This is a genomic window from Syntrophobacterales bacterium (assembly GCA_019429105.1).
Classification (GTDB): Bacteria; Desulfobacterota; Syntrophia; order Syntrophales; family UBA5619; genus DYTH01.
This window is the reverse complement of sequence record JAHYJE010000020.1, coordinates 1-57223: the sequence shown is the minus strand read 5'-3', so window position 1 is coordinate 57223 and position 57223 is coordinate 1. Positions and strand designations below refer to the sequence as shown.

60 protein-coding genes (1 of these 60 cut by a window edge) are annotated in these 57223 nt (G+C 52.3%); 24 read left to right on the top strand and 36 right to left on the bottom strand.

Annotated features, from left to right (window positions below; all coding sequences use genetic code 11):
• The 4 genes from K0B01_08590 to K0B01_08575 form a co-directional block, all read left to right on the top strand.
• On the top strand, nt 1-299 hold the 3' portion of the coding sequence (locus K0B01_08590; protein ID MBW6486188.1) for a virulence protein RhuM/Fic/DOC family protein. The gene continues 712 nt to the left of window position 1, outside the view; only the last 299 of its 1011 coding nucleotides appear in the window; the start codon falls outside the window, past its left edge; it ends in the stop codon at nt 297-299.
• A gap of 203 nt (nt 300-502) precedes the next feature.
• Nucleotides 503-772, top strand: a complete 270-nt coding sequence (locus K0B01_08585; protein MBW6486187.1) for a hypothetical protein — start codon at nt 503-505, stop codon at nt 770-772.
• Nucleotides 773-806: 34 nt separating this feature from the next.
• Nucleotides 807-1541, top strand: coding sequence for a hypothetical protein (locus K0B01_08580; protein MBW6486186.1), 735 nt, complete (start codon nt 807-809; stop codon nt 1539-1541).
• A gap of 20 nt (nt 1542-1561) precedes the next feature.
• The gene (locus K0B01_08575; protein MBW6486185.1) at nt 1562-2440 is read left to right on the top strand and encodes an McrC family protein; all 879 of its coding nucleotides are present in this window, start codon (nt 1562-1564) and stop codon (nt 2438-2440) included.
• A gap of 211 nt (nt 2441-2651) precedes the next feature.
• On the opposite strand, the gene purF is transcribed toward K0B01_08575, so the two are convergent.
• From purF to K0B01_08535, 8 genes are all read right to left on the bottom strand, one after another.
• Entirely contained in the window at nt 2652-4067 is a 1416-nt protein-coding gene (gene purF, locus K0B01_08570) for an amidophosphoribosyltransferase (GenBank protein ID MBW6486184.1), read from the bottom strand.
• A gap of 26 nt (nt 4068-4093) precedes the next feature.
• Nucleotides 4094-7303 (bottom strand): carbamoyl-phosphate synthase large subunit, encoded by a 3210-nt coding sequence (gene carB, locus K0B01_08565; GenBank protein MBW6486183.1) that lies wholly within the window; start codon nt 7301-7303, stop codon nt 4094-4096.
• Between the two features lies 1 nt (nt 7304).
• A complete protein-coding gene (gene guaA, locus K0B01_08560; GenBank protein ID MBW6486182.1) occupies nt 7305-8837 on the bottom strand; it encodes a glutamine-hydrolyzing GMP synthase in 1533 nt (510 codons plus the stop codon).
• 3 nt (nt 8838-8840) lie between these two features.
• Nucleotides 8841-9983 carry a glutamine-hydrolyzing carbamoyl-phosphate synthase small subunit gene (gene carA / locus K0B01_08555; GenBank protein MBW6486181.1) on the bottom strand — a complete coding sequence of 381 codons (1143 nt, stop codon included), beginning with the start codon at nt 9981-9983 and terminating at the stop codon, nt 8841-8843.
• A 169-nt stretch (nt 9984-10152) separates the two neighbouring features.
• Nucleotides 10153-11484, bottom strand: a complete 1332-nt coding sequence (locus K0B01_08550; protein MBW6486180.1) for a glutamine synthetase family protein — start codon at nt 11482-11484, stop codon at nt 10153-10155.
• A gap of 40 nt (nt 11485-11524) precedes the next feature.
• A complete protein-coding gene (locus tag K0B01_08545) occupies nt 11525-11689 on the bottom strand; it encodes a 4Fe-4S dicluster domain-containing protein (GenBank protein ID MBW6486179.1) in 165 nt (54 codons plus the stop codon).
• Nucleotides 11690-11784: 95 nt separating this feature from the next.
• Entirely contained in the window at nt 11785-12006 is a 222-nt protein-coding gene (locus K0B01_08540; GenBank protein MBW6486178.1) for an FAD-dependent oxidoreductase, read from the bottom strand.
• A 367-nt stretch (nt 12007-12373) separates the two neighbouring features.
• Nucleotides 12374-13897: a sigma 54-interacting transcriptional regulator gene (locus K0B01_08535; protein ID MBW6486177.1), complete on the bottom strand. Its 1524-nt coding sequence runs from the start codon at nt 13895-13897 to the stop codon at nt 12374-12376.
• 312 nt (nt 13898-14209) lie between these two features.
• Here K0B01_08535 and K0B01_08530 point away from each other — a divergent pair, with 312 nt between their 5' ends.
• The 10 genes from K0B01_08530 (at nt 14210) to K0B01_08485 (ending at nt 24333) form a co-directional block, all read left to right on the top strand.
• The gene (locus K0B01_08530) at nt 14210-14419 is read left to right on the top strand and encodes a 4Fe-4S binding protein (protein ID MBW6486176.1); all 210 of its coding nucleotides are present in this window, start codon (nt 14210-14212) and stop codon (nt 14417-14419) included.
• Nucleotide 14420: 1 nt separating this feature from the next.
• The gene (locus tag K0B01_08525; protein ID MBW6486175.1) at nt 14421-15569 is read left to right on the top strand and encodes a 2-oxoacid:acceptor oxidoreductase subunit alpha; all 1149 of its coding nucleotides are present in this window, start codon (nt 14421-14423) and stop codon (nt 15567-15569) included.
• Between the two features lies 1 nt (nt 15570).
• Nucleotides 15571-16374, top strand: coding sequence for a 2-oxoacid:ferredoxin oxidoreductase subunit beta (locus K0B01_08520; protein ID MBW6486174.1), 804 nt, complete (start codon nt 15571-15573; stop codon nt 16372-16374).
• Nucleotides 16375-16376: 2 nt separating this feature from the next.
• The gene (locus tag K0B01_08515; GenBank protein ID MBW6486173.1) at nt 16377-16919 is read left to right on the top strand and encodes a 2-oxoacid:acceptor oxidoreductase family protein; all 543 of its coding nucleotides are present in this window, start codon (nt 16377-16379) and stop codon (nt 16917-16919) included.
• A gap of 266 nt (nt 16920-17185) precedes the next feature.
• Nucleotides 17186-18349 (top strand): ADP-forming succinate--CoA ligase subunit beta, encoded by a 1164-nt coding sequence (gene sucC, locus K0B01_08510; GenBank protein MBW6486172.1) that lies wholly within the window; start codon nt 17186-17188, stop codon nt 18347-18349.
• A gap of 75 nt (nt 18350-18424) precedes the next feature.
• Entirely contained in the window at nt 18425-19300 is an 876-nt protein-coding gene (sucD, locus tag K0B01_08505) for a succinate--CoA ligase subunit alpha (GenBank protein MBW6486171.1), read from the top strand.
• A gap of 92 nt (nt 19301-19392) precedes the next feature.
• Entirely contained in the window at nt 19393-21108 is a 1716-nt protein-coding gene (locus K0B01_08500; protein ID MBW6486170.1) for an FAD-binding protein, read from the top strand.
• A 1-nt stretch (nt 21109) separates the two neighbouring features.
• The gene (gene sdhB / locus K0B01_08495) at nt 21110-22357 is read left to right on the top strand and encodes a succinate dehydrogenase iron-sulfur subunit (protein ID MBW6486169.1); all 1248 of its coding nucleotides are present in this window, start codon (nt 21110-21112) and stop codon (nt 22355-22357) included.
• A gap of 1 nt (nt 22358) precedes the next feature.
• Nucleotides 22359-23915, top strand: coding sequence for a cytochrome b N-terminal domain-containing protein (locus tag K0B01_08490; protein MBW6486168.1), 1557 nt, complete (start codon nt 22359-22361; stop codon nt 23913-23915).
• A 73-nt stretch (nt 23916-23988) separates the two neighbouring features.
• Nucleotides 23989-24333, top strand: a complete 345-nt coding sequence (locus K0B01_08485) for a succinate dehydrogenase (GenBank protein MBW6486167.1) — start codon at nt 23989-23991, stop codon at nt 24331-24333.
• A 3-nt stretch (nt 24334-24336) separates the two neighbouring features.
• Here the strand turns inward: K0B01_08485 and gpmA are convergent, their stop codons facing one another.
• The gene (gpmA, locus tag K0B01_08480; GenBank protein ID MBW6486166.1) at nt 24337-25083 is read right to left on the bottom strand and encodes a 2,3-diphosphoglycerate-dependent phosphoglycerate mutase; all 747 of its coding nucleotides are present in this window, start codon (nt 25081-25083) and stop codon (nt 24337-24339) included.
• Between the two features lie 338 nt (nt 25084-25421).
• On the opposite strand from gpmA, the gene K0B01_08475 reads away from it, so the two are divergent.
• A complete protein-coding gene (locus K0B01_08475) occupies nt 25422-26279 on the top strand; it encodes a D-alanyl-D-alanine carboxypeptidase (protein ID MBW6486165.1) in 858 nt (285 codons plus the stop codon).
• 35 nt (nt 26280-26314) lie between these two features.
• On the opposite strand, the gene K0B01_08470 is transcribed toward K0B01_08475, so the two are convergent.
• From K0B01_08470 to K0B01_08445, 6 genes are read right to left on the bottom strand one after another with little or no spacing between them, the layout of a single operon-like run.
• The gene (locus K0B01_08470) at nt 26315-27520 is read right to left on the bottom strand and encodes a hypothetical protein (GenBank protein MBW6486164.1); all 1206 of its coding nucleotides are present in this window, start codon (nt 27518-27520) and stop codon (nt 26315-26317) included.
• Between the two features lie 54 nt (nt 27521-27574).
• Complete coding sequence (locus tag K0B01_08465) at nt 27575-28234, bottom strand: HAD family hydrolase (GenBank protein ID MBW6486163.1); 660 nt, start codon at nt 28232-28234, stop codon at nt 27575-27577.
• 8 nt (nt 28235-28242) lie between these two features.
• Complete coding sequence (locus K0B01_08460) at nt 28243-29190, bottom strand: hypothetical protein (protein ID MBW6486162.1); 948 nt, start codon at nt 29188-29190, stop codon at nt 28243-28245.
• 30 nt (nt 29191-29220) lie between these two features.
• Nucleotides 29221-29769 carry an NUDIX hydrolase gene (locus K0B01_08455; GenBank protein ID MBW6486161.1) on the bottom strand — a complete coding sequence of 183 codons (549 nt, stop codon included), beginning with the start codon at nt 29767-29769 and terminating at the stop codon, nt 29221-29223.
• A 22-nt stretch (nt 29770-29791) separates the two neighbouring features.
• A complete protein-coding gene (gene trxC / locus K0B01_08450) occupies nt 29792-30352 on the bottom strand; it encodes a thioredoxin TrxC (GenBank protein ID MBW6486160.1) in 561 nt (186 codons plus the stop codon).
• The gene (locus tag K0B01_08445) at nt 30349-30831 is read right to left on the bottom strand and encodes an aminoacyl-tRNA deacylase (GenBank protein ID MBW6486159.1); all 483 of its coding nucleotides are present in this window, start codon (nt 30829-30831) and stop codon (nt 30349-30351) included. Before K0B01_08445 ends, trxC begins: the two co-directional genes overlap by 4 nt.
• Nucleotides 30832-31084: 253 nt before the next feature.
• On the opposite strand from K0B01_08445, the gene K0B01_08440 reads away from it, so the two are divergent.
• The 6 genes from K0B01_08440 to K0B01_08415 all read left to right on the top strand — a co-directional run bounded on the left by K0B01_08440 (nt 31085) and on the right by K0B01_08415 (nt 35661).
• On the top strand, nt 31085-31411 hold the full coding sequence (locus K0B01_08440) for a hypothetical protein (protein MBW6486158.1): 327 nt from the start codon (nt 31085-31087) through the stop codon (nt 31409-31411).
• Nucleotides 31412-31475: 64 nt separating this feature from the next.
• Nucleotides 31476-32207 carry a hypothetical protein gene (locus K0B01_08435; protein ID MBW6486157.1) on the top strand — a complete coding sequence of 244 codons (732 nt, stop codon included), beginning with the start codon at nt 31476-31478 and terminating at the stop codon, nt 32205-32207.
• Between the two features lie 22 nt (nt 32208-32229).
• Nucleotides 32230-32571, top strand: coding sequence for a hypothetical protein (locus K0B01_08430; protein ID MBW6486156.1), 342 nt, complete (start codon nt 32230-32232; stop codon nt 32569-32571).
• A gap of 109 nt (nt 32572-32680) precedes the next feature.
• Nucleotides 32681-33829, top strand: coding sequence for an acyl-CoA dehydrogenase family protein (locus K0B01_08425; protein ID MBW6486155.1), 1149 nt, complete (start codon nt 32681-32683; stop codon nt 33827-33829).
• Between the two features lie 3 nt (nt 33830-33832).
• Nucleotides 33833-34657 carry an electron transfer flavoprotein subunit beta/FixA family protein gene (locus K0B01_08420; protein MBW6486154.1) on the top strand — a complete coding sequence of 275 codons (825 nt, stop codon included), beginning with the start codon at nt 33833-33835 and terminating at the stop codon, nt 34655-34657.
• Nucleotides 34658-34659: 2 nt separating this feature from the next.
• Nucleotides 34660-35661 (top strand): electron transfer flavoprotein subunit alpha/FixB family protein, encoded by a 1002-nt coding sequence (locus K0B01_08415; protein ID MBW6486153.1) that lies wholly within the window; start codon nt 34660-34662, stop codon nt 35659-35661.
• A 49-nt stretch (nt 35662-35710) separates the two neighbouring features.
• Here K0B01_08415 and K0B01_08410 read toward each other — a convergent pair whose 3' ends face one another.
• The 9 genes from K0B01_08410 to K0B01_08370 form a co-directional block, all read right to left on the bottom strand.
• Nucleotides 35711-36265: an HDIG domain-containing protein gene (locus tag K0B01_08410; protein ID MBW6486152.1), complete on the bottom strand. Its 555-nt coding sequence runs from the start codon at nt 36263-36265 to the stop codon at nt 35711-35713.
• A gap of 10 nt (nt 36266-36275) precedes the next feature.
• Complete coding sequence (locus K0B01_08405) at nt 36276-37040, bottom strand: ubiquinone/menaquinone biosynthesis methyltransferase (protein ID MBW6486151.1); 765 nt, start codon at nt 37038-37040, stop codon at nt 36276-36278.
• Between the two features lie 59 nt (nt 37041-37099).
• The gene (locus tag K0B01_08400; protein ID MBW6486150.1) at nt 37100-37867 is read right to left on the bottom strand and encodes a glucose 1-dehydrogenase; all 768 of its coding nucleotides are present in this window, start codon (nt 37865-37867) and stop codon (nt 37100-37102) included.
• Between the two features lie 59 nt (nt 37868-37926).
• Nucleotides 37927-38220 carry a hypothetical protein gene (locus K0B01_08395; protein MBW6486149.1) on the bottom strand — a complete coding sequence of 98 codons (294 nt, stop codon included), beginning with the start codon at nt 38218-38220 and terminating at the stop codon, nt 37927-37929.
• Nucleotides 38144-38425, bottom strand: a complete 282-nt coding sequence (locus K0B01_08390) for a hypothetical protein (protein MBW6486148.1) — start codon at nt 38423-38425, stop codon at nt 38144-38146. The genes K0B01_08395 and K0B01_08390 overlap by 77 nt, the downstream gene beginning before the upstream one ends.
• Nucleotides 38426-38558: 133 nt before the next feature.
• On the bottom strand, nt 38559-39860 hold the full coding sequence (locus tag K0B01_08385; GenBank protein ID MBW6486147.1) for a TRAP transporter large permease: 1302 nt from the start codon (nt 39858-39860) through the stop codon (nt 38559-38561).
• Nucleotides 39857-40339, bottom strand: coding sequence for a TRAP transporter small permease (locus K0B01_08380; protein ID MBW6486146.1), 483 nt, complete (start codon nt 40337-40339; stop codon nt 39857-39859). The genes K0B01_08385 and K0B01_08380 overlap by 4 nt, the downstream gene beginning before the upstream one ends.
• The gene (locus K0B01_08375) at nt 40339-41418 is read right to left on the bottom strand and encodes a TRAP transporter substrate-binding protein (protein MBW6486145.1); all 1080 of its coding nucleotides are present in this window, start codon (nt 41416-41418) and stop codon (nt 40339-40341) included. Before K0B01_08375 ends, K0B01_08380 begins: the two co-directional genes overlap by 1 nt.
• Before the next feature lie 127 nt (nt 41419-41545).
• Nucleotides 41546-43150, bottom strand: a complete 1605-nt coding sequence (locus K0B01_08370; protein MBW6486144.1) for an acyl--CoA ligase — start codon at nt 43148-43150, stop codon at nt 41546-41548.
• A 70-nt stretch (nt 43151-43220) separates the two neighbouring features.
• Between K0B01_08370 and K0B01_08365 the strand changes: the two genes are divergently transcribed.
• Together K0B01_08365 and K0B01_08360 are read left to right on the top strand one after the other, a co-directional pair.
• Nucleotides 43221-43667: a hypothetical protein gene (locus tag K0B01_08365; protein MBW6486143.1), complete on the top strand. Its 447-nt coding sequence runs from the start codon at nt 43221-43223 to the stop codon at nt 43665-43667.
• The gene (locus K0B01_08360) at nt 43660-44196 is read left to right on the top strand and encodes an ATP-binding protein (protein ID MBW6486142.1); all 537 of its coding nucleotides are present in this window, start codon (nt 43660-43662) and stop codon (nt 44194-44196) included. The genes K0B01_08365 and K0B01_08360 overlap by 8 nt, the downstream gene beginning before the upstream one ends.
• A 225-nt stretch (nt 44197-44421) precedes the next feature.
• On the opposite strand, the gene K0B01_08355 is transcribed toward K0B01_08360, so the two are convergent.
• The 12 genes from K0B01_08355 to K0B01_08300 all read right to left on the bottom strand — a co-directional run bounded on the left by K0B01_08355 (nt 44422) and on the right by K0B01_08300 (nt 56660).
• Complete coding sequence (locus K0B01_08355; protein ID MBW6486141.1) at nt 44422-44613, bottom strand: hypothetical protein; 192 nt, start codon at nt 44611-44613, stop codon at nt 44422-44424.
• The gene (locus K0B01_08350) at nt 44610-45110 is read right to left on the bottom strand and encodes a zeta toxin family protein (protein MBW6486140.1); all 501 of its coding nucleotides are present in this window, start codon (nt 45108-45110) and stop codon (nt 44610-44612) included. Before K0B01_08350 ends, K0B01_08355 begins: the two co-directional genes overlap by 4 nt.
• A 115-nt stretch (nt 45111-45225) precedes the next feature.
• Complete coding sequence (locus K0B01_08345; protein MBW6486139.1) at nt 45226-45918, bottom strand: MjaI family restriction endonuclease; 693 nt, start codon at nt 45916-45918, stop codon at nt 45226-45228.
• Nucleotides 45919-47211, bottom strand: coding sequence for a thermonuclease family protein (locus K0B01_08340; protein ID MBW6486138.1), 1293 nt, complete (start codon nt 47209-47211; stop codon nt 45919-45921).
• Between the two features lie 49 nt (nt 47212-47260).
• Nucleotides 47261-47611: a putative addiction module antidote protein gene (locus K0B01_08335; GenBank protein ID MBW6486137.1), complete on the bottom strand. Its 351-nt coding sequence runs from the start codon at nt 47609-47611 to the stop codon at nt 47261-47263.
• A 9-nt stretch (nt 47612-47620) separates the two neighbouring features.
• Nucleotides 47621-47911 (bottom strand): type II toxin-antitoxin system RelE/ParE family toxin, encoded by a 291-nt coding sequence (locus tag K0B01_08330; GenBank protein ID MBW6486136.1) that lies wholly within the window; start codon nt 47909-47911, stop codon nt 47621-47623.
• A gap of 100 nt (nt 47912-48011) precedes the next feature.
• Nucleotides 48012-48680, bottom strand: coding sequence for a hypothetical protein (locus K0B01_08325; GenBank protein MBW6486135.1), 669 nt, complete (start codon nt 48678-48680; stop codon nt 48012-48014).
• Between the two features lie 130 nt (nt 48681-48810).
• Complete coding sequence (locus tag K0B01_08320) at nt 48811-49659, bottom strand: MBL fold metallo-hydrolase (protein MBW6486134.1); 849 nt, start codon at nt 49657-49659, stop codon at nt 48811-48813.
• A gap of 112 nt (nt 49660-49771) precedes the next feature.
• On the bottom strand, nt 49772-52825 hold the full coding sequence (locus K0B01_08315) for a type I restriction endonuclease subunit R (GenBank protein MBW6486133.1): 3054 nt from the start codon (nt 52823-52825) through the stop codon (nt 49772-49774).
• The gene (locus K0B01_08310) at nt 52812-54077 is read right to left on the bottom strand and encodes a restriction endonuclease subunit S (GenBank protein ID MBW6486132.1); all 1266 of its coding nucleotides are present in this window, start codon (nt 54075-54077) and stop codon (nt 52812-52814) included. The genes K0B01_08315 and K0B01_08310 overlap by 14 nt, the downstream gene beginning before the upstream one ends.
• Nucleotides 54074-55099, bottom strand: coding sequence for a virulence RhuM family protein (locus K0B01_08305; protein ID MBW6486131.1), 1026 nt, complete (start codon nt 55097-55099; stop codon nt 54074-54076). Before K0B01_08305 ends, K0B01_08310 begins: the two co-directional genes overlap by 4 nt.
• A gap of 1 nt (nt 55100) precedes the next feature.
• Nucleotides 55101-56660, bottom strand: a complete 1560-nt coding sequence (locus K0B01_08300; protein ID MBW6486130.1) for a type I restriction-modification system subunit M — start codon at nt 56658-56660, stop codon at nt 55101-55103.
• Nucleotides 56661-57010: 350 nt separating this feature from the next.
• Between K0B01_08300 and K0B01_08295 the strand changes: the two genes are divergently transcribed.
• The coding region (locus K0B01_08295; protein MBW6486129.1) for a hypothetical protein at nt 57011-57223 on the top strand (213 nt) is incomplete at its 3' end.

Sequence of the window (57223 nt, the reverse complement as noted above, 5' to 3'; positions counted from 1 at the left end):
TGGGGGCGGTGATGCAGACGTTCAACGGGAGATACCTCTATCGGAGCCTTGAAGAAAAGGACGCGCATCTTCTTTATTTTCTGGTAAAGAACCATAGTTTCGTGGATGGCAACAAGCGCATTGCCGCCTTGTTTCTCTGGCTCATGGAGAAGAACGGTATCCTTTATTGCGCCGACGGCTCCCGGCACATTGCCGACAATGCTCTGGTCGCCATCACGCTGATGATTGCAGAAAGTAAGCCGGAAGAGAAAGACGTTCTGACGAAAGTCGTAGTCAATTTGATTACGGGTAGGAAATGATGGTGGAGATAGTGAAATTAAGCCCCACAACTTGAAACCCAAGGTCGAGGATAGAGATCATCGGTGCGAAAAAATAAACTTAAAACCCGGATCAACACGGAATTGAAACCGGTGCTGCGATCATCGGATTTTGAACGCTTTGATCTCGACCGTGCATTTGGACTGGTGCACGAATAGCTGGACATTAACGATAGGGCTGTAACGTGAGTTCTGAACGAATCAAGAGCTGGCCAACAAACGAACGTCCGCGCGAACGACTCTTTGCCGAAGGCCCGGAACGGCTGACGGATGCCGATCTGCTTGCCATCATTCTTCGCGTCGGATCAGGAACATTCAAGGTCGGTGTATCAGGGACGAACGCCTACGAGGTAAATACCCTGTTCGATGTTAGAAAATGGCCGAGGTCGCTCATGGGATTCAGAGATAGGGAGAAGTCAAGGCTCGTGCTCCTGAAGCCAAGGGTATTCTCGTAGGTGGCCTGCACATCCTAATATAGAGGGACATTACATGGAAAATATTTCGGAACTGAAACAGGTCTTTCTCCAATCCTTCCCTTCCTTTAAAAACTTCAGCGACAGCAGTCAGGAGTACCTTGATTCTGAAGACACATACAAACGGGTAACATCATCGTATCTGCACCAGTTGTTCGATGCCTGGATCTCATCAAGTTCCGACTCACTATCAACCGAAGAATTCAAGAAACTTCTAAAGAAACTATTTTCTGACAAGCTGCCCGGGCTTAAAGAAAGGCAGAACTTCATTGGATGGAGGGATCAAGACGTACTTTACAGTATATTGAATACGGAGGCAAAGTCCCGCGAATTCAAGAATCGGCTTCATGCCCTGCTCAATTCCGTTAGTATTGGCGGGGAGATCGATGAGCCGATGCAAAATCTCCTGACGTGGCTCAAAGGAAACAACTGCCCTGCCAACATGAGTAAAGCTATTCCAACCTTTTTCATCTGCTTCTGGAGTCCGCAAAATTATATCTTCATTAAGCCGGCGATTTTTGATGGGTTCCTGAAGTCGATCGGTGAAAAGCATCTCGGAGACGGCAAGTTCTTAACGGTCGAGGAGTATCGAAGGGTTCTGACGATCATGAAGACCTTGCGTGGGGAGCTGGCGGAATGGACACCGCGGGACATGATCGATTTGCAGAGCTTCTACTTTATGACTCAGGACTCTCTCAAGTGGGGTGCAACGACGCGTTTACGCGTTACAAGATCCCATGACCCTGAATGACGAGGATTTCCGTGCAGTATATGAGTAATGTCATCCAGGTGTTCGAACACACAACACTGCCAGTGAGGGGGTCGTTTACCCATGACCACTTCAAGCGTTTGGTGCAGTACAACGAACGGCATGGCAATCGGTTCTTTGCGGTCGGATTCGATCGCATCCATTTCCGAAACTATGTTGGCGTCATCCAGGTTGGAAACCTGACCATAGAGATTCTGCCCAAGGCAGACAAGGGTCCTGACTCGTCCAGCCAGAAAAAGAAGTGGCAGGGCGCTCTGATCGAAATGCTCCGTCAATCAGGATTCATCCGGGTAGCATCGATGTCGGATGCCAGGTTGAGACAGCAACTCGCCCGCTTGATCATACTGAACTATAATCCCGACGTTTGTGGCGGCAGGGAGGATGTCCTGGCGATCCTGTTCGATATGAATACCCTGTTCGAACATTTTGTCTACGTTCAGCTTAAGCGGGCAGAAATGAAACAGACGTTCCGTCGGATCTCGTTCAAGGCTCAAGTATCCCGCCCATTCTGGTCTGCCGATAATATGCAGAAGGCCATCCGTCCCGACATCATTGCCCAGATCGATACCGGTTCCAATTACGAGCGGGTCGTCATGGATACCAAATGGAAAATTCCAGGCGATGGTAAACCAGGCGATGCCGATCTGCAGCAGATGCACGCGTACAACGTCCAATTCGGTGCAAACCGAAGCTTTCTTCTTTATCCGAGAGTCGGCAACCAAGCGAATATTCAGGGGAGGTATTTCCAGGGCAAAGCACTTCAGCCATCTTTTGACCACAACTGTGGTATGGTATTTTTAGAACTGTTCGACGGGCATAAACTACGAGGCGATCTTGGAAAAGACATTGTCGCTATACTGACCAATGCCGAATTACTTTGATATCCGCAGGATTATTTATCTGCTGCCTTTATATTTTTCTTTAATTGCTCATGTGCAATACTGGATGAAAGGTGCTACCTAAAGGCATCGGATAGATTTAACGACTTCAATAAATAATTGTTAGATGGGAACGATTTCCAGTTTCATTGACTCGTAGGAGACAACAAAAAATGCATGCTTTTTGATAGGCATTACGGGTCGTACTCTGCGGTTAGTGGGCGTCTTCCAGGCAGAATTTCCCGAATTTTTCAGGCGGGGGCACGGGGTAGGCGCCGTTGTAACAGGCAAGGCAGAAATTATCCCCCGGCAGTTCCATCGCATCGATCATTCCGGCGAGAGACAGGTAGTGAATGCTGTCGAGACCGATAAACGCCGCAATTTCCTGTTCGGTCGCCTTCCCGACGGCGATCAGTTCGCCGCGCACCGAAAAATCGATCCCGTACGGACAGGGGTTGCGGGTCGGCGGACAGCTCACCGCCATGTGGATCTCCTTCACCCCGCATTCGCGCAGGCGGCGCACCCGGTTTCTACTGGTCGTTCCCCGAATAACGGAATCCTCGATGATCAGGATTTTTTTGCCTTCGAGCAACGGGGTAACCGGGTTGAGCTTCACCTGCACGCCGAAATCCCGCATGATCTGACTGGGCTGGATGAAGGTTCTGCCGACATAATGATTTCTTATCATCCCCATTTCAAAGGGAATCTTGCTTTCCTCCGCATAGCCGATCGCTGCGTAATTCCCCGAATCGGGAAACGGCATCACCAGCTCTACGTCCGGACGGTACTCCCGCGCCAGATTGCGCCCCAGCCGTTTGCGGCACATATAGACGTTCCTGCCGAAGACGTTGCTGTCCGGGCGGGAGAAATAGATCAGCTCGAAGATGCAATGGGCGGGCTTGACCGGGGTAAACGGCTTCATGCTGTGCAGCCCGGTTTCGTCAATGAACACCATCTCGCCCGGCTCTATGTCGCGGATGTACTTCGCCCCGACCAAATCAAACGCGCAGGTCTCGGACGCCACAGCCCAGCCGCCGTTGAGGGTTCCCAGCGACAGCGGCCGGAAGCCCCGGGGATCGCGGAAGGCGACAATCCTGTTTTTGGTCAGCATGACGATGCTGTAAGCCCCCTCCACCCGGGCCAGGGCCTTCGTGATCGCTGTCTCCAGTCCTTCTTTCAAGTAGGGCGCCATCAGATGGACGATCACCTCGCTGTCCATTGTGGACTGGAAAATCGCCCCCTTCTGTTCCAACTCCGCCCTTAGCGCCAGGGCATTGACAATATTTCCGTTATGGGCAAGCGCGTAGTACTCGTCGGCGTGATGCACCAAAAAAGGCTGGGCATTGGAAAGCACCGAAGAGCCGGTGGTAGAGTAGCGGACATGGCCGATGGCCAGGTTCCCGGGAAGTTTCGAGAGGACATCCTCGTGAAAAACCTCCGAGGCCAGCCCCATCCCCTTGTGTTCCCAGACATGGCAACCGTCGGCAGAGGTAATCCCCGCGCTTTCCTGCCCGCGGTGCTGCAGAGCAAAAAGGCCGAAAAATGCAACCCGTGCAGCATCCTCGTGGCCATAGACCGCAAAGACCCCGCACTCCTCGCGCGGCCCTTCCTCGTCCTCGTACGTTTTCATTTCTTGCATCCCGTTATTGCCCCTGATTATAAGCTATGATGATACTCCTGCAGCGGCGCCACCCCCCACGCCTCCTGCTTAAGGGCGTGGACCGCCTCGGCAAGCGCCCGGGCGCCGGAGAGGGTTGTTGTGTAGAGGACATTGTACAGGAGAGCTCCCCGCCTTATATGGCAGGCATCCAGGGAGGAACGCCTGCCCAGACTGACGTTGATCACAATCTGGAGTTCGCCGTTCTTGATATGATCGACAACATGGGGACGTCCCTCGCTGACCTTATTGACTGTTTCAACCAAAACCCCATGCGCGCGCAATGTTTCCGCCGTTCCGCCGGTTGCGACGATCCTGAATCCCATTGCTGCAAAGGAGCGCGCGACGGGAACTATACGTTCCTTGTAGAAATCATGCACGCTCAAAAACACCTTGCCCGAGAGGGGAATCTGGAACCCGGCGGCCATCTGCGATTTGGCGAAGGCCAGGCCGAAGGAGTGGTCGATGCCCATCACCTCGCCCGTTGATTTCATCTCCGGGCCGAGCAGAATATCGACGTCGGGGAAACGGTTGAATGGAAAAACCGCCTCTTTTACCGAAATATAAGCGGGGCGCACCGGCACTGTGAAGCCCAGTTCCTCCAGTGTTTTCCCCAACATGACCTTCGTCGCCAGTTTGGCCAGCGGCACTCCGGTGGCCTTGCTGACAAACGGCACGGTGCGCGACGCCCGGGGATTCACCTCCAGCAGGTACAGTTTGTTATCCTTGATTGCGTACTGGATATTCATCAGGCCGACAACATGGAGTTCGGCGGCAATCGCCTTGGTCTGACTCTCAATCCTGGCGAGAATTTCCGGGGAAAAGGTCATCGCCGGCAAGACGCAGGCGCTGTCGCCGGAGTGGATGCCAGCTTCCTCGATATGTTCCATGATTCCGGCTACAACCGTTGTTTTTCCGTCGCTGATCGCATCGACATCGGCCTCGATTGCATCCTCGAGAAACTTGTCGATCAAAACCGGATGGCCGGCGGAAACCTCCAGCGCCCGCCCCATGAACAGCCGCAGACTTGCCTCGTCGTAGATGATTTCCATCGAACGCCCACCGAGTACGTAAGAGGGGCGCACCAGAACCGGGTAACCGATGCGGCCGGCAACGCTTACCGCTTCCTCCTCAGTCATCGCCGTATCGTTGTCCGGCTGAAGCAGATCCAGCCGCCGCACAATCTCCTGAAAACGCTTCCGATCCTCCGCACGGTCGATCGCGTCGGGCGAGGTGCCCAGAATCGGCGCCCCCGCCTGCTCCAGACTGCGGGCCAGGTTCAGCGGGGTCTGCCCTCCGAATTGCACGATCACTCCTTCGGGCTTCTCCTCCTTCAGAATATGCAATACATCCTCGAGCGTTACCGGTTCGAAAAAGAGCCGATCCGAGGTGTCGTAGTCGGTGCTGACCGTCTCCGGGTTGGAATTTACCATGATGCTCTCCAAACCCTCCTCTCGAATCGCATACGAGGCATGGACGCAGCAGTAATCGAATTCGATCCCCTGTCCGATCCGGTTCGGACCGCCGCCGATGATCATGATCTTCTTTTTCCCGGAGGGCCGCGTCTCGGTTTCGGTTTCGTAGGTCGAATAATAATACGGGGTAAAGGCCTCGAATTCCGCCGCGCAGGTGTCAACAAGCTGGTAAACGGGAACTATCCCGGCGGCATAGCGACGAGCGCGGATTTCCTCCTCGGGGAGATTCCAGAGGGCGCCGAGATAACGGTCGGCAAAACCCAGCCGTTTTGCGGCATACAGGTTGTCGGTTGAGAACCCCTCCCTCCGGAGTTCTTCTTCTGCCGCCACAAGCGACTTTATCTGGCGCAAAAACCAGGGGTCAATCATCGTAAGTTCATGTATTCGTTCAATAGTCATCTGACGGCTGAACGCAATCGCGATATAGAAAAGCCGTAGCGAATTAGGTTGCTGCAGCTTCTGCTCCAACTCCTCGGGAGAACAGTCCTTTTCCTCGTCAGTGCCGTCCAGCAGACCGAAGCGCTTGATTTCCAGCGAGCGGATCGCCTTTTGCAGGGACTCGTGAAAGGTGCGGCCGATCGCCATCGTCTCGCCGACCGACTTCATGGACGTTGTCAAAAAATCTTCTGTTTCCGGAAACTTCTCGAATGTCCAGCGGGGAATTTTGACGACGCAGTAATCGAGCGTCGGCTCGAAGGACGCCATCGTTTCGCGGGTGATGTCGTTGGGCAGCTCATCGAGCGTGTAACCGACGGCCAGCTTCGCGGCGATCTTCGCAATCGGAAAACCCGTCGCCTTCGAGGCCAGGGCGGACGAACGGGAAACGCGGGGGTTCATCTCGATGACGATCATCTCGCCGGTTTCAGGATGGAGCGCGAACTGGACGTTCGACCCCCCGGTTTCCACGCCGATCTCCCGGATGACCGCGATTGCCGCATCCCTCATTATCTGGTACTCGACGTCGGTCAGCGTCTGAGCCGGGGCTACGGTAAGCGATTCGCCGGTGTGCACGCCCATCGGATCGAGATTCTCGATCGAACAGATGATGACGACGTTGTCTGCGCGATCGCGCATCACCTCGAGTTCGTACTCCTTCCAGCCGAGGGCGGACTGCTCCAGCATGATCTCGTGGATGAGCGAAGCATCGAGACCGCCCTTGGCGATGGCGGCGAGCTCTTCGCGGTTGTAGGCAACCCCGCTGCCCGTCCCGCCGAGGGTAAACGAGGGGCGAACAATAATGGGAAACCCGATCTCGGCGGCAACCAGAAAAACCTCCTCCATCGTCCGGGCAAAGCCACTTTTGGGAACCTTCAGGCCGATCTTTTCCATCGCGCTACGAAAGAGCTGCCGATCCTCCGCCTTGTGGATGGCCGCAAGCGACGCCCCGATCATCTCGACGCCGTATTTTTCCAACACCCCGGACTCGGCGACCGCGACCGCCGTGTTCAGGCCGGTCTGTCCGCCGAGGGTAGGAAGCAACGCATCCGGTCTTTCTTTTTCAATAATCTTTTCAAGAACTTCTGGCGTAATAGGTTCTATATAGGTGCGATCTGCCGTTTCCGGGTCGGTCATGATCGTCGCCGGGTTGGAGTTGACCAGCACCACCTCATAGCCCTCTTCCTTCAGAGCCTTGCACGCCTGGGTGCCGGAATAGTCAAACTCGCAGGCCTGGCTGATGATGATGGGACCGGAGCCGATGATCAGGATTTTTTTCAGATCGGTTCTTTTCGGCATATCACTCCCATTCGATGGTGGCGGGCGGCTTCGAGCTGATGTCATAGACAACCCGGTTGACGCCGCGCACTTCATTGATGATCCGGTTGGAAATGCGCCCCAGGAGCTCATGCGGGAGCTTCGCCCAATCGGCGGTCATCGCGTCCTCGCTGGTCACCGCCCGGATCGCAATCGCATCCTCGTAGGTTCTCTGGTCGCCCATAATCCCGACGCTGCGGATCGGCAGCAAAACAGCGAACGACTGCCAGAGCTCCCGATACAACCCCGCCGCCTTGATCTCTTCCATCAGCGCCGCATCGGCGTTGCGCAGCACCGCGAGCCTTTTGGCGGTGACCTCGCCGACAATCCGCACGGCGAGTCCGGGTCCGGGAAATGGCTGCCGCCAGATCAGCTCGTCGGACATCCCGAGTTCCTTCCCCAAAAGCCGCACCTCGTCCTTGAAGAGGTGCTTCAGCGGTTCGACGAGTTTCAGCTTCATGTGTTTCGGCAATCCACCTACGTTGTGGTGGGATTTGATGACGGCGCTCGGCCCGCCGAAGGCCGAGTGCGATTCAATCAGGTCGGGGTAGAGGGTGCCCTGGGCAAGAAACTCCGCGTTCGGAATAGCCTTTGCCTCCCGGTCGAAGACCTCGATAAAGGTGCGGCCGATGATCTTGCGCTTACGTTCCGGATCGGTTACCCCCTTCAGCCTTTCCAGAAATGTCTTCCCCGCCCGGGCAAAACGCAGGTTCATCCGGAAATGCCTCCCGAAAACCTCCCGCACCTTTTTCCCTTCGTCGAGACGCAGCAGGCCGTTGTCCACGAAAACGCAGGTGAGGCGGCGGCCGATCGCCCGCTGCAGCAGGACGGCCGCGACCGAGGAATCAACCCCGCCGGACAGACCGAGCACCACCCGTTTGTCGCCGACCGTCCTTTGGATATCCACGATCGCATCGCGGATAAAGGCGTTCATCGTCCAGCTCTTTTCACAGCGGCAGATCCCGAACAGGAAGTTTTCAATGATCTTTTTTCCGTGCACGGTATGGACGACCTCGGGGTGAAACTGCAGACCGTAGAGGCGGCGCTTTGTGTCTTCGGCAGCGGCGACCTCCGTGTTCTTCGTGCCGGCGGTAATGGAAAAACCCTTCGGCAAACGGCCGATCCGGTCGCCGTGGCTCATCCAGGAATTGGTTGTCCCGGCAACTCCGGCCAGGAGCGCCCCTCCCTTTTCCGCCACATTTAACTCGGCCAGGCCGTACTCCCGTTTTTGCGAGGCGATCACCTTGCCGCCCAAGGCATCTACCATGAACTGCAAGCCATAGCAGATTCCCAAAACCGGAACGCCGAGTGAAAATACACCCTTATCGACGCGCGGGGCATTCTTTTCGTAGATGCTGGCCGGCCCGCCGGAAAGAATAACCCCCTCGGGCTGCAAATCCCGTATCTTTTCAATTGCGATATCCGGCGGCTCGATCTGGCAGTAAATCTGATGCTCACGGACGCGCCGGGCGATAAGCTGGTTGTACTGGGAACCGAAATCGATAATCAGAATCATGCTTTACTCCTTATTCATGAGCTTGATGAACTCATCAAACAGATATGAGGCGTCGTGCGGACCCGGCGCCGCCTCTGGATGGTACTGAACGCTGAAGGCGGAAAGCTCCGGATAGAGAAGACCCTCCGAAGTGCAATCGTTGAGGTTTTCCTGGAGGTTTATGGACATTAAGCTGTGCTTTGTTCTGCCTTCGGGAAGCGACTCGGGCAGTACCACAAAGCCGTGATTCTGAGAGGTTATTTCCACCTTTCCGCTTTGTATGTTGCGCACAGGCTGATTGATTCCGTGATGGCCGAACTTCAGCTTCGCTGTCCGGCCGCCCACCGCCTGCCCCAGGATCTGATGGCCGAGACAGATGCCGAAAATAGGCGCCTTACCCAGCAGGTTTTTCACTGTCTCGACGATGTACGGCAGGGCCGCCGGATCGCCGGGTCCGTTGGACAAAAGAACCCCGTCCGGCCGCAGGGCGAGGATTGCGTCGTGCGTCGTTGTGGCCGGAACAACCAGCACCTCGCACCCCCGTTTTTCCAGGTTCCTCAAGATGTTGTATTTTACACCGCAATCAAGCACCACGACGCGATGCCGAAAGACAGCCCCCGCATCTGCATCGCCTGCGGATGCTGCTTTCCAGAGATAGGGAGTTTGACAGCTCACCTCCCGCACCAGATCCCGTCCGACCAGCCCCGGATATGCACGTACGCGCGCAAGCAAGGCCTCAACGTCGTCTGTTTCGGTCGAGAGAATCCCCCGCAGCGCCCCCGCGGTGCGAATACGGCGGGTCAGGGCGCGGGTGTCGATTCCTTCCACGCCAAGCTTGCCATGGCGCTCGAGAAATGTCTTCAAATCCTCCCGGGACCGCCAGTTGCTGGGAATATCCTGATACTCCCGGACGATAAAGCCCTCCAGATGTATGCCTGCGGATTCCATATCATCGGGATTAATGCCGGTATTGCCAATCAGCGGGTAGGTCATGACGACGATCTGCCCCTTGTACGAGGGATCGGTCACGATCTCCTGATAGCCGGTCATGCCGGTATTGAAGACGACCTCTCCTGGCATCTCGCCTCCGCCGGCAAAGGCCAGGCCCCGATAAACGCTGCCGTCGTCGAGGACCAGCAGGGCAGTTTTTTGTCTTTTTTCAAACATGTTTTATAACTCCCCGTGTCTTCCCGCGCGCAGGAACGGGTGGCAACCGCTCGCCCGCATCAGGCTTCGCTTCGCCAGCGTAAAAAAAGAGGGGAGTTATCAGAAAGTTCCTATCGCGTAAAGAAAAATTCAGAATAACTCCCCTGTATTGCATAGATAGGCATTACGCCTACAGCATCGGCAGATAACGGTCGATCTCGTACTGGCTTACATGGACACGGAAGTGATCCCACTCGACCTTCTTGTTTTCGATGAACTTTTCAAAAATGTGCTCCCCTAAAGTTTCGCGAACCAGCTCACTTTTCTGGACAATCTGCAGGGCCTCGTACAGGCTGCCCGGAAGCGAGGTGATGCCGGCCTCGGCGCGGGCCTTTTCGTCCATCTCGAAGATGTCGGTCTCCACCGGTTCGGGAAGCTTGTAGCCCTTTTCCATCCCTTTGAGTCCCGCCGCCAGCATGACCGCAAAGGCCAGGTACGGATTGCATGCCGGATCCGGCGAACGGTACTCCATCCGGGTGGCCTTCTCCTTGCCGGGCTTGTACATCGGCACGCGCACCATCGCCGAGCGGTTGCGTCTTGCCCAGGCCACATAAACGGGGGCTTCGTACCCGGGAACCAGGCGTTTGTAAGAGTTGATCCACTGGTTGCAGATTGCCGTTATTTCAGGGGCATGCGTCATGATGCCGGCGATATACTGCTTGGCGGTCTTCGAAAGATTGTACTTGTCCCGGCCGTCAAAAAAGGTGTTTTTGTCGCCCTTGAACAGGGATTGATGGACATGCATACCGCTGCCATTCTGTCCAAAAACCGGTTTCGGCATAAAGGTCGCGTAAACGCCGTTCAGCCGGGCAATCTCCTTGACCGCGGTGCGGTAGGTCATCACCTTGTCGGCCATTTTCAGCGCCTCGTCGTACCGCAGATCGATCTCATGCTGGCTCGGGGCAACCTCGTGATGGCTGTACTCAACCCTGATGCCCATATCCTGAAGGGCAAAGATTGTCTGGCGGCGCAGATCCGTCGCCCGGTCAACCGGCAGACCATCGAAATAGCCGCCCATATCCAGAAACTCCGGCGCCTTGTCGCTGGCGAAATAGAAAAATTCCAGCTCCGGGCCGACATAGAAGGTGTATCCCTTGTCGGTCACCTTTTTCAGCGTCCTTCTCAAGACATACCGGGGATCGCCCTCATACGGTTTCCCGTCCGGGGTCTGGATGTCGCAGATCATCCGGGCAACGGGCCGCTCCGTGGGCCGCCAGGGGATAATCTGAAATGTCGTCGGATCTGGCATCGCGATCATGTCGCTTTCCTCAATCCGGCAGAAACCGGCGATCGAGGAACCATCGAATCCCATTCCCTCTTCCATCCCCATTTCCAGCTCGTCGGGGGTAATGCTGAAAATCTTCTGCACCCCCAGCACATCGGTGAACCAGAACTGAATGAAACTGACGTTTCTGTCTTTTACCACCTTCAAGACATCCTTGCTGGTCTTTAAATCATACATGGCTCCTCCTCCTCTTAAGCAAATGAATTACCCTTATCGGCTATTCCAGCGGAACATTGGCGACAAGATTCCATACACCCGTCGGACAGACGCCCGCACAGGTTCCGCAACCGATGCAGAGACTGTCCTCAACGACATATTCAAAACGTCCATCTTCTCCTTCCTTACGGGAAATCGCGGTCTGCGGGCAGGCCGTCTCACACATCCCGCAATCCCGGCAGCCGCCACAGGACGCGCAATTAGCCGCGCACGCAACGATGTCCTCGAAATGCTGCGGGCGCGGATCGTAATACTGGAGTTTTACCCGTTCAACCGTGATCGTCGGAATCTGATCGTATGTCTCTCTTCCCGACCCCGCAGCATGTCGTCAATCGCCACCGCCGCCTTGCGGCCGGAACCGATCGCATCGGTCAGAAGGCCCAGACGCGCGGCATCTCCCACCGCATAGACGCCGGGTGCGGAGGTTTGATAGTTGGCATCGATCGAGATAAAACCCCGTTCTGTTTTTATCTCGTCCGGCAGAAACGAAAGTTCGAACCGTCATGCCCCTCCTTCATGACGTCAAGGGCGCGGATCGCCACCATCGGCGATAACGGTTCCTGACTCGTGACGGCAAACAGTCTGCACATAACACCCTACCTTTCCTGTTATAAAAAAACATATCTGAATTTCAGCGGCGCCTGCCATTTATTTATACCCATGTTTCGCAGGGCAAGCCGTTGCGTCTCGTTTCCATTCTGGGCCCAATGGTATAAGCCAAATGTATGCCAAAAAATACCAAACTATCTATCAAATTGATACAACGACGTTTTAAACACCGGGCAACTTTAAGAGCGTCAATTCCGAGTAACAAAGATGTATCATTACCTAATAAACAAACAAAGATGTATCATTTCTTGCGGAAGGAGCGGTAATCTATGCCCAGTTTACTGATCCGGTATTGCATGATCCGTTTTGTCGTTCCCAGCAACCTGGCAGCCCGGGTTTGATTCCCCGCCGTTTCCCGCAGGGCGGTGACAATCATGGCTCTTTCCTCTGATTTTACTGCCGCGTCGAGCCTGTTGAACTCCTTTTTGACGACCTCTTCAATGCAACTTTGCAGGGACGGGGGCAGATGTTCCGGTTCAATGGTTGCTCCGTGCGCGACAAGAATGGCCCGCTCTATGCAGTTTTCCAGTTCCCGGACATTGCCCGGCCAATGATAGGCCATAAAAATATCAGATACAGCCGGGGAAATTTTCTGCGCCGGTTTTCCTGTTTCTCTTGAATATTTAACGACAAAGTGAGCGGCCAAAAGCAGGATGTCTGTCCCCCGTTCGCGCAGCGACGGCAGGTAGATGGGAAAGACGTTTAACCGGTAAAAAAGATCGGAGCGGAAACGGCCCAGAGAAACATCCTGCTCCAGATTGCGGTTGGTCGCCGCGATGATCCGCACATCAACTTTGATCAGGCGGGAAGAGCCCAGCGGCTGGAACTGCCTTTCCTGCAGGACCCGCAGCAGCTTGGCCTGGGCGGAAAAGGAGAGTTCGCCTATTTCATCGAGTAAAATCGTTCCCCCATTGGCTTCTTCAAAACGCCCCCTGCGCCTCGCCAGGGCGCCGGTAAAGGCCCCTCTTTCATGCCCGAACAGTTCGCTTTCGAGCAGTGTCTCCGGAATTGCAGCACAGTTCACCTGCACAAGCTGCCCCTTCATGCGGGAACTGTTGTTATGGATTGCCCGGGAGACCAGTTCCTTACCGGTTCCGGTTTCACCGTGGAGCAGCACGGTTGTATTGGCATCGGCTACTTGGGCGATCATTTGAAAAACGGCCTGCATGGCCCGGGAACGACCGATAATGTCAAAAGTGGGAAGACGGTTGCTGCCCATTAGATCGCGCAGGCGGTGGTTTTCCCCTTCCATGGCCCTGCTGTGAACTGCCTTGGCAAGCATTTCGGCTACTGAGGAGAGAATAGCTATTTCCTTTTCTATATCAGTAACTTGCCTGGCTGCCTTGTCCGCCGACAACACCCCCACGACCTGAGTCCCGTAGATTATCGGGACACAGAGGAATGACAGCTCTGAGCGGTTTAAAAAACGGCGGGCGCCGGTTCGGTCGAGAAAATGGAGTTCTTTCCCCAGATTCTCAATGGCAAGTGGTCTCCCTGTCTGCGCAACCTTGCCGGTAATGCCTTCGCCGGGAAGGTATGTCACGTTTATGCTTTTGATATCAACGCCATAAACAACATCCAGCCAGGCCTCCCTGGTCTCGCGATCCAGGAGAGAAACCATGCCGCGCTGCATCCCCAGACGAGCGCTTATCTCCTGCAGGGCCTGAGTGATCTGTTCCTTCAGCTCCCCCGGTTTTGCCAGAATTCGCGCAATTGCATGCAGCGCAGCCAGTTCCTCAAAGCTGTAGATGCCCTGAGCATTCATTCCCTTTTTCTTGCCCTCCCGATTTGATCTTGAAATAGACGCCATTTGGCTTAAAAATGCAACATATATATACATCACCGCTGCAAAGCAAAAGGTCCTATAAAATTTGCTGAAGGTCTTATATCAAATATCCGGACCATTTAAAATATTGTTGACACGTGAAAGATCCTTCGTTATAGATAACAAAATTTTTAAGAAACCCTGCCGAACATTTTATATATTTTTTAGAATCGCAACAAGCAGCTCTTCGCAGGGCAAAAGATGGATTGAGGGGACGCATCCCCGAAATGGTTGGAACGGGCAAGGCAACGTATGGCGAAACCAAAACTTAAACGTCATGTGATCAACCGGAACTGGTGCAAGGGATGTGGAATCTGCGTCCATTTTTGCCCCAAAAAGGTTCTGGAACTGGATGACCAGGAAAAAGCGATTGCCGCGAGACCAACGGATTGCATAGCTTGCAAGCTTTGCGAGCTGAGGTGCCCGGATCTGGCAATTGTGGTCGAAACGGAGCAGGAGTGAAATGGGCGGACAAGTGAAATTTGTGCAGGGCAATGAGGCTTGTGTTGAGGGCGCCCTTTACGCCGGACTTGGTTTTTTTGCCGGTTACCCGATCACCCCCTCCACCGAGATCGCGGAACTGCTGTCGGCGCGTCTGCCGCAAAAATGCGGGATCTTCATGCAGATGGAGGACGAAATCGCCTCGATCTGCGCGATTATCGGCGCGTCCCTGACCGGCAACAAGGCGATGACGGCGACAAGCGGCCCCGGGTTTTCACTGATGCAGGAGGCATTGGGGTTCGCGGTCATGGCGGAGATTCCCTGCGTGATAGTCGATGTCCAGCGTGGTGGTCCTTCGACAGGATTACCGACCAAACTCAGTCAGGGAGACGTCAATCAGGCCCGTTGGGGCATCCACGGGGATCACGCCATTGTAGCCATGACAGCCTCCAACCATCAGGACGTCTTTTCGATTACAGTTGACGCGTTCAACTTTGCGGAAACTTATCGCACCCCGGTTATTCTGCTGTTCGACGAAGTGATCGGGCATATGCGGGAGCGTCTCGAGATTCCCCCTCCCGGCAAGTTGCCGCTTGTGGAAAGATTGAAGACGTCCCTCCCTGACGGGGTTGACTACCACCCCTATCTCCCCCGCGAGGACGGCAGGCTCCCTATGTCCGATTTCGGGGGCGTGCATCGCTATAATGTCACCGGGCTTTTTCACGACATGTGGGGCTTTCCCTCCGAAGACCCCAAGGTAGTTTACGGATTGATGCGCCACCTGACGGACAAAATCGAACATCATGTCGATGATCTGACAAGGTACCGTGAATACTATACCGAAGACGCGGAGACGCTCTTGATTTCCTATGGCTCATCGGCCCGTTCCGCATTGCACGTGGTTATGAACCGCCGTCAACGCGGAGAGAGGCTTGGCTTGCTGGAACTTCAGACCCTGTGGCCGTTTCCCGCCGCGCTGGTAAGGGAAAAGGCGCAAAATGCCCGATATGTGGTGGTCGTGGAGATGAACATGGGGCAGGTTCTCCAGTCCGTCAAGTCGGCGGTGGAAAGGCCGGATAAGGTCTCTCTGGCCAACCAGGTGGACGGAACCCTGATTACCCCGACTTCGATCTTGAATATTCTCCGAATAATCCAGGGAAGAGGAGTGTAGCATGAGCACAAGGGAGTACATCCGCGAACGGTTCTTCCCCCACCTCTGGTGTCCGGGATGCGGGCATGGCATTATTTTGAACGGCCTGCTTCATGCCGTTGAGAATATCGGACTCAAAAAAAACGACATCGTGATGGTATCGGGAATTGGCTGTTCCTCGCGCATCTCGGGATATCTCGATTTTCATACGCTGCACACAATCCACGGCCGGGCGCTGGCGTTTGCCGCCGGCGTCAAGATGAGCCGTCCGGAGCTGACGCTGCTGGTGCCGATGGGAGATGGGGATGCCCTTTCCATCGGGGGCAATCATTTCATCCATGCCTGTCGCAGAAACATCGACATGACGGCTATCGTCATGAACAATCGTGTTTACGGAATGACCGGCGGGCAGTACTCGCCCCTGTCCGGATACGGCACCTACGCGACAACCGCTCCCTATATGAACATCGATCCGGATTTCGATGTCGTGGCTATGGCCGTTGCGTCCGGGGCGTCCTTTGTGGCCCGTTCCACAACCTACCATATAAAGCAATTGACTGATGTGCTGGAAGCGGCAATTCTCCACAAGGGATTCTCGGTCGTTGAAGTCATGAGCCAATGTCCCACGTACTTTGGCAGAAAGAACAAAGAGGGCAGCGCCTCCGAGATGATGGAGAGGTTCAAAACACGCACGACCCCCATCGGGTCCCGGGAAAAGCTGGCGGATTCCTCGCTGATCGAACGGGGAATTTTCGTCAACAGAGAGGCGCCTGAGTACTGTGATGAATATCACAACATCATCGAACGGGCGACAAAGGGTAAGTAATTATGGAACGATGCAGAATGGTTTTTTCCGGTTCCGGCGGGCAGGGGGTGATCACCGCGGCGATCATTCTGGCGGAAGCTGCCGTGCTTTATGAAAACCTGATTGCGGTGCAGGCTCAATCTTACGGCCCGGAAGCGCGGGGAGGCGCCACCCGCTCCGACGTCATCATCGCCGATTCGCCGATCTACTTTCCGAAGGTGACCCAGCCCAATGTTCTGGTTTGTCTTACCCAGCAGGCATACGCCGGTTTCTCATCGATAATCCGTCCGGGGGGGCTGCTTCTTACCGATGCCCGCTACGTAAAAACGGAGAAGAAGGTGGAGGCGCGGCAGCTCAATCTGCCCATGTACGATACGGTTATGGAAAAGATCGGCAAACCCATCGTCTTTAACATCTTTATGCTCGGCACGCTTATAGGGCTTACGCGCCTGGTGCGTCCTGAATCCATCATCAAGGTGCTGGAAAAACAGATACCGCCAGGTTTTTTGGCGATGAATCAGCAGGCCTTGGATCTTGGACTTAAACTCGGCGAGGAATTCCGGTAAGCGAAGACTGCGCAGGGGTTAAAACAGACAAGGCCTTAATGGCGGTGATCTTTGGGAAAGTATAGATAATCACCGATGCTTTCTTCTTCTTTTTTACAAAATACTAAGTTTCATTATTCAGATTTCCGGCCCGTAAAACGGCCCGTTTTTAAAGCGGGCTCTTTGCGAGTCGGAGCGAGGCCATCAGAGAAAAAATATGGCAATGAATCCTCATGCCCGGTTTTTGCGATGCCGAACATGAATATATAATCCCTGGAGGCACATAGATGAAGATCCACGAGTATCAGGCAAAGGAACTCCTTCGGGAATACGGGATTCCCGTTTCCCGCGGCGGCTCGGCTGCCACCCCGGAAGAGGCACGCCGCGCGGCTGGGGAATTATCGGGAAAAGTCGTAATAAAGGCGCAGATTCACTCCGGGGGTAGGGGCAAGGGGGGCGGGGTCAGACTCGCTGCTTCACCGGAAGAGGCGTTTGCCGTCTCCGAAAAGATCATCGGGATGCAGCTTGTCACCCATCAGACCGGCCCGGAAGGGAAGAAGGTGCGCCGCGTACTGGTGGAGGAGGCGTCGGAGGTGCAAAGGGAATTATACCTGAGCCTGCTGGTGGATCGCTCGCAAAAAAGGGAATGCGTTGTCTTGATGGCGTCGGAGGCGGGCGGCATGGAGATAGAAAAGGTGGCTGCCGACTCTCCCGAGAAGATCGTTTCCTGCGCACTCCACCCGGTTGTGGGATTCAGCCCCTTCCAGGCGCGCAAACTGGCCGCGGCTCTTCATTTAAACGCCGAACAGCGCCAAACATTTACCGAGATTGTCCGCAACCTCTACCGGCTGTTTTTGGACAAGGATTGTTCCCTTTTAGAGATAAACCCGCTGGCCATTATCGCAGACGGCAGGCTCCTCGCCCTCGATGCCAAGCTTGATTTCGACGATGACGGACTCTACCGCCATCCGGAAATAAAGGGGCTGCGGGATCAGGACGAAGAGGCCCCCCTGGAGGTAGCGGCAAAAAATGCCTCGGTAAACTATATAAAATTAGAGGGTAACGTCGGCTGCATGGTCAATGGGGCGGGGCTTGCGATGACGACGATGGACATGATCAAGATGGCGGGTGGGGAACCGGCCAACTTCCTCGACGTCGGCGGTGGCGCATCGCCGGAGCAGATTCAAAAGGCCTTCACAATCCTGACCGCCGATCCCCATGTAAAGTGCATCCTCGTAAACATCTTTGGCGGCATCCTTCGGTGCGACAGGGTTTCCGCCGGGCTGATCCAGGCCGCTCGCAATATCGAGCTTAAGCTGCCGCTGGTGGTGAGGCTCCAGGGGACGAATGTTGCCGAAGGCAGAAAGATGCTCGCTGAATCGGGGCTTCGGTTCACGGTGGCAGAAGGTCTTTACGAGGCGGCCCGGCAGGCTGTCGCTCTGGTGCCGTAAGCTTGCCTAACCAAGTGCCGCCTTCGCAAGCGGACTTTGATTAAAAAATGAAAGGCGTCGAGGAGAGAATTTCCTATGGCCATATTGCTGGATGAAAAGTCACGGATTGTAATTCAGGGGATCACCGGCTCCGAAGGGAGCTTTCACACCCGGGAAGCGGTGAAGATGGGAACGAGGATTGTTGCCGGCGTTACTCCGGGCAAAGGGGGTGCTGAATTGGACGGCATTCCCGTTTATGAGTGCGTGGCGGAGGCCGTTAAAGGGCATGGAGCCAATGTTTCCGCAATCTACACGCCGGCGGCCTTTACCCCGGATGCCGTCTTCGAGGCTATTGAAGCGGGTATTGAGCTTATAGTCTGCATGACGGAGGGAATTCCCGTCCTCGAGATGGTTCGAGTAAAACAGGCGCTGAAGGGGTCCGGGGCCAGAATGATCGGCCCGAACTGCCCGGGAATCACAACCCCGGGCGTAGGCAAGGTCGGCTTCATGCCGAACTTTATCCATAAACGGGGAAACGTCGGAGTTGTCTCGCGCAGCGGTACCCTCACCTACGAGGTGATCTGGCAGTTGACGAATCTGGGGATAGGCCAGTCAACCTCGGTAGGAATAGGCGGAGACCCGATTGTCGGCTCAGGCTTTACGGATATCCTGTCCCTGTTCGAACATGATCCGCAAACAGAGGCTATTGTCATGATTGGCGAGATCGGTGGCACGGCGGAAGAAGAGGCGGCGGAGTTCATCACCTCGCAGGTGAAAAAACCGGTCGTTTCCTTTATTGCCGGCAGAACCGCCCCGCCGGGACGGCGGATGGGGCATGCCGGGGCGATCATCTCCGGCGGAAAAGGAACAGCCGCCGATAAATTCAAGGCCCTCGAAAATGCCGGCGTTATCGTGGAGAAAAATCCCGCCGAGCTGGGTCAGCGAATGGCGGAGATTCTCAAAAAAAAATAGCAATGTTAACTCCGTTTTTCCCTTGACAAGAAGGGAAAAAATGCTTTAGACCGCAAAAACAACAAACCGGAAAAATACTGAGGGAGGAACCATTGATGGATGTTCATGCCCACGAGTTGATTGTTGTCGGAGGAGGGTTGGCGGGAACGAGGGCAGTTGACGAGGCGGCCCTCAGGGGGGTGGATGTCGGCTGGATATCCAAGATTTATCCCATCCGTTCCCATTCCGGAGAGGCGCAGGGAGGAATCAATGCCGCCATGTGCAATCATCCGGATGGAAAGGACGACAGTCCCGAACGTCACGGCTATGATACAGCCAAGGGCGGGGATTTTCTCGGCGATCAGGATGCAATTCTGATCATGACCGAACAGGCCCCGAAGACGGTCCGCGAGATGGACCACTGGGGCGTTCCCTTTTCCCGCTTTGCCGATGGCTCCATCGCCCAGCGGCCTTTCGGCGGGGCGGCTTTCCCCAGAACATGCTATGGGGCCGACAGAACCGGCCACTTTCTGCTGCACGCCGTTTACCAGAAATATCTGACCCTCAAAGACAGGGTGCAGCTCTACGACGAGTACTATGCCGTCGGTTTGATCATCGAAGATAACGTCTGCCACGGTTTGACCGCTTTCAACATGCGTACCGGCAAGTTGGAGGCGTTTCTTGGCCATGCGGTCATTTTTGGAACCGGGGGATCGGGCCGGGTGTATGGGCGCACCACCAATTCCTACAGCTCCACCGCCCTGGGCGTAACGATGCCGTACTGGGCGGGAGTGCCAATCAAGGACATGGAATTCGTTCAGTTTCATCCTACCTGCATTACCGGCAAACATATCCTGATGACCGAAGGCGCCCGGGGCGAGGGAGGATATCTGATCAATAATGACGGGGAGCGTTTCATGAAGCGCTATGCCCCGAAGGCGATTGAACTGGCGCCGCGGGATATGGTTTCCCGTTCGATAGAAACCGAGCTGATCGCTGGGCGCGGCATCAAGGGCGAAAAATATGTCTATCTCGATATCCGGCACCTCGGCCGGGCGAAAATCGACGAGAGGCTGCCGGGAATAAAGGCCATCTGCGTGGATTTTCTGGGAATTGACCCGGTCACGGAGCCGATCCCCATCCGCCCCGCCCAGCATTATTCGATGGGCGGGATCGATTGCGATCACACCTGCAAGACGGAGGTGGAGGGGTTCTACGCGGCGGGGGAATGCGCCTGTGTCAGCGTTCATGGGGCCAATCGTCTCGGCGGCAACTCCCTGCTCGAAACCATTGTTTTTGGAGAAATCGCCGGTCGGAACGCCTCCCTGGCGATCCAGGGCAAGGGGGCGCCCAAGGATTACAGCCTGGTGAAGGATGCGCTCCGGAAGAAGGAAAAGGAACTGGAGGAACTTTACAATCGCGGCGGTTCGGAAGACCCTTACAAAATCAGGGACGAGGTGCATGACATCGTTGACAACAAGGTGCAGATCTTCAGAAACAAGGCTGATTTGGAGTCTGCCCTGCAGGAGATCAGGGCGGTCAAGAAGCGGTTCCGCAATATCCGCTCCGCCACCAAGGGCAGCGTCTTCAATTTTGATCGGACATGGACCCTGGAGATTGCGGCCGGCATAGATCTGGCGGAGGTGATTGCACTTGGCGCCCTTGCCCGGGAAGAAAGTCGGGGAGCTCACTCCCGAACGGATTTTCCGAACCGCGATGATGCAAATTGGCAGAAACACACCATTGCCAGATTTACGGAAGACGGCCCGGAGCTTTCCTATAAACCTGTCACCATCACGAAATGGCAACCGGAAGAAAGGAAATATTAAGATGGCTCAAATAGGCGAAAAGGCGGTTCTTGAGATACTGCGCTATGATCCTCAGGCAGACAAAAAACCTCATTATGAGACCTATGAAGTTCCCGTTGTCAAAGGGCTGACGGTTCTGGAATCTCTCTATTACATCCTGGAAAACTACGACGGCAGCTTGGCCTACCGTTCCTCATGCCGGGCGGCGGTTTGCGGGTCGTGCGGGATGAAGATCAACGACAAGTTTGCCCTGGCCTGCCGGACCCTCGTCGAAAACATAAAATCGCCCCGGATCAAGGTCGAACCCCTCGCCAATTTGCCGCTGATCAAGGATCTGGTCGTGGATATGACCGATTTTTACGAAAAATACACACTTGTCGAACCCTTCCTGATTCCCAAGGAGATCCCTCCCGAAAAGGAATTTTACCAGTCTCCCGATGACCGCAAGAGCGTTGACGGCCTTGTGGAGTGCATCATGTGCGGCGCCTGTTACGCGGCCTGCACCATGGCTGGATGGGATCAGAAATTTCCCGGTCCTTTCGGCATGCTGGCCGCGGACGGCAAACTCCGGGATACAAGAGACAAGCTGGGCAGCGAGCGCATTGTCAATCTCTCCGACGAGCATGGGATCTGGCGCTGCCATGACGAATTCAACTGCATGGAGGCCTGCCCGAAACAGCTCTCGCCCACCGGTGCGATCCACCACCTGAAGAGGACAGCGGTCAAGTATCGTTTCACCTCGCCCCAGCGAGAAGAGCTGGTCGATGAAGAGACGAAGCCGTTGCCTGTGGCGTTCCCGGAGGCCGTTTCTGCGAGAAGAAACTTCATGAAAACGGCATTTTGGGGTGGCGCCGGGGCGATCGGCGCCGGATTTCTGCTCATGTTTCCGCCCCTGTTCAGCGAACCGGCGCGGGGTTGGGAGTCGGGCTGGATAAAGTGGGGCGAGATGCCAAATTTGCAGCCGGACGTTCCGCTGGAAATAGCCTACAACAGACAGAAATGGGAACGGGGCAAGCTTGTTTCCTACCCGAAAAGGGCATATCTCGTCAAAGATGAAGCAGGCGCCCTCTCCGCGATGGATCCCACCTGCACGCATCTCGGCTGCATCTGCTACTGGGACGAATCCATTCGCATGTTTTTATGCCCCTGCCACGGCGGCGCTTTCAATAAGGAAGGGAAAGTCACATTAGGACCTCCCCCGGCGCCACTGGCCCATCTTAAAGTCAAGGTCGAAGGGGGGATACTCTATCTCCAGGAGGAGGTCGCATAATATGGAGCAGACTCTGGGAAGCAAAATGGGGGCGTGGGAACTGCTGAAGACGAAATTCTTTTACAAACCCCTCTCCAAGGATATTGGCTGGTGGTACACGCTGGGCTCTCTCAGCTTTTTTCTCTTCATCATCCAGGTTATAACGGGGTTCCTGCTGGCCGGCAACTACGTCCCTACGCTTAAGGAGGCATACGGCAGCGTGGAGTACATCCAGAATGAACTGACGCTGGGCTGGCTGATCAGGGGCGTCCACCACTGGGCCTCCCACTTCATGGTGTTGACGGTGTTTATCCATCTGCTCCGGGCTTTTTTCCACGGCGGATATAAAAAACCGAACCAGTTTATCTGGGTAACCGGCCTGTGTCTGTTCTTTCTGACCGCCCTGATGGCGCTCACCGGCTATATCCTGCCGTGGTCAGACCGTTCTTACTGGGCGGCCACCATCCTGGCGAAGGTTTTTGAATTCCTGCCGCTGATCGGCGGCTGGCTGGCCAACATGGTCGGAGGCATTCAGGTCGGAGGCCTGACGCTGACCCGCTACGGCTCCTTGCACATGATTCTGCTGCCGATGGCGATTCTGGCCGTTATCGCCAACCATGTGGCGCTCATTCAGATCCACGGCGAGAAGGGACCTCCCCCCCGCGCCGGGATCGAGGTCGGTACGCAGCCATTTTTCCCCTACCAACTCGCCAAGGACGCGATCGCCTCTTTGCTGATGATGGCGGCCTTGTTCATACTGGCCCGCTATGTCGGCGTTCCGGCAGACCCCGCGGCGCAACCGCTGGCGTCGATCAATTCCGTCCCCAAACCGGAGTGGTTTATCCTCTTCGGCTATGAAATACTGAAGATGTTTGAGGGTAAATCGATTGTTATTGCCTTAACGGTTTTTCCCTTGTTCGGGATCGCCGTTCTGCTCTTTCTGCCCTTCTACGACAAGAACCCGGAGCGCGCCTACACAAAGAGACCGCTTGCCATTGCCACGGGCTTTGGCGCCGTCATTCTTATCCTGTACCTGACGCTTATCGCCGAGGTTTCCTCGCCTCTGCCTGGTAAATTTTTTGCCCCGGATCGTCCGCTTACCGTCAAGGAGCTGGCCGGACTGGCGCTTTTTGAAAAAAATGTTTGCTACAGCTGCCACAGCATCGAAGGGGTGGGCATGAAAAATGCGCCCGATCTGTGGAAGGTCGGCACGAAAAGAGACCAGGAATTCTTGCGGAATCTGCTGAAGGATCCCGACAAAACCCTGGGCAAAAAGGGGAAAATGGTAAAATATCATCTCGATGACGCCGATCGGGAAGCGCTGGTGAGCTACCTGCGCAGCATCGATTTTACGCATTACAAGGCGAAGCGGATAGAACCGTCCCTGTTTCGGAGCGCCCATATTATCTATCGCAACGAACAGGGGATAACAGACCGGGAGGTCAGTGGCAGGACGCAGCAAATAGTCGCTTTGCTTGAGAAAAACAAAGAGGAATTGCACGAGAAAAGCCCGCTTGCGAAAACCTCCCGGGAAGAGATCGCCCAGCTTGCCGGGTATTTCGCGGCAAACTACAAATAACATCTCTGCAGAGAGAGCCGCCGCCGGGCGGACGCAGGAACTATTTTTTAGCTATTTCATAAAGGGGGAAAAGATGGAAGATACAAAAAATGCCGACCGTATCATACGCAGAAGGGATTCGCTGAGTCTCTCCGAATGGCGTGCAACGCAGGTAGGGATGTGGGCATGGCTTATACAGAGATTTTCTGCGCTTTTGATCGTTATTCTGATCGCGCTTCATCTGGTCTATCCCTATATGGTGAGCCTGCAGGCCATCATGGCATTTTTAGTGTTTCTCCACGCGTGTTTGGGATTGCGGGTGATTTTTCTCGATCTGGGCGCCGATACCGCCCTCCACAAAACCCTGTTTTATGTCATGATCGCCTTGGCCTTCGTCCTTTTTGTGATCGTGCTTAAATACCGGATATTATACTTCTGATTTTTATTTTTTGTTCAACTGATTCGCCACTGACGCGGTTGCCTGGGCGACGGCATCCTGATCCCCCAGATAGAAATGGTTGACGGCGCGTAGCTGGTCGTCAAGCTCATAGATCAGCGGAATGCCTGTCGGGATATTCAGCTCGGTAATCACATTGTCGGGGACATCGTCCAGGTACTTCACCAGGGCGCGGATGCTGTTTCCATGCGCCACGATCACTAATTTCTTGCCCGCGCGGAGCTCCGGGACAATCGCTTCATGCCAGTAGGGAAGGACCCTCTCCAGCGTATTTTTCAGCGATTCCCCCACTGGCAGCTCCGCTGGCTCTAACCCCCTATACCTTGGGTCGCTGCCCGAAAAACGCTCGTCTGTCGTTTCCAAGGCAGGCGGCGGGGTGTCATAACTTCTTCGCCAGATATGCACCTGTTCCATGCCGTACTTATCGGCGGTATCCTTCTTGTTGAGCCCTTGCAAGGCCCCGTAATGGCGTTCGTTGAGCCGCCACGACCGATGCACAGGCAGCCACATCAGCTCCATCTCGTCCAGCACAATCCATAATGTCCTGATCGCCCGCTTCAACACTGAAGTATGGGCCAGATCGAATGTATAACCCTCTTCTTTCAGAAGCCTGCCAGCCTGATGAGCCTCGGCAATCCCCTTTTCGGTAAGATCAACATCAGTCCATCCGGTAAAGCGGTTTTCCAGATTCCAGGCGCTTTCCCCGTGCCGAATCAAAACCATTCTGATCATGGTGCTTTCCTCCGTTAGTGTATTTTTGGTTCCATGATAAATAGCGACTTCCGTTACAATCAACCTGAATAAACGGGGCGCCGAAGACCGATTATGTGTGGGCATCCATATCATAATCGTTTTGGCAAATCCAGCCCGGAAAAAAATTCATTGACATTGAGGGTCGCAATTATTACTGTACGCCGCAATTTTGAGCGCAGGGGCATGGATAGGTACGCTAATCGGCCTTGTTATCTTTTCAATGCTCCTGTCAACCTATACCAGCCCTGCACTGGGGAGTCGCCAATTCAGCAGCGCGCAGTTCGGCATCCTCGCCGGCTATTTGCTGCCAGGGTTTTTTGAGCCACGGAGGGGGATTAGCCATCGTTAAGCGAAGCATCAGCGTTTTAATAATTCTATCCGCGCTTTTTTTCTGGCCGCACCTGTCTGCCGCCGAGGGGCTTAAGCTGACCTGCCGTTCGGCTATCCTCATGGACATGAATACCGGCAGAATACTCTATTCCCATTTTGCCGATACGCGTCTCCAACCGGCATCAATTACGAAAATCCTCTCCCTTTACATCGCCGACGAGGCGATAAAAGCGGGGCGAACCAGGCTTTCCGACCAGGTAAGGATCAGCCGCAAGGCATCGAATACGGGCGGCTCCCGCATGTTCGTTCAGGCGGGCAGTGAAATTACCCTGGGAGAACTTATGAAGGGGATCGCGGTTGTTTCCGCCAATGACGGCTCCGTTGCCCTGGCCGAATATCTCGGGGGCACCGTGGAGCAATTCGTCGCGCAGATGAACCGGAAGGCCCGTGAATTAGGGATGTCCAACAGCAACTTCCAGAATCCCAACGGTCTCCCCGCCAAAAACCAATTTACGACGGCTCGGGACATGCTTGTTTTGGCCAGAAGCTATCTGCAGCGCTTTCCGGAGGCGCTCGATCTGCATTCCACCCAGTACTTCACCTACAACAGCATCACCCAGCGCAACCGGAACAGCCTGCTGCGCCATTATCCCGACGCGGACGGCTTGAAGACAGGATGGGTCGCAATCGCCGGATATCACATAATTGCGACGGCAAAACGGGGGGACACCCGCCTGATCGCCGTGGTGATGGGGGCAAAGAGCCCCGGCATCCGGGCAAGGGAAACGGGACAGCTCCTCGATGAGGGATTCAGAAGGATCAATAAAGGCAATCGCCAGGGGTAAAATCAAGCATGGCTGCCGCCTTGGCCAAATTTTGACTAACTGATTTGGTTTATGGGCGGAATGTGAAACAGCCCCTTCAACACCTCGTCGAAATAATCAGGAAGATAACGGTCCCAGAGCTTTATCGGCAGTTCGCCCAGGACGCCGTTGCGGCAGGCGGCGGGTAAGAAAAACAGATACTCCAAAAGATATCCAATGTTCCTGGCAAGCGGTCCCCGATACTGCTGCTTCAGCCTCTGTTCAATAATTCTATCTTCGTGCATGCTTTTGCCAAGTTCGCTTTCCAGAATCTCCTGATAACTGGAAACGATTATTTCCACCAGCACATCCTCCTCCCCCGCAAGCACAAACTCCCGGAATGATTGATTCGCCTCATACGGGGAATACCCCCGCGCCTGCATGATGCGGAGAGAGCCCTCTTCTAGGGGAAGGGCAAGGATATCCCTTTTCGGGGGGCGGAAGCGGACGACCAGATTGGTCGCATTGTAACGCCCGCTGTGCTTCTCCGCTTCGACAATCTCGCCGTTCGCTGCGCGCGCTATCAGCTCCTGAATTTTCATTTCTTCGTGGGGCTCGAGGATAACCTTGATGCCGGCGACATCGTTTATCGGATCAATTTTTCCGTCCGCGTCGATTGGTCGTCGCTCGCGCAAATCCTCGAGCAGCCGATTCTCCGCCCGAAAAAACTCCGCTTCCATTTCCTCCGGAGCGGTCAGGAGTGAGGTGCGGGGAATCCCCAACAGCCGCGCCCGGTCGTTTGCCATCATGTCGGCGTCTTTTTTTATCCGGTCAAAGATGATATCGATGATCCGGCGGGCCGATTTTTCGGCAAGACGACGTACCCGTTTGATTCTGCTGGATCCTACATATATTCGTTCACTGTTGCCGGCTGCAAAATAGAGTGCGCCGTTAAAGGGCGTTTCCCGGTAAAAACGTCCCGGATTAAGGCGGTAATCGCCGGTGAGTTGGTCAATTCTTTCATTGCGATATGGAGGCGACGTAACAAGGGCGTCTTTCAGATCGCCTTTTCTGGTAGCGGGGAAAACTGAAAGGGGGCCCGGACGCAGTCCCGAAAAGATGCCCTGGGCAAAAATTTTCAGATAGCGGGAGACAAAGACGCTGTTGAAATGGACGAGTTTGACCACGCTGTCGGCATCGTCGGGACGCGTCTCATTGTACATCCAGCGGCGAATAACGTCGCTGAGGACTTCCCGGTGCAAAAATCCGTTTATGGTAATCACTATCTTTTACCTCGATTACGTGCAGGGAAAGGGGGTTTCGCCCCCGCACTATCGTTACGATTCCGCCGCAGCGCTCCGGCGCCCGCTTCCCAGGTCAAGCAGGCCCTGAGGCGTATCGATCAGAAAATCGGGAGAGGCAGCGGCGAGCTTCTCCCGGCTGTGCCACCCCCAGGCGGCGGCCACGCTTACAACCCCGGCTGCCTTCGCCTCGGCAATGTCCCCCGTCGTGTCCCCTATGTAGTAGGTTTGACAAGGGGAAACCCCATATTTCGATAAGGCGTGGCTGATTTTTTCCCGCTTGCTGAAGAGAAAATCAGAGCCGAGAATGTCCTGAAAATAGGTTAAAAAGCCAAAACTGCTCAGCGCTTTGGCGATTGTCTGTGAACCGTTTGACGAAACAACGGCCAGCAGATTGTCTTGCTGCAGGGAGCTCAAAACCGGGATGAGTCCCGGGAAAGGCCTCATCGCACTGTAATCGAGGCCGGGGAGAATTTCCTTTGCGGCGCGGGAAAAGGCCGCAAGGTCAACCCCCCGGCCAGCCATTGATTCGTAGAAATTCCCTTCGAAAAGTTCCAGATAATCGGCGCGACTCGAGACGATGGGCGTGCCAATCCGTTCGAGGATAAGTCTGACCGCCTCCGAGTACAGGTGCAGCGAGTCGGCAAGCACCCCGTCAAAGTCGAAAAGCATCATTGATTCTACGGCAGCCGTCATGTTCCGGTTCACTCCTGTCTGCTTGCTAAAGATGGTTGACGATGTGTCAGGTACTGATAAAAACGCACCAGCCGGACAATGACAATTGCCATCAACAGGCGGGGAAGATAAAGCCAGAGCGGATTGACTCCCAGGGCCATGAAGAGCGGCGGATCTTCCACCATCGAGTGGTTCATCCCGATGGAAAGATGGAGAAGTTCCAGTTCTTCCTTGTTCAATCTGCCGTTTTTGGCCTCTTCCACAATGACCGCCCCGCCATATGAGAGACCAAAGACAACCGCCGTCATCCAGAGAAATCCCACCCTCTGGTTCAACCCCATGAGTCGGAGAAAAGGGCTGAGCGCCCGCACAAAGGGATGAATCAAATCGAATGTCTTGAGCAGTTCCAAAACGGTAAGCAGCGCAATGATAATGAGGAATATTTTGACGATGAGCCACGCTGTAGTTATCGCCCAGCGCCCGATCATGGCACTAAAGGCGGTGTTTGCCGCGACCTTTCCCATGGCGGCTGCGGACATAAGCGCGGAACTCCCGGCCCAGGGCGCGATCAGCAGGACAAGGGCTGCCGCGGCGCCAAGCCGGACCAGCGTTGCCTTGAGTGGATGGATGCCGGACTTGCCCTGAATTATGCCTTCCTGGATCAGCGCATGAGCGGTCAGGACAAAAACGGCCATCAGCGTTATTTGCCCGGCGCTGAAGGGAAAGACTATCATCGCCGCGATCGCGGCGTAAACGGAGCTGAGAATGCCTATCAAAAGCGGCAAGGCCGCCTCGGGAGGAAGAGAAAGCGCCCCCATCAAGGGTTTGAGAAAAAAATCCAGATGAGTCAGAAGACCGCTCCAGTCGAGAATTGCCGTCAAAAGCGAGATCGGGATCACGATCTTCATCATCCAGATAAAACCCTCATACCCCTTTTTTATTCCTTCTTGCAGCCCTGTTTGCAGTTTTTCGTTCATTCGTTTCCTTGCTGAATTGCCGGATAGCGGTTAAAAATCAAGCCTGTCCTGCAGAAAATCCCACGCCATTTGTATGCCGAGCGCCGTCTTGACGTCAACGATCCGCCTGTCGCGGATCATCTGCCTGGCCTCGTCGAAGGAAACTTGCATGACCCGTATATACTCGTCCTCGTCACCGGGAAGGGATGCGGCGTGAAGATCAGTGGCAAGGTAAAAGTACATGTATTCATTGGAATATCCAGGGACGAGATATCCTTCGAAAAGCCTGATCAGCCGGCCGGCCTGGAAGCCCGCCTCTTCGGCAAGCTCACGCTGCACGCATCCCGCGACATCCTCTCCTTGCTTATCCATAGTGCCGGCAGGTATTTCGACAATCATCCCGCCTGCCGCTTGCCGGTACTGATCAATCAGCACCAGCTTGCCGTCCTGATTTACCGGGACGACGGCTACTGTGGGGCGGTGGTCAAGCCAGCTATACTGGAATTTCCGGCCATCGGGAAGCCGGACGTCGCTTTGGTACAAGTCAAAAATGCGGCAACTATAAAGCTGTTTGCGGTTGAGTTCTCCTGCATCCGGCATGGTTTTTTCTCCTTGGCGCCTGTTAATTTTTTTGCATCAGCGCGCTGATATTTTGTTCAATAGTCTCTTTCGGCAGGGCGCCAACCAGGCTTTTGACCATTTTGCCGTCCCGGAAAAACAGCATTGTCGGGATGCTGCGGATATTGTAACGAGAAGCAACAACCTGGTTTTCGTCCACGTTAAGCTTGGCAATCCGGATGCCTCCCGCATATTTGGCAGCCAGTTCATCGAGGATCGGCGCCACCAGGCGGCAGGGGGCGCACCAGGGCGCCCAGCAGTCAACAAGCACGGCCCCGGGGGCGGAAAGGACCTCCCTGTCAAAGGTTGAGTCATTGACCTCAATCGGACGGCCCGCGTCCGCCGTTACCGCCAGCACAACGCCGCAGTTACCGCAGAGGGGGTTTTCACTGAGCCTGTTTTCGGGAATGCGGTTCTTTGTGCCGCAGCTCAGACAGCGGATGATTATCTCGTCCAGCGGCTTTCCGCACTTTCCGCAGAGGGGACGGTCATGCATCCTTTCTTTCGATATCCGGTTTTTGGCGCCGCAATTCAGGCACCGCACCACCATCTCTTCGTTGTTCATATTGCCACCTTTACGCTGACCGGGTTTAATGTTCGGATCAGCTCCGCCGGCGCCATTTCCGCGAGCAATCCCCGACTTCCGGCATTGATCAAGATCCTGGGAAGAAGCGCAATGTCTTCCTCCATAAAAATCCTAAGAGGGCGTTTCGTTCCAAACGGAGACGTTCCTCCGACACGGTAGCCGGTATGCCTTTCGGCAACATGGGGTTCACAGGGGGTTACCGATTTTACCCCCATAACCCTGGCCAGCGCCTTGGTGGAAACCTTCCGGTCCCCATGCATGAGGATTATAAGGGGTTTTCCGCCATCATCCTCCATGACCAGCGTCTTGATCACCAGGTTTTCATCAACCTCCAGTTCACGCGCGGCAACGGTTGTTCCCCCATGTTCTTCATAGCGATAGGACCGCAACGTGAAACTGAGCCCGTTTTTTTTCATAAAGAGCAGGGCGGGGGTTGCCGGTATCCGTTCCTTGGCCATTTTTTCTCAATCCTTAAGGCGTTCTTGCACCTTTTGCAATATAGCCATAAAACCTCGGAAGGTCAATGACCTTGTCAAGCATAAAACCGGGACGTTAAAGAATGCACTGGCAGGGAAGACTTTTTGATAAACAGTAATGCGAACAATCTGGCTTTTTGTTTAAAATTCTGATAAAGGACCCAACAGTTTCTTTACATTGCAGAAGCAATAAAAAATGTCAGCATAAATATACAATATTTTAAAGGAGATAACGATGAATTCCCAAAGCAAGGAAACAAGACTGCAACAGCAGGCGTTACTTAATTCAAAGCTGCAGAAGCGCCTGGCAATGCTTGCCGAAAAGGGCATGGACGAAAAAGCGATCCCCAGAGATGTGATTGTCAAGGAACTGAAGTCCAAGCTTAAGGAAACGGCGGCGCGCTTGCGGGCGATTGAAAAGGTCGCCAAGCGGACGGGGGAACTTGACGCCATCAAGGCCGAACGCTTGGCAAACCCGAAGAAGAACATGCCTCGGGCCAAGAAGGAAGCCCCGGAAGCCCCGGCCGAGACGAAAGCAAAAAAGAAAAAGAAGGCCGAGTAGCTGCGGAAGTAAACGAGCCGGGGCGGCGGGAAAGACCTGGGTATTTATGTCAGAGGGAGGAGATATGCGAGAGTCATTAAAATTGGTTTCTGCGGCATTGCTGGCGGTTCTTTTGCTTGCAGCTTGCACCACCTACGAGCGGAAGGTGACGCCCTTCAAGCTGCCGGAGGCCTACCCGAATGCCAAAACCGTGGCCGGGGCCACAATTGCCGCGAAGGCTTATGACGGCAAGGAGGAAGCGGCTGCCGCTTTCGGGTTTGACATCCGGGGGGCAGGGTTGCTGCCGGTGCAGGTTGTTTTTGACAATGCCGGAAACCATCCGCTGGAGATTGTAACGGGCAAGACTTTTCTGGTCGATGAGGAGAACAACCTCTGGCCGATCCTCGATCAGGGGATGGCGTATGATCGTTTGAACAAGGCGACGGAGCTGGGGCGGGTTCTCCCGGAAGCGGGGAAGGGGGGACTGCTTGCCGGTGCGGCTGGCGCGGCTATCGGGGCGGCGATCGGCATCGTAACTGGGCAGAATGTTGCAGCAACCGCCGGTAAGGGCGCAGCCGTCGGGGCCGCCGCGGGGATTACGATGGGAGGGGCAAAGGGGATGACCGATTCCGAGGTCAGGGGACAAATTCGGGAGGACCTCCAGAATCGTTCCCTGTCCGCGCAGACCATTGCCCCCCATCAAGTGGCCAATGGTTTTATCTTCTATCCCGGGGAGGCGAAGAAACCCAAAGAGCTGCGGCTCAGCATCAGGGCAGCGGATACGAAACAGGTCTATCCACTGACCTTGATATTCTAATTTTTGCGGACGGGGCGCCGATATGGCGGAAACAATCAAAACAATCTTCATGTCCCTCTTATTGATCGCCGTGCTGATTCTTATCTTAAGAATTACCGGCTGGAAGATGAAAAGGGCGGCTGACGCCATCGTCGCTGATTTGAGAAAGCAACAGGCCTTCGATCCGGCTTCGGCGCGTGAGCTTCCCTACAGCAAGGTGGAGCTTTTTCACGTCGGCCTCCGTGATTACCGTCCCAAAGCATTGGCGGCACTGGTCCGGCAGGATGTTGTGCGGATCGAGGGCGGCAAATATTACCTGAACGAGGGGCAGGCGGCAGGTATTTCCGGCGCGGCGGCCCCCGGCGCAAGAGATTTACAGTCGTGAGCGCCGCTGAAAAGAATTTATTAATAAGATACTTGCTATTTATATAACTTTCCGATACAGTCCCCTCATCCGGCCTAGCCCCAAGAAAAAATGATTGGAGTATTGATCGTTGTTTTTTAACCCTTCCATGAAACACAAGGCGCTCCGTAAGGCGTTGCGTATGTTTGCCGAGGCGGAGATCGGCCCTATCGCCCGCGATATCGATCGCGAGGCAAGATTTCCCTGGGAAGTTATTGAGAAGATGCGTCCCCTTGATCTCTTCGGCATGCAGGTGCCCAAGGCTTTCGGCGGCGCTGATATGGACTCGATCAGCTATGCGATCGTCATTGAAGAAATTTCTCGCGTAAGCGCGGCGGTTGGTCTTTGCCTGGCAATTCACAACAGTATCTGCCTGCATCCGATCAACCGCTGGGGAACGGATGAACAGAAAAAACGGTTCCTGCCGGGAATGGTGCGCGGTGAGAAGATAGGCGCATACTGCATGACGGAAGCCGGTATCGGTTCCGACGTGGGCGGCGTGGAGACAAGCGCGACACCCGAGGGCGATGATTATGTACTGAACGGCACAAAGATCTTCGTGACCAATGGGGGCATCTGCGGCACCGCTCTGGTCTTTGCCACCACCGATTATCAGAACCCCCGGCGGGGCGCCACGATGTTCATAGTTGACAGGGAAACCCCCGGTTTCATAGTCGGAGAGATAGAGGAACTCTGCGGGATGAGGGCAAACCCGGTTTCCTCTATCTATCTGGAAAATTGCCGCGTCCCGGCGAAAAATGTGCTCGGCCAGCCAGGGGAAGGTGTCAGGATCGGGATGGAATCACTCAATGTCGGCCGCATCGGCATTGCCGCTCAGGCGATGGGAATTGCGCAGGCTGCGTTTGATGATTCGGTTCTCTACTCCAAGGAGCGACAGCAGTTTAAGAAACCTATTTCCTCTTTTCAGACAATCCAGAATTATCTTGCCGATATGGCAACGGATATCGATGCGGGGCGACTTCTCCTGTACCGTGCCTGCGCGGCGCAGGATTCCGGCAGCCCCTTGCGGGAGGCGGCGGCGATGGCAAAACTTTTCTGCAGTGAAATGGCCATGCGCGTCGCGAACAAAGCCGTGCAAATTCATGGCGGGTACGGATACAGCAAGGAATATGCCGTGGAACGCTACTTCCGAGACGCGAAGGTTACGGAACTTTACGAGGGGACAAGCGAGGTGCAGCGGATAGTTATCTCCCGCGAGGTGCTTGCCAAAAGGGTTTAGGATATGCTGAAGCTGGTAGTTTGTATCAAACAGGTTCCGCAAGTATCGGAACTTCCGTGGGATCCCGATACCGGGCGTCTCAAGCGCGAATTGTCGGAAGGGATGATGAACCCGGCCTGCCGGTTTGCGCTGGAGGCGGCGCTCAAAATCAGGGATAAAATCGGCGCCAGAATCACCGCTGTTACCATGGGGCCGCCTTCTGCCGAGGAGGTTCTCCGCGAGGCAATCGCCCTGGGCGCGGACAAGGGGTTCCTGATTTCCGACCGCAAAATGGCAGGTTCTGATACCTATGCGACCTCCTTGATCCTGGCAAAGGCAATCCAAAAAAACATCCCCGAATTTGATCTGATTTTGTGCGGGGCTTCGACCAATGACAGCTCAACAGCCCAGGTTGGCCCTCAACTTGCCGAGGAACTCGATATTCCCGGCGTAGCCTATGTGAATGAACTGGAAATTACCGGCAACAAGGCGCGGGTGCGCCGCACCGAGGACGATTTTTGTGAGAAAATGGAGATGGAACTTCCCGGACTTGCCACGTTCAACACAGGTGGAACCGTTCCCCGTTATGTATCGATGCGAGGATTCCAGGCGGCCTTTGCTGAATCCGACATAGTCATGCTGGATGCGGCCTCCCTGGGGCTGAATCAGGACTGGATCGGCTCAAAGGGTTCTGCCACCAAAATGCGCAACGTCTATTCGCCGATGGCAGGCCGGGAAAATGTTGTTCTTACCGGAACGACCAAAAGGATTCTTGATCAGCTTTTCATGTTGTTCGACGACCGCATCGGCGGCGTGATCGGCAAGGACTTGAAAACGGATAAGAGTTGAAAATGACCGAAAAAAAACGAGGCATCTGGATTTTTGGCGACTACCGGAACTACTTTCAAAATCGCGTAACTATCCAGTTAATCGCCCGGGCGCGGGAACTGGCGGTACAGATCGATGCCGAGGTGAGTGTTATTGTCTTCGGCAGCGGGGTTGATGAATACGTCAAGGAATATATCTCCCACGGCGCCGACAGAATATACCTGACCGACAATCCCCGGCTTGCCGAATACAGCATGGAAACCTATTCCTTTTTGATGGAGAGACTGGCCAGACGGGAAAAGCCGGAGATAATACTAATCGGCGCCACCGCTTTCGGCCGGGAATTTGCGCCGCATGTGGCCAAGCGACTCGGAACAGGGCTGACGGCAGACTGTATCGGCCTCGACATCGATGAGACGGGTCTGCTTGTGCAGCGCGCCCCTTCCTTTGGCGGCAAGCTGATCGCGGAGGTTATTATTCCGGAGCGGCGGCCACAAATGGCAACCGTCCATCCGGGAATCTTCCAGGAACTTCCCCATGATGCCGCCCGCGCGGCCGAGATTGTCAATGTGCCGATGCCGGAAAATATGCCCTCCGACCGCATCCGCATAATCAGCGTGGAGCGGTGTCCGGTAAAGGAAGATAATTTGGAGCATGCGAAAATTGTTGTTTGCGGGGGACGCGGCATGGGCAACAAGAAGAAGTTTGCCAAGCTCTACGAGCTCGCCGAACTGCTGGGCGGCGAAGTAGGCGCGACGCGTCCGGTGGTATATTTAAACTGGGTCGGGCGGGAGGCCATGGTCGGACAGGCGGGGAAGCAGATTCGTCCTAACATACTGTTTTCGTTCGGTATTAGTGGGGCTATGCAGCATACGGCTTCGATAAACAACGCCAAATTTATCATTGCGGTCAATAAAAATCCCAACGCGCCGATTATGAGAATGGCCGATGTGGCGATCGTTGCCGATGCCAGTCAGATATGCAACTCACTCATTGCGGAGCTGAAACGCCGGATCAGGGGCTGAGGAATTTCCCCGGTGCCGGGGAAATCCGGTTAGCCGGCGGCTGAGGCCTTCAGAGGCCGATGCGGTCGGCGATTTCCTGCATCGCGGCAACGGCCAGGCCGGCGAATTCGTCAAGGCTCAGACCAATTTTTTCGCATTCCCTGATTATCTCCCTGTTTACCGAGGCGGCAAAGGCCTTCTCCTTCATCCGCTTCGTCACCGACTTCACCTTGACCCCGGCGATCTTTTTGTCCGGATAGACCAGGGCAACTGCCGTGATGAGCCCGGTAATCGTCTCTCCGGCGGCCAGGGCATGCTGCAGCTCCGTATGCCGCAACTTCCCGGCGGCGGTTTCGTTATGCATCTTTATCGCCTCGACAATCTCGTCCGCTACGCCGGCTTTGCTCAGGATTGGCGCAGCCTCGAGACCATGACGGTTGAGATCCCCCCCGACATCTTCGATATCGATATCATGGAGGAGGCCCGCCTGCCCCCACGCCTCTTCGTCCCTCCCCAGACGCCTTGCCAGGGACCGTAAAACCGCCTCCGAGGCGAGGCTGTGGGCCAGCATCCGTTCGCTTTTCACATGGGCCTTCAACAGTTCTTCCGCTTGCTCTCTTGTCATGCCGTCACCTTCAAGGTTTTTTGCCTATATAAAGGGAAGTTATGCCCAGCGTCAGCGAAAAGTGCTCCAGCTCGACAAAGCCGGCCTCTTTCATCATCGCGAGAAACTCCCCCGGCGGCGGAAAATGGATTATCGAATCAGCGAGGTAGAGATATGCAGCCGGATTGCGGGTGAAGAGGCGGGCGACGCGCGGCAGCACGCGCAGCAGGTACGGGGCGAATGCCTTTCGCCAGAGCCGGTTCTGGGGGGCGTTCAATTCCAGGATGTAGGCCCTGCCGCCGGGGACAAGAACGCGCCGCATCTCCCTCAGGGCGACGATCCTTTCCGGGATGTTGCGGATGCCGAAGGCGACCGATGTCGCGTCAAAATTTTCATCGTCAAACGGCAAGGCCGTCGCGTCTGCCTGCAGCAGCCGAACCCGCTCCGCAAGCCCCCGCGCTGCTATTTTCCTTTTCCCTGGGGACAGCATTTCGGCTACAAAATCTATCCCCTGCACTGTTATTCCCGGATGAATCCGGGCGGCCTCGATTGCCATATCGGCTGTTCCGGTAGCCACGTCCAGCAGCTTATATGTATGGAAAAAACGCATCTTTTTGATTGTGAAACGGCGCCAGGCAACATCCCGGCGGAGGCTCAGCAGGTGGTTTAAAAAATCGTATCTGCCGGGGATGGTCGCAAAGATTTCCCTGACCATCCCGATATGCTCGTCCCGGTTAATCCCAGTTACCTCCGGGTAGCTGCCGCGATTGGCGGCATGACGCTGTTTTTCTTCCATTTTATGCTTCCTTCTGTTCTTGTCGCCCTTACCTATGAAAGGGAAAATAAAGTAAATAACTATTGAGCCAGATATCCGCCATCGACCGCGACCACACTGCCCGTCATATAACTCGAGGCATCCGAAGCCAGTAACAGAGCTACTCCCACGATCTCGGAAGTCTTGCCAAAACGTCTGAGAGGTATCTGTTTTATCAGGCCTTTATAAACCTTTTCTGACGCTCTCAACCCCTCGGATAATGCGGTTTCTATGTAGTGCAGGGCAATGGCGTTGACACGGATATTGTGGCGAGCCCACTCAAGCGCGAGACTCTTCGTCAGGAGAAGCACCCCTGCTTTGGAGGCGCAATAGGCAGGCGCCCGCGCTACGCCAGTTATGCCGGCGGTGGTTGATATGTTCACTATGCTGCCGCCGCCGTTTTTGATCATTTCTTTCCCGATGTGCCTGCAGCACAAATACGTCCCGCGCAGATTGACGGCAATGACTTTATCCCATTCATCAAGTGCGGCATCCTCAGTCGGTATGTAGTTAAGCTGGGAAATCCCCGCATTATTTACAAGTACATCGACCTTTCCGTATTCGCCTATTGCCTGCCGCGTCAGCTTCTCAACATCGCTCTCCCGAGAAATATCCGCTTTGATCGCCATGCAGCGAGCCCCGATCGCCTCGGCCTGTTTTACCGTTTCCTCCGCCATGGTCAGGTCGGCAACAATCAGGGATGCGCCGCTCTGCGCGAGCGTCAGAGCTATGTCCTGTCCTAACCCCTGGGCGCCGCCTGTAACCAGAGCCACTCGACCGTCAAGTCTGAACAATTCCAAAGTATTCATGTTCCCCTTCCTTAACCGCCCTTATTGCCTGTGCAGGCAGCCCCTGACAGGCGCCAGACTTAAAGATTCAAAGACTTAAGCAGCCTGGAAAAATTGGATCTCGGCAAACCTAAAATATCGGCGGCCCTCGATTTTTTCCCGCCTGCCGCATTCAGGGTCTGAATAACCATATTTTTTTTGAACGCCTGGATTGCCTCGTTTAAGTGTTTTGCCTGTGGATGGGCAATGTTTGAGTTGGCCCATAGTTCCCTGGGCAGGTCATCCACTGTTATTGTATCATTCCTGGAAACGACGACCAACCTTTCTACTACATTTTCCAGCTCGCGAACATTGCCGGGCCAGGAATACCCCAACAGGACTTCTATCACTAAGCAGGTAAAGCAGGCACCGCTCGAAGTTTACGCCCACGCCAACTTTTTGGATAAGGATTTGGAAGAGCTGGTTAATGTTCATGGTGGAGTGAATCTCTTTGTTCATCTCCGTCAAGACGATTAATTCATGCAGTTTCCGCTTGACAAAATCAGCGGATTCCCTGTCGGATGCAATGAACCCCTCCATATCTTTATCCCCTTCCGGAAACAGATATCATCTAAAATCAACGCCGCATCCCGGAACATCCCCGACTCGACTCCGGTCCGGCGGTTTTCCTTGGCCTTTCCTTTCAGCGCGGGATTGGAGATGCTGCCCGCTGCTACTGTACCAGATTAGGCAAGATAAGGACCAATGACGGGAAAGCGATCAGGACAACGGCGGTAAGAATCATGGCCAGGAGGAAAGGCAATATGCCTTGGAATATTGTCTCTAAAGGTATATCCTTGGCTATGCCCTTGACTACATAGACGTTTACCCCCACCGGCGGCGTTACGACACCTATGCAGGTCAACAGGACAATGATGACGCCAAACCAGATGGGATCATAGCCGAGAGCGGTGACAATCGGATAAAGAATCGGAATGGTCAGAATGATTAGCGGGATGGCATCGATAAAGCAGCCGCCGACGATGTAAATAAGCAGGATAACGAAGATGGTGGCAATGGGCGGGATAGCCAGGGAAGAAACCCAACTGGCAAGGGCAAAGGGGATCCGCGCCAAGGTCATGAATTTACCAAAGACTGTCGCGCAGGCGATGATGGTAATGATCATGCATGATGTCCTTAACGACTCCACCGTGTTGTCAATGAAGCCTTTCCAGGTCAGTTCTCTTCGTAAAAGACCGATAATAAGGGCGCCTGCAGCCCCTACTCCCCCTGCCTGCGTGGGCGTGAAAAAACCATAAAGCAGGCCGCCTATAACTACAAAAAAGAGCACCAGGACATCAAATACCTTAATAATGGACGTTACCTTGTCTTTAAAATCAGCCTTCGGCCCCCTTGGCCCAGATGCTGGATTTTTAAGACACACGAGATACGCGGCAAGGCTCATAAAAATGGCCAGGATAATGCCCGGAAGAATTCCGGCGATAAAGAGTTTCCCGATCGACTGCTCCGTCATAAAGCCATAGATGAGAAAGATGACGCTGGGAGGGATAAGCACTCCCAGCGTCCCGCCACAGGCGACGCAGCCGGTGGACAAGGCATCGTTATAACCATACTTTTTCATGGTGGGGATGGCAAGTTTGCCCATTGTGGCCGCAGTCGCCGTTGAGGAGCCGCAGATGGCGCCGAAGGCGGCACAGGCGAAGATGGTCGCTATGGCAAGGCCGCCTCGGATGTGTCCCATAACCTTATAAGCGGCCTCATACAGCCTCGCGCCCAGCCCCGCAGAAAAGGCGTAATATCCCATCAGAATGAACATGGGAATAGCGCTTATTGAATAAGACGTCAACTGCTCGAAAATATCGCGGGGGAGGATGGCCAGCCCTGTTTTGAGGGACGTAATATAGGTGATTCCCCAAAAGCCCACGAAGGCCAGCGAAAAAGCAATGGGCATCCTGATCACAAAAAGGGCAAGGATCAAAACGATGCCGATTATTCCTATTGAAGTTGCGCTCATGGTCTCCCCTTTACCGATTTTATTGTTTCAAGAACAAAGTAGAGAACAGCGGGGACGCAGCTTATCGCCAGGATATAGGCAAAAGGAAAGAAGGGAATTTTTGATGAAGATCCAATCTCGCCTGCTTTTTGCAGGGAATATCCATACTCCAACGCCTTCCAGAAGATTAAAATGAACAGAATCATGCAAAAGATGGACACCAAAGTATCCAATACGCTCCTCAGGGTTTTGGGAAACTTTTGGATAATAAAATCTATCCTCAAATGCACTCCCAAAAAAAGACCATGAGCGATGGCAGGGGCTATGGCAACAAGCAGTGAAAAACTTATTACCTCAAGGGCCCCGGGGAGGGGCCATTGGAACAGCTTGGCCCCGACAACATCAATCAGATTCACCAAGAACATGGCAAGCAAACCCACAACCCCTGCCAATTCGAAGTACCTGCTCACATCCCTTACGAATTCTTCAAACCTGTTCACTATTTGATCCTTATATCATCAGGTCCTGTCGAGGATTTGATCTTGAGCTCCCGCTGTTTTGCTGTCCAGTAAGTTATCCGCTCCTTGGTAAAATTTATCCATCCCCGCACTTCCGTTTCCTTAAAGCCCTTGGCTACCAAAGATTTTACATATTTCTCTACAACTGTTTCCGAGGCTTTGATCCATCTGTTGGCCTCATCCGGTGAAAGCTGGATAAAATCGAGTTTTTTCCCCATCCCCAGGCTTTTTCCGTCTATGTCAATCGCATTCCAGGTGTTTGCAAATTTTTCCTCAAACGGATATTCATTGAAGACCTTTTTCACATCTTCCGGCAGCCCATTCCAGGTATCCTTGTTCATAATAAGATAAAATGTATAGACCTGACCAACGGGCCAGCACTCCGTCACATGTTTTGTCACCTCTGCCAGCCGGAAGGCCCTCATTGTCTCCATGGGCAGATAAACACCGCCGATAACGTTTTTGAGCAGCGCATCATAGGTCTCAGGCGTGGCGATCGCCCTGGGCGTAGCTCCCAGGGCTGCTGCAACCTCGCCAATGTATCCCTGACCCCTTACGGTCAAGCCTTTCAGATCTTCCATCTTGTTTACAGGCTTTGACACTGTCATCATAACATTGACCGGGGATGAATGCAGCGCCAGGACATGAACCTTGTCCCATTCCTTGGGACTGAATTTTCTGATAAAATCGTTCGCCACATGGTTGGCAATCCACGCATTGGGGAAACCGAGCGGCAGGTCCAGCAGCTCTGTCACATTGAAGCGCCCATAGGTATAGGAAAGATTGGACAAGCCGATATCGGAGATTCCCTGGACAACGCCATCGTAAATCTTGGGCGCGGTCAGCAGCGTTCCTGCCGGGAAATAGGAGAATTTCACCTTGCCTTGAGTTTTCGCCTCAATCTCCTTAATAAATTCCGCGCAGATCTTTGATTGCATGGCGGGGACAGGGAAGTAATTGCTCCATTTCAATTCGATTACCGGCGCCGAAACTGCTTCGTGCGCAGAGAAAAGAACTACAGAGAAAAGCGCCAGGATCACAAAGATGGTTACTTTTTTCATTTTGCATACTCCTTTCGTAGCTAATGGTGCGATTAAAAATTGATTGATAAGGTTAGCCCTTTTGCGCGGTACTATACAAGTGCTGTTATTTGTTGTCAATGTGGTGTTCGGCCTCGCAATCCAGACCCTAAGCCCTGGCTTTTTCGCGTTTCTCATCCTGCTGAGCCAGTTCTACGAGACCGCCCTTGCCAAACTTGTTGATCTTGACGCCCCCGGAGAGACGGGGAAAGTCATTCAACAGGCAAAGTTCGTCAGGAAGCTTGAAGGGGGCGACCTTGCCTTTGAGAAATTCTCGCAGCTCCTTCAGGCTCAACGATGCCCCCGGCTTGGCAATGACGCATGCGCAAATGTTTTCACCGAGAACAGGATTCGGGGTGGCGACAACGCACGCCTGCTCCACAGCGGGATGCTCCATAATAATGGATTCCAGTTCATAGGGGGAAATTTTGAAACCGCCGCGGTTGATCAAATCCTTGATGCGTCCATGGATTTTGAGGTAGCCATCCGCCGCCTTGGAAACAAGATCGCCCATGAAAAGCCAGCCGTCCACGATCTGCTTCCTCGTTTCCTCCGGGTTTTTCCAGTACCCCTTCATTACGTGCCATCCGGACAAGGCAAGCTCGCCGATTTCCCCATCCGGCATTTCCTTTTTGGTCAGTGGATCCACCACGCGCACGGCTGTACCGGCGACGGGCAGGCCAATATATTTTTCCCTTGTCTCCAGAGGAGAAGGATAAGGACAGATGATGCCCAAACCCGGGCCCACTTCGGATGCGCCCCAAAAAGTGGTCAGATAAACGCCCATATCGTTGTGCACTTTGGTGATCAGGCCCTCCGGCGCAATCTGTCCGGCAATCAAGCCGGCCCTGAGGGAGGAAAGGTCATAGTTGCGCAGATCCGGATTATTCAGCTCCATCAGGTAGTGGGCCGGCGAGCCAAGCTGCAGAGTGACGCGCTCCCTTTGAATGATTTCAAAGGCATCCTTGCAACTGAACTTTTCCAGCAAAACAACGCTGGCCATAAGCAGGAAGGGCTGAATGAGAATGGAGCCGCATCCGTACGAGTGACACATGGGCAGAAAGCCGATAAAGACATCCTCCGAAGAAGCGCCGACGCCGAGGGCATACTGCATCCCTGCTTTCGCCGCCTGGGCCTGGGTAATCATTGTCCCTTTGGGCATGCCGGTTGTCCCGGATGTGTAAATAAACATGGAGAGATCTGTTTGAGGGTTGATCTCGGGTTTTGCATATTTCCTTCCCTGACCATTTTTGATCATGGCGTCGAAGGTATATACCCCTGCAACCTCTGCGTCTCCCACCACAAAAATGGATTGGAGCAGTGGCAGTTCGTTTTTTAGTTCCAGTAAAGCTTCGAGATAATTATAGCCTTCCCATTTCTTGAAAACAAAAACCGCCTTCGCCTCCGAGTTGGAGAGGATAAAATGGGCCTCGGTTTTTCGGTAGCTGGGATTAGCCCAGGCCACTATCACCCCAAGTTTCTGGAGGGCGTAAAAAATGACGATGAATTCCAGGGAATTCTTCATGTACATGACAACCCGGTCGCCCTTTTTGAACCCCTGGTCAGCCAGGCTCGCGGCAAATGCGTCCGCCAGGTTGTTCAGCTCTTGATAGGTAACGCGACGTTGCCCATCTATTACCGCTACCTTCGCAGGCGCCTGCCGGGCGCCGGTTTCAAGAATCTGCCCCATTGACATATTATCGTAATTACTCATTAATCCTCCTCAACATTCGCAAATTGGTTGCTAAAATTCACCCTGGGTAACGACCACCACCGTAGAAGTATTGTTCAAGAACCGTCGCGTTGCCGTTCATCCGCGCAGTTACGAAAAATATAAGCACACAACGCTTACGGAACATATGCCCAAGGCCCATCAGAAATATCTGGAATGGACCCCCTCCCGGATCATGGACTGGGCGGGTAAAAACGGTACCAACACCCGAAAGCTGACTTCCTTTATCATGGAGAACCGCAAGCATCCGGAGCAGGGTTTCCGCTCCTGCCTAGGCATCATGAGGCTGGTAAAACGGTATTCGCCCGAACGGGTGGAGGCCGCCTGTGGTCGCGCCCTGCTTCTGAAAGCCTACAGCTACAAGAGCGTCGAATCGATCCTGAAAACCAGCCTTGACAAACAGGAGCTGCCGGAAACCCCCTCTGCTGAAAAACCGATCATCCATTACAACATCCGGGGCCGGGAATATTACCAGCAGAAGGAGGTGACCCATGCTTAATCAACAGACCATCAACAAACTGTATGAACTGAAACTGACGGGCATGGCGGACGCCTTCGCCGATCAGATCAAACAGCCGGATATGGACAGGCTTTCCTTCGCAGAACGTTTCGGACTCATCGTAGATCGCCAGTGGACATGGAAGGAAAACAACCGCATGGAAGGATACCGCGCCTTCTACATCCGTTCCCCCAAGTTCTCATACCAGATGGCGCTGGCCAAGGGAGACGGAAGCTACGGCAAAACCATCAACAAACTTGCCAAGGCCCATGTCCTGGTGATTGACGATCTCGGCCTCGCTCCCATGAACGATGCCGAACGAAGAGACCTCCCGGAGGTCGTTGAAGAAAGGCACGGCCATGCCTCCACCATCGTCACCAGCCAACTCCCCGTGGAGAACTGGCATGAACAGATCGGCGATTCCACCATTGCCGATGCCATCCTTGACCGGTTGATCCATAATGCCCATAAGATAAACCTGTCTGTGAAAGGAGGCTCGCTGAGAAAAAAATATGCCGGCTTGACCTGAAAGATCAGTTATGAGAAAGAGCTAAAAAACCAGCGTAGCTACGCTCCGACCAGGGGTGGCGGAATCAATCGGAACACCCTGGAGACTTGGATCGGAACCGGGTGGCGGATTCCTTCGGAATCGAGTGGCGGAATCAGCGGAATACGCAGTTCGCCGGGGATCAGAAGATTTACAACCCAAAACCCAATCATGTTGTGTGGTTCCTTTTTATTGCTAACGAAAAGCTCAGCCGCGCGAGGAACGAGCGTCGGCTGGAGCGCCTTGTTCGGTGACAATGCCCGGAACTTTGTACTCAATACGGTCATTATTCCATACAGGAATTTTGTAATGATGCTTCTTGGCATCAGCCGCGACTTTTTCTGCCGCCCGACGCAAGGCTTTCAATCCGATTAGGGCGTATTTATTATGTTCAGTCATAAATTTTTCTCCGATTCGTCTATGATCACAGGGAAATCGCCTGATGTGTCGAAAATTACCCAGGAATCAGCCAATTTTTTGTAAATTTCGTTGAAATTACTCCAGCTTCTTTCAAAACGTCGCTTAATATCTATTTCGGGGACATTGTGCCCGCCTTTGGCAACCCTCAACTTCACCCGCTCAATGGCGAACTCGACGGAGGGAAGTCTCAAAAAATAAATTATAATTTCAAATCCTTGTTCCTTCCATTCTCTTATTTTTCTTTCGTACCCTTTACCGCTCAGTGTTGTCTCAAATGCAAATGATTCATTCTTCTTTACATAGTCATTGATCTGTCTAATCATTATCCTGCCGGCCTCAATCTCCATTTTCGCGGGTTGAAAGGGGGCAAGGCCTTGAGCGATAAGGTCGGCATTTATGAAATTTAGACATTCCGCTTCTACAGGAAGAAATTCATTTGCAAATGTCGTTTTGCCAGCTCCATTAGGCCCGGCCAATATATAACACCTTTTAATCAATTTTTATGTCCCTTTTTCTTCAGAGAACGGCGGAGCTAAGTGGCGTGGCGGCAGTTCCGCCACGTCCGTCTTAAGCGATTTGTTGGGCGGGTATCTATTTTTTCAGTCGTTCTATTTCCCTCCGAATCTGTTCAATCACTTCTTTATTCCCGATTTCTCCATCCAAGCTGAAGACTATAAATACTTTGCCACCGTATTGCTCTTCAAATCCTGAGAAACTGTTTTTCATTCTTTCAGTTGGAGAATAATTGCCGAAGTTTGCTTTCGCTGTCAATGGCTTGATTTGAATTCCAAATGCTCTATTATCAACTTTTGCCACATAGTCGATGTCTCCCGCGTGGTCAAGTTCAGAATCTGATTCCTCAAAAATTATGTCTGGAAATATTTTGGATAATCCGTCATTAACAACAGACTTCTCCCGAAGGAAACCGTCAAAGGTCCTATTGACGGTAAGATTGTAAATGTAATCAATGCAATCCTGAAGCGTCAGTTGACTGAATGCCGCTTGCCATTCAGGAATAACTACTTCTGTTATTTTCTCGTAAAGCCGTTCGCCAAGTTCTCGCAAAGACCCTGGGGGAATTTTAGTCGGCGCCTTTGAGACTGTATATGCGTTTTCAAAATACCATCGTTCCCATTCTTGAATTGTTTTTGGCTGGCATTCCCTAATAAGGGCCATTACCGCTCCGACTTTATTGGACCTTGATAACTGGTAGGTTTGGTTGGCATAATTCAGAACTTTTTCCTTTTTGCCAAATTCCATGGAATATCTTTGTTTTTTTGCCACTTAATGCCTCTGCAGGATTAGAAATTTGTTTTTGTATTTAAAGTCGGTTATGTTGTCAACGTCAACCAAACCTTCCTTGATTATATGGGCATTGATAAAAGTCTTGTTCTGCAGATATAGATAACAAAGAAGGTTGTTCCCTTCATCATATTTCTGACTGTCGAACTTTATAAATACTTTTTGGCCCTTTGTTTTGTCGATCAGAAATCTGATCGCCTGTCCATTAGTCGCCCCGTTTTCTTTTACACCGATAAGGCGAACAGCCAAATCATTATCCAGCTTCAACAACTCAGGACTGATTACTTCTTTTACAGAATAGTAGACTTCTCTTTCACCGCTGTCTTTATCAATTTTTGAACCGAATAGAAGCTTCTTAGGGTCTATCTTCTTATCGAGTTTATGAGGGTCTTTGAAGATATAGGGCAGCTTTTCGATTTCTTTATTCAGGTCGGTTTTAACGCTATCCTTCAGAAATATGTATTTGGTGGATGCAATATCGGATTGCCCCACATTCAGCCTATTTTTAATTATCGGAAGAAAGGCCGAATTGATTTCATAGCCGACAGAACTACGGCTTAAATTACGGGCGGCAAGTGCAGTTGTCCCACTGCCGAGGAACGGGTCCAAAACCGTTTCGCAGGAAAAAGAAAACATTTTTATCAGGCGGGCAGGCAACTCTTCTGGAAACATAGCAATGTGTCCGTCCTGCTTTGCCCCTGCAAAGTACCAATGCCCTGAAAAATAAGTATTCCAGTCGTCTTTTGTTATTATTGAATGTTCTTTTTGTTCCTTAGTCGGCGCTGATGAAACGCCTTGTTTTTTAAAAAGCAGAATAAATTCATAATCAAGCTTCAAAATGCCATTGCGGGGATATGGAAAACTGCCCATTATCGTGGCGCCGCCGGTCGTATTGCAGGTGGTGACTTTCTGCCAGATAACGGCTCCCATGTAGTCAAACCCTAATGTTTCACAAAATTTAATTATTTCGGTTCTTATTGGAATCACTTTATACCGGCCATAATAAACTGACCGGGCGAACTGGTCTCCGATGTTGATGCAAAGTTTGCAGCCGGGGTGTAATACCCTGTGACACTCCTTCCAGACGAGATTCAGATTATTGATATAACTTTCATAACTTTCGTGATAACCGATCTGATTTTCAGTCCCGTAGTCTTTTAATTGCCAGTATGGGGGGGATGTGATTACCAAATGAATTGATTTATCGGCTAAGCAGTTCATTTGCCGGCTGTCGCCGTTTATTATTTTATGAATAGTTTGCACTGAGTTCTCCATTGCCTATAGTATAACATAATCTATTTATGTCTTTTGCCCAACGAAAAAATCAGCCGGAGCGTAGCGATCGGCTGGATTGCTTTTGTTGGGTAGCTAATTTGGGCGAATGCACAGCGGCCGCATGCAACTTGATACCCAAGGCACCAATTACTTTAAGAACAGTATCAAATCCCGGACTTCTTTCACCGGACAGAGCTTTATATAAGCTCTCGCGTGATAATCCGGCGTCACGCGCAACCTGAGACATACCTTTAGCTTTTGCAATGTCTCCTAATGCCTTTGCAATAAAGGCCGCATCACCTTTTGATTCCTCAATGCACATTTCCAGATAAGCGGCCATTTCTTGAGGTGTGCGAAGGTGCTCGGATACATCATATTTTGTTGTAACTGTTCTTGCCATAATTAACTCCTACAAATTTTTTGCCAAGCGAAGTGCGTTTTTAATATCTTTTGCCTGTGACTTTTTGTCTCCACCCGCCAGCAGGATTATCACCGTGCGCTCACGCTTGATGTAATAAACCCGATAGCCTGGACCATGATCAATACGCATTTCCGAAACTCCTTCTCCCACGGGCTTAACATCTCCGGGATTGCCCATAGCCAGTCTTTCAATTCTTGCCTGTATGCGAGCACGACCTCTAATATCTTCCAGACTATCAATCCACTCGGCGAATATTTCGGTTTTGCGAATTTCAATCATGCTATCACTGTAGCCCAATGGCTACGCTTTGTCAATAGATTCTTGAATCAATATTTATGCCCAACATTACGATTGAGCCGCCGAGTTTACGAGGTCGGCTTCAAACGCTTGTTATTCGTTGGGCCAGTATTTTGGCTTTGCGATTCTGAATCAGGATCAAGGCTGTCCCAAGAACCCCGGCAAGCACAAGACCGTAGTCTTGAGGGACTTTTAAACTGATGGCGGCGCTCATTCCAACGATCGACCAAAGAAAAGGAATGATGAGCAGATAAACAGGAACCTTCGTTGTCGCCCAAAGCAATATGCCGAAAGTGAAGATAGTCGTAGGACATGGGGCAACCCCGAATATGGGTGCTGAAGGGTAGTTATGCCCAAAAGTCATTCCAAGGAGTGAGTAAACTGCCATCGCATATAAAATGAAGCAGCCCCCCAGAATTGGAATGGGCTTGTAGCTGAAACGAAAGGAAAGTTTTCCGTAAAATGTGCCTACTATAAGGAAAAGCAGCCCCTGAAGAATGTAGAAGACTCCGAAAATACGGGCGATTGGGTTGATAGGACTGAAATAAACGATGTGGTAAAACACACCCATCCAGATCCAGAACAGTGCCAGAATTCCCGAAATGACCTGGCCAGATAATTTGTTTTGGCGAATCGCCAGCGCAAGCGCAATGAAACCCAGCAAATATGCCACTACCTGAGCAGGCCATATGGCTACGTTGTAAATTCTAAAAACATCGAAGAATTGCTCGACAGTAAACGGTATGTTCATATAATCATCCTCCTTTGAATAATGTTATGCCCAACATACGGCTCACTGGGAGCCGGCTTTTGATAAGATATTGCGTTTCGGCGAGCGGAGTATAGGGGGGCTGTTTTGGCTTGTCAACAGCTCACTTTGATTAAATATCAAAACTACTCCCTGTCTGCATATCCTTGATCCGGTCGCCCATTACGGACTTTAGGACGTTAAATGCCTTTTTGCCTGTGCAATGCCCTGTATATGTTACCTCAACGGGATAGTTCAAAACTGATTTTCCCATATTTTCAATATCCTTCCTTTTCCTCGCCATAAAATTGAACGGCGGCAAGGCCACAAGATGAAATCCACCGATGACCGCCTTGATAGGGACCCCCTCAAACTCTCTTGCTACAGTATCGATCATGTTGAGGATACCGTTATGCGAACAGCCGGTGAAAATTACCAGCTTTCCGTTCTCTTTGACGGCCATCACAATTTCATGAGAGAACACATCAGGTACCAGCCTTCCTTCGGTTTTCAAGTGAAGCTGTTTATTCCCAAGGGGTTTAGGATGCGTGTCAATGATTTTGGGAAAGATAAAAACATCGGGAAGAATTTCAGTGGGTTTGCCGACGAACTCGAAGCGATCCCGGTGATGATCCATGATGGCACGATCCAAGCCGATATATTTTTTCAAAAACCCCATAATCTTGATGTAACACTCACCCTCAGGCGCATTCGCAAGATACACCTTGGCATTGGAATTCAGCTCAAAAAAACGTTTAAGACCTCCGCCATGGTCAAAGTGATGGTGTGACAGAACCGCCACGTCAACGGAATCGACCTTTATAGACAAATGCTTAGCATTATCGACAAATGCACCAGAAGCCCCCAAATCAAAAAGAATCGAATGATTTTTAAACTCAATATACAAAGATAAACCCCATTCTGAAGTAAGGCCCGGTTCAGTGATGCTCTCTCTGTTTTCAATCAAGGTAGTAATTTTCATGAGTCGATCCTTCCTTATGCTGCAGCCTTTGAGGCTCAACGACTAAGCTCACCGGCGGCAATGAAACGTAGCGGAATTGCCGTCCGGTGCAGCGCCTGGTTATCTGTTCTTACTACAACACCCCACTGGAAATATCAAAAAATCGCTCAAAAAAGCGTATCAATTTGTCCAAAACGCTCTCGCGTTTTTTGGAACGCTCTCCTCCGGGAGAAAAGCGTGATACAGGCGGCAGAACCTTGGCTAAAGCAGTGCCCGTGGTTGCAACACTGCCGTTACGAAACGCGTTGCGCACAAATTTATAGGTTTCGTCGTGATCAAGATTTTCTTGCTTAATAATCTCGTCCAGTTCCTCTATTTTTTTCTTTTCCACATACTTCTGCCAGTCTTCATCCACGACCGAATGGATATCAAGCGAAGCGATAAACTGGTTGATGAGGTCTTTTTTGTTGCGCAGTTCAACGCTTGAATCAATTGCTTTATTAATGTCAATGAGCAGTTCGTGGTTCTTGATGTGGTCTTCGTGGTATTTTTTAACAAGCCCTAAAATATAATCAATGTTGATCTCAATCTGTTTAATGAGCTCCATTTCAAACACGAGATCATCGTTGATGTTTTCCTTCTCGCCTTCACATGTCTTGCGAAACTCGTTATAGAGGTCAATGTAGGCGCTGTGATAATCCTGAATGTCCCGCTCGGTTAAAATTTCGTTGCCGTTAAATTCGTCAAAAGTAACCAAGATATTTCTCACACGCAAAATCGCGCCGTAGAGCCTGATGAAATCCTTTTGATTTTGTTCCCCTATAATTCGCTCGTCAACGGGAAATTTTGCCAAAAGCTCTTTGACTATACTGGTATATCCACGGACTTCCTTGTCGCCGTCTTTGTAGCCGTTGTAGTACTCGTCATACGATTTTAACAGCACAATCCCGCTGGCTTCCTTATCGCCAAAGAGGGCAATGGATTCATTGGTCGCTTTTTCCAGATTGCGGAAGCAAACAATGTTTCCGAACGTCTTGACGGTGTTTAAGATGCGGTTGGTACGCGAATACGCCTGCAACAAACCATGCAAACGCAGGTTTTTATCCACCCACAAGGTATTGAGCGTAGTCGCGTCAAAGCCGGTCAAAAACATATTGACCACCAGAAGAATATCAACCTCACGATTTTTCACCCGCTCGCTGACATCTTTATAGTAATTCTGAAATTTGTCGGAAGAGGTGTCATACGAAGTCCCAAACATGGCGTTGTAGTCTTTGATGGCATTCTCAAGAAAATCCCTTGAGCTCTTGTCCAATCCACTGGTGTCTTCGGAGTTTTCATCTGTCACACCGTCAATTTCTTCCTCGTTTACACCAAAGCTGTAAATAAGCGCTACTTTGAGTTTTTTATCGCTCGGCGCCTCTGTTAGCTGTCTCTGGAATTCAGCGTAGTATTTTTTGGCCACATCAATGGAAGAAACGGCGAAAATGGAGTTAAACCCTGCCAGTCTGCGGTCTTTGAGTTTGTAAAAGCTGTTCCGTTTGGTTTTCTGATCAAAATGGTCGCGGATATATTGAACAATATTTGCTAAACGCTCCGGCGCGGCAAGCACTGCTTCGCGGTCGATGTCGCGGACTTTCTTATCTTCAATGTCTTCTGCTTCGCGCACGGTGGAAATATAATCCACTTTAAACGGCAAAACATTTTTATCGGCAATGGCATTCACAATGGTATAGATGTGCAATTTATCGCCAAAAGCCTGCGCGGTGGTCTTAAAATCGGGACGGCTGCCTGAAGAAGCATTCACGGCAAAGATCGGCGTGCCGGTAAACCCGAAGAGATGGTAGTTTTTAAACGCCTTGGTAATGGCGGAGTGCATTTCACCGAACTGCGAGCGGTGGCATTCATCAAAGATCAGCACAATATGACCATTGAAAATAGTATGCCCTTTGTTGCGGCCGATGAACCCGTCAAGTTTTTGAATAGTGGTGATAATAATGCGCGCGTTTGTGTCTTCCAGTTGGCGTTTCAAAATCGCCGTACTGGTATTGCTGTTGGCCGCCCCTTTTTCAAATTTGTCGTATTCGCGCATGGTCTGATAATCAAGGTCTTTGCGGTCAACCACAAAAAGCACTTTATCAACATAGGGCAATTTGCTCGCCAGTTGGGCGGTCTTGAAACTGGTCAGGGTTTTACCCGAGCCGGTAGTGTGCCAGATGTAACCACCAGCCTCAACGGCGCCGAGTTTTTTATAATTAGTGCTGACGTCAATTCTGCTTAGTATTTTCTCGGTCGCCACGATCTGATAAGGCCGCATCGCTAAAAGCTGTTTGTCAGTGGTAAACACGCAGTAGCGGGTGAGGATATTGAGAAGCGCGTGCTTGGCAAAAAAGGTTTTGGCAAAATCTACAAGGTCGGTAATAGGCCTATTGGTCGCGTCCGCCCACCAGCTCGTGAATTCAAAGCTGTTGCTGGAGCGTTTCCCTTTTTTGACGGCGCCTTCGCTTGATTCTTTGATATGTTCCCAGCGCGTGGTGTTGCTGTAGTATTTGGTGTGCGTGCCGTTGGAGATAATAAATATCTGCACATACTCAAAGAGCCCGGAGCCAGCCCAAAAACTCTCGCGCTGGTAGCGGTTGATCTGATTGAACGCTTCCTGGATCGCCACCCCGCGCCGCTTGAGTTCAATATGCACGAGTGGCAGGCCGTTGACCAGCACCGTTACATCGTAGCGGTTGGCTCTTTGCCCTTCTTCGGTGGTGTATTGGTTGATCGCCTGCAAACTGTTTTCGTGGATTTTGTCTTTGCGGAGCAAATAGACATTTTTAACTGTTCCGTCATCTCTTTTTAGATTTTTGATGTAATCTTCCTGAATAGTGGCTGTTTTTTCGGCGATACTCTGGTTGGGATTGGCGATCTCGCCGGTAAAAAACCTTTCCCATTCGGTATCGGAAAAGCTGAAATCATTGAGCTTTTCAAGCTGTTTACGCAGGTTGAGCACCAGATCAGCTTCGGAAGTAATGGGCAGAAACTCATACGCCTGTGACTCTAACTGCGCAATAAAGGCGCGCTCCAGCTCCGCCTCGCTCTGGTATGTTTTGGAAGTACGGTAAATGGCCTGGTATTCCGCCACCACCGTGCTTTGCGGATTTTCCGCGACTAAATTGTATCGGCTATTGGTTGGCATGGTCTTTTTCCAATGGCTCAAAAGTCAGCAGCTTGTTTCGGTAGTATTCGTATTGTTTACGCCGGGCATTGAGTTCAGCCGGTAAGCCGACCGAAATATCAGTCACCAGAGCGTCGAATTTGTCGAGAATGGCAACGATGCGTTCTTGTTCGGCAAGAGGCGGGATGGGGATTTTATAATCAAGAATTTTATCTTGTTTTACACGAATTACTTTAGCCCCATGCGCAAATCGCTCTTTGTATCTTTTGAAATTTGTTGTCTGTAATAAGTAAGTTATGAATTTAGTGTTTTGATTATGGCGAAATGCAAACATATCTCCGCTAATACAAATCTCATCACCGAGCCAACCCAAGGGTTTACATACATCCTCAATATTTTCACTCACACCTGATATTAGCACATCGCCCTTCTGAGCCTTTTTTAATTTCTTTGCTAATTCTGGCGAAACAAACGTTTTCGTTTTGTCGGCATAGGTCCCGTAATATGTATAAATCTGGCCGTAGTGTATGCACCCAATTCCATCTTCAACAAAATCTTTTTTCTGCAAGCCGTTTCCTCTAATCAAAGATCCGACTTCACCTAATTTTTTGAACTCAACATCTCTTATATTCAACAGCTCATCCCGATAATACTCATACTGCTTCTTTCGCGCCTCCAGCTCCGCCTCCAGCTCCGCCTCCAGCTCCGCCTCCAGCGTGGTAAAGGTATCCAGAATTTTCACGATCTCTTGTTGGATGGCAAGGGGCGGAATGGGGATGAGAAACGCCTTTACCGCACTATCTGTAATTGCCGGATAACTTGCACCCCGCTCATTTGCTTCTACATGGGCATAGAACGATTCAGTACCAAGAAAATGGAAGACGAGATTTGGAAGTACCCGTTTTGTGTTTGGTCGAAGAACACAATAGCCAGTACTACATATGTTGCCATCGTATTCGGCTGGAATTAGCGTGTACCGTTTGAGCATTGGCCGCGTCGTTCCGAATATCACATCCCCTTCGCGAACTATTTGTTGTGCTCTGCTTGGTGCATTTTCGCTGGTGATAGTCTGGGCCTCGGCGATTGCGTGCGTAACCCGATCAACAGATGTAAGGTCGATATATCTGAACTTTTCACCATCCACATCAGCCCATTTGATGTTGGTCGTGCGCAGAGTGACCTTCTTAAGCTCAGAGTACTCCACCCCCTCGGGACAAAGCTCGGCGATCAGTTTTTCGATTTTATTCAAAGGTTTATTCATGATGATCTTCATGACTCAGAACCCGGCTTTTTGATTCTTCGGCCCTTCTTCAGTTTTTTCTCCGCCTTCTTCAGGGTTTCCAGATAGTCCCGTTCCACAACGCTGATGGCTGCGGACTGATATTTCTTGTACTCGGTTTCGGCTTTTTGCAGCGCCTGCTCGTGGCTTACAGCGCCGGCATTGTCCAGCAGCTTGCCGTCAAAAGTCTGTATCAGCCGGTCGAGTTGCGCGATCCAGTCCTTCATGCGCATCGGGTCCTGATTCATGGCTTTTACTTCCGCGAGGTCAAAATAGGCGGAAACGATGTTATTGAGCTTTTTCAGCTCATTTTCGGCGAGATAATTTTTGGCGATGCCGATATCTTTCCGGGTGACTTCTCCGCCGGAAAAAGTGAGCAGACCCATGAACGGTTGACCCGCGTCGGCGCGTTTGGCGATCACCTCAGCGGCAGTGTGTCCGTGCGCGGCGTAGTGCAGTTTGTTTTGCACGATCTTGAAAAACTGCGTGGATTCTTTCGCGTTTGGGTCATAGTCCGCGCTGGTTGCGTAGAGGTCGAGCACCTGCCGATACAGCACTTTTTCACTGCTGCGGATATCGCGAATGCGGTCGAGCAGTTCCTTCCAGTAATTCCCGCCGCCCGTGCCTTTGAGCCGCTCGTCGTCCATGGTAAAGCCTTTAACAATGTATTCTTTCAGTCGTTCCGTTGCCCAGATGCGAAAATTGGTAGCGATGCGCGAGCTGATGCGATACCCGAGAGAAATAATCATGTCCAGATTGTAATGATCCGTTTGGTACTTTTTGCCGTCATCGGCAGTTGTCAATATTTTCTTTACAACTGAATCTGTCTGTAATTCGCCGTCCTTGAGAATGTTGTTTATATGCTGGCTGATATTTTGTTTCGTCGTATCAAAAAGCTCGGCGAGTTGTTTTTGGGTGAGCCATACCGTTTCGCCCTGCATGCGTACTTCAACACTCGACTTACCATTGTCGCCCGTATAAATGATTATTTCGTTTTTTAGTTCGTCGTTTTTCATATTATTTCGTCCCCTCAATAGCGCTTACTATTTCATCAATCGCCTTGCGCAGTTCGTTCTGTCGGGCAACAATGCCTTTGATCTCGGCGTTGAGCTTTACAATATCAATTGCCTCGCGGGTGTCTTTTTGCGCCACATAGGTGGATACCGCGATGTTGTGGTCGTTTTCTTCAATGGTCTTATTGCCCACCAGCTTGGCAAAATGCTCCCTGTCCGCGCGCTTGGTAAACGCCTCCAGGATCTTGGCGCGGTTTTCATCGCTCAGTTTGTTTTTGTTTCCTCCGCGGACAAATTCGGCTGACGCGTCTATAAACAGTATTTTGTTATCTTTCTTGCTTTTTTTAAGCACGATGACGCAGGTGGCAATGGTCGTGCCAAAGAAAAGATCGGGCGGAAGCTGGATTATGGTATCAATGTAGTTGTTATCTACGAGATATTTGCGAATCTTTTGCTCCGCGCCGCCACGATACAGCACTCCAGGAAATTCAACGATCGCCGCTGTTCCGCTGGTGGAAAGCCAAGAGAGCATGTGCATGGTAAAGGCGAGATCGGCCTTGCTCTTTGGCGCCAATACTCCTGCCGGTGAAAAACGCGGGTCATTGATAAGAAGCGTATTGCTGTCGCCTTCCCACCTGATGGAATACGGAGGATTGGAAACTATTGCGTCGAAGGGCTCATCATCCCAGTGCTTCGGATCGGTTAGCGTATCGCCGTTGGCAACATCAAAGTGATTGTAGTTGATATCGTGCAAAAACATATTGATACGGCAGAGGTTGTAGATAGTGAGATTGATTTCCTGCCCAAAGAATCCTTGCCGTACATTTTCTTTGCCGAGAACTTTTACGAACTTGAGGAGTAAAGAGCCAGAACCGCAGGCGGGGTCGTATACTTTATTTACCTCTTTTTTGCCAACAGTTGTTATCTCAGCGAGAAGTTCGCTAACTTCTTGCGGGGTAAAGAATTCCCCGCCGGATTTTCCAGCATTTGCAGCATACATTGTCATCAAAAACTCATAGGCGTCGCCAAAGGCGTCAATCGTGTTGTCGTAGTAATTGCCCAGCCGCAGGTCACCGATCGCCTCCAAAAGCTTCACCAGTTTTTGGTTTCTTTTTTCTACCGTGTTGCCGAGTTTGTTGGCATTCACATCAAGATCATCAAACAAGCCTTTGAGATCATCCTCGCTGTCCGAACCTTTGGCCGAATTTTCAATGTTGCGGAATACCGCGGCCAGCGTTTCATTGAGATTGGCGTCATGGCGTGCTTTGGCGCGGACATTGACAAAAAGCTCGCCCGGCAAGATATAGAATCCTTTTTCCTTTACCGTATCGGCCCGGCCGAACTCCGCCTCTTTGTCTGAAAGCTTGGCGTAGTCAAAATCTTTATCGCCACTGCGCCGCTCGTCTTCATTGAGGTAGCTGGTGAGATTCTCGCTGATGAAGCGATAAAAAAGCATCCCCAAAACATATTGCTTAAAGTCCCAGCCGTCCACGCTGCCGCGCAGATCATTGGCGATCTGCCAGATAGCGCGATGCAATTCGGCGCGTTCTTGTTCTTTTATCATTAAATTATCCTATGTTATGGGCTATTTCTTTTTCCATAGTACAACATTCCGGCACGGCAAAAATTATTTTTTACAGATAACAGTATAATTGGGCCAAAGCTGATTGTCTTGGAGAACGTTTGGAAAGCCGATCAACCGGCGCTGGGCAATAGAGCATTTACATTCCCGCGTGTCAAGGAAAAATATTGGTACAGACTTCTATACTATCAGTATGTTATGATCTGCATGAAACTGACGGAAACATCTTGAGTTGTGGTACGCGATCTGTTATTTTCGCCTGTATGGAAAAGCAAGAAGACAAAGTCGGCGTTACTGCACATGCTCCCGTCTCGTTTCCGCGATGGCGCGAGGTGTTGGATTCGGAAATCGGCGATCCCTCCAAAAGGAACGGGATGGAACAGGACATCTTTGCCTGGCTGAAGTTTCTCAAGGCAAACAGTCGCCGGGCTTCCGTGGAGTCCGTTCTGGATTTTCTGCATCATATCGAAGGAGAGGGGCAAGAAACCGATTCGGTGCGCGCATCCCTGCGGTGGTTTTTCAAATCCGCCGCCGTTCAGTCGGGG

Bases quoted from the DNA above. Each gene is read 5' to 3' on its own strand.
- K0B01_08390 (MBW6486148.1), bottom strand. From the start codon at position 38,425: ATGGAGGGGTTCATTGCATCCGACAGGGAATCCGCTGATTTTGTCAAG.
- K0B01_08545 (MBW6486179.1), bottom strand. From the start codon at position 11,689: ATGTGTGAGACGGCCTGCCCGCAGACCGCGATTTCCCGTAAGGAAGGA.
- sucD (MBW6486171.1), top strand. From the start codon at position 18,425: ATGGCCATATTGCTGGATGAAAAGTCACGGATTGTAATTCAGGGGATC.
- K0B01_08340 (MBW6486138.1), bottom strand. From the start codon at position 47,211: ATGGAGAACTCAGTGCAAACTATTCATAAAATAATAAACGGCGACAGC.
- K0B01_08310 (MBW6486132.1), bottom strand. From the start codon at position 54,077: ATGAAGATCATCATGAATAAACCTTTGAATAAAATCGAAAAACTGATC.
- K0B01_08485 (MBW6486167.1), top strand. From the start codon at position 23,989: ATGGAAGATACAAAAAATGCCGACCGTATCATACGCAGAAGGGATTCG.
- K0B01_08370 (MBW6486144.1), bottom strand. From the start codon at position 43,150: ATGAGTAATTACGATAATATGTCAATGGGGCAGATTCTTGAAACCGGC.
- K0B01_08445 (MBW6486159.1), bottom strand. From the start codon at position 30,831: ATGGCCAAGGAACGGATACCGGCAACCCCCGCCCTGCTCTTTATGAAA.
- K0B01_08490 (MBW6486168.1), top strand. From the start codon at position 22,359: ATGGAGCAGACTCTGGGAAGCAAAATGGGGGCGTGGGAACTGCTGAAG.
- K0B01_08375 (MBW6486145.1), bottom strand. From the start codon at position 41,418: ATGAAAAAAGTAACCATCTTTGTGATCCTGGCGCTTTTCTCTGTAGTT.
- carA (MBW6486181.1), bottom strand. From the start codon at position 9,983: ATGTTTGAAAAAAGACAAAAAACTGCCCTGCTGGTCCTCGACGACGGC.
- K0B01_08300 (MBW6486130.1), bottom strand. From the start codon at position 56,660: ATGATAAAAGAACAAGAACGCGCCGAATTGCATCGCGCTATCTGGCAG.
- K0B01_08320 (MBW6486134.1), bottom strand. From the start codon at position 49,659: ATGAAAATTACTACCTTGATTGAAAACAGAGAGAGCATCACTGAACCG.
- K0B01_08465 (MBW6486163.1), bottom strand. From the start codon at position 28,234: ATGACGGCTGCCGTAGAATCAATGATGCTTTTCGACTTTGACGGGGTG.
- K0B01_08440 (MBW6486158.1), top strand. From the start codon at position 31,085: ATGAATTCCCAAAGCAAGGAAACAAGACTGCAACAGCAGGCGTTACTT.
- K0B01_08360 (MBW6486142.1), top strand. From the start codon at position 43,660: ATGCTTAATCAACAGACCATCAACAAACTGTATGAACTGAAACTGACG.
- K0B01_08430 (MBW6486156.1), top strand. From the start codon at position 32,230: ATGGCGGAAACAATCAAAACAATCTTCATGTCCCTCTTATTGATCGCC.
- sdhB (MBW6486169.1), top strand. From the start codon at position 21,110: ATGGCTCAAATAGGCGAAAAGGCGGTTCTTGAGATACTGCGCTATGAT.
- K0B01_08385 (MBW6486147.1), bottom strand. From the start codon at position 39,860: ATGAGCGCAACTTCAATAGGAATAATCGGCATCGTTTTGATCCTTGCC.
- K0B01_08455 (MBW6486161.1), bottom strand. From the start codon at position 29,769: ATGCCGGATGCAGGAGAACTCAACCGCAAACAGCTTTATAGTTGCCGC.
- K0B01_08325 (MBW6486135.1), bottom strand. From the start codon at position 48,680: ATGAACATACCGTTTACTGTCGAGCAATTCTTCGATGTTTTTAGAATT.
- K0B01_08460 (MBW6486162.1), bottom strand. From the start codon at position 29,190: ATGAACGAAAAACTGCAAACAGGGCTGCAAGAAGGAATAAAAAAGGGG.
- trxC (MBW6486160.1), bottom strand. From the start codon at position 30,352: ATGAACAACGAAGAGATGGTGGTGCGGTGCCTGAATTGCGGCGCCAAA.
- K0B01_08315 (MBW6486133.1), bottom strand. From the start codon at position 52,825: ATGCCAACCAATAGCCGATACAATTTAGTCGCGGAAAATCCGCAAAGC.
- K0B01_08410 (MBW6486152.1), bottom strand. From the start codon at position 36,265: ATGACAAGAGAGCAAGCGGAAGAACTGTTGAAGGCCCATGTGAAAAGC.
- gpmA (MBW6486166.1), bottom strand. From the start codon at position 25,083: ATGATCAGAATGGTTTTGATTCGGCACGGGGAAAGCGCCTGGAATCTG.
- K0B01_08535 (MBW6486177.1), bottom strand. From the start codon at position 13,897: ATGAATGCTCAGGGCATCTACAGCTTTGAGGAACTGGCTGCGCTGCAT.
- K0B01_08305 (MBW6486131.1), bottom strand. From the start codon at position 55,099: ATGAAAAACGACGAACTAAAAAACGAAATAATCATTTATACGGGCGAC.
- carB (MBW6486183.1), bottom strand. From the start codon at position 7,303: ATGCCGAAAAGAACCGATCTGAAAAAAATCCTGATCATCGGCTCCGGT.
- K0B01_08355 (MBW6486141.1), bottom strand. From the start codon at position 44,613: ATGACTGAACATAATAAATACGCCCTAATCGGATTGAAAGCCTTGCGT.
- K0B01_08330 (MBW6486136.1), bottom strand. From the start codon at position 47,911: ATGATTGAAATTCGCAAAACCGAAATATTCGCCGAGTGGATTGATAGT.
- K0B01_08420 (MBW6486154.1), top strand. From the start codon at position 33,833: ATGCTGAAGCTGGTAGTTTGTATCAAACAGGTTCCGCAAGTATCGGAA.
- K0B01_08550 (MBW6486180.1), bottom strand. From the start codon at position 11,484: ATGTATGATTTAAAGACCAGCAAGGATGTCTTGAAGGTGGTAAAAGAC.
- K0B01_08400 (MBW6486150.1), bottom strand. From the start codon at position 37,867: ATGAATACTTTGGAATTGTTCAGACTTGACGGTCGAGTGGCTCTGGTT.
- K0B01_08525 (MBW6486175.1), top strand. From the start codon at position 14,421: ATGGGCGGACAAGTGAAATTTGTGCAGGGCAATGAGGCTTGTGTTGAG.
- K0B01_08580 (MBW6486186.1), top strand. From the start codon at position 807: ATGGAAAATATTTCGGAACTGAAACAGGTCTTTCTCCAATCCTTCCCT.
- K0B01_08415 (MBW6486153.1), top strand. From the start codon at position 34,660: ATGACCGAAAAAAAACGAGGCATCTGGATTTTTGGCGACTACCGGAAC.
- guaA (MBW6486182.1), bottom strand. From the start codon at position 8,837: ATGATTCTGATTATCGATTTCGGTTCCCAGTACAACCAGCTTATCGCC.
- K0B01_08335 (MBW6486137.1), bottom strand. From the start codon at position 47,611: ATGGCAAGAACAGTTACAACAAAATATGATGTATCCGAGCACCTTCGC.
- K0B01_08520 (MBW6486174.1), top strand. From the start codon at position 15,571: ATGAGCACAAGGGAGTACATCCGCGAACGGTTCTTCCCCCACCTCTGG.
- sucC (MBW6486172.1), top strand. From the start codon at position 17,186: ATGAAGATCCACGAGTATCAGGCAAAGGAACTCCTTCGGGAATACGGG.
- purF (MBW6486184.1), bottom strand. From the start codon at position 4,067: ATGAAAACGTACGAGGACGAGGAAGGGCCGCGCGAGGAGTGCGGGGTC.
- K0B01_08575 (MBW6486185.1), top strand. From the start codon at position 1,562: ATGAGTAATGTCATCCAGGTGTTCGAACACACAACACTGCCAGTGAGG.
- K0B01_08435 (MBW6486157.1), top strand. From the start codon at position 31,476: ATGCGAGAGTCATTAAAATTGGTTTCTGCGGCATTGCTGGCGGTTCTT.
- K0B01_08530 (MBW6486176.1), top strand. From the start codon at position 14,210: ATGGCGAAACCAAAACTTAAACGTCATGTGATCAACCGGAACTGGTGC.
- K0B01_08515 (MBW6486173.1), top strand. From the start codon at position 16,377: ATGGAACGATGCAGAATGGTTTTTTCCGGTTCCGGCGGGCAGGGGGTG.
- K0B01_08405 (MBW6486151.1), bottom strand. From the start codon at position 37,040: ATGGAAGAAAAACAGCGTCATGCCGCCAATCGCGGCAGCTACCCGGAG.